The sequence below is a fragment of the Phyllobacterium sp. CCNWLW183 genome, from assembly GCF_037203775.1.
Lineage (GTDB): Bacteria > Pseudomonadota > Alphaproteobacteria > Rhizobiales > Rhizobiaceae > Phyllobacterium > Phyllobacterium ifriqiyense.
This window is the reverse complement of sequence record NZ_JBBCBN010000012.1, coordinates 1-57,671: the sequence shown is the minus strand read 5'-3', so window position 1 is coordinate 57,671 and position 57,671 is coordinate 1. Positions and strand designations below refer to the sequence as shown.

The 57,671-nt window shown below is 53.1% G+C and carries 56 protein-coding genes and 1 tRNA gene (1 of these 57 running past the window's edge); 12 read left to right on the top strand and 45 right to left on the bottom strand.

What is annotated here, in order from left to right; genetic code table 11:
* On the top strand, positions 1-58 hold the 3' end of the coding sequence (locus tag V9K95_RS22390) for a hypothetical protein (protein ID WP_336440458.1). The gene continues 308 nt to the left of window position 1, outside the view; 58 of the gene's 366 nt are visible here — the last part of the coding sequence; its start codon lies off the left edge, out of view; it ends in the stop codon at positions 56-58.
* A gap of 17 nt (positions 59-75) precedes the next feature.
* On the opposite strand, the gene V9K95_RS22385 is transcribed toward V9K95_RS22390, so the two are convergent.
* The 5 genes from V9K95_RS22385 to ubiE all read right to left on the bottom strand — a co-directional run bounded on the left by V9K95_RS22385 (position 76) and on the right by ubiE (position 4,955).
* A complete protein-coding gene (locus tag V9K95_RS22385) occupies positions 76-612 on the bottom strand; it encodes a GNAT family N-acetyltransferase (RefSeq protein WP_115054735.1) in 537 nt (178 codons plus the stop codon).
* Between the two features lie 15 nt (positions 613-627).
* The gene (locus V9K95_RS22380; RefSeq protein ID WP_115054734.1) at positions 628-1,140 is read right to left on the bottom strand and encodes a GNAT family N-acetyltransferase; all 513 of its coding nucleotides are present in this window, start codon (positions 1,138-1,140) and stop codon (positions 628-630) included.
* Positions 1,137-2,525: a bifunctional phosphopantothenoylcysteine decarboxylase/phosphopantothenate--cysteine ligase CoaBC gene (gene coaBC, locus V9K95_RS22375; protein WP_336440459.1), complete on the bottom strand. Its 1,389-nt coding sequence runs from the start codon at positions 2,523-2,525 to the stop codon at positions 1,137-1,139. Before coaBC ends, V9K95_RS22380 begins: the two co-directional genes overlap by 4 nt.
* 68 nt (positions 2,526-2,593) lie before the next feature.
* Positions 2,594-4,171 (bottom strand): 2-polyprenylphenol 6-hydroxylase, encoded by a 1,578-nt coding sequence (gene ubiB / locus V9K95_RS22370; protein ID WP_336440460.1) that lies wholly within the window; start codon positions 4,169-4,171, stop codon positions 2,594-2,596.
* Between the two features lie 7 nt (positions 4,172-4,178).
* Positions 4,179-4,955 carry a bifunctional demethylmenaquinone methyltransferase/2-methoxy-6-polyprenyl-1,4-benzoquinol methylase UbiE gene (gene ubiE / locus V9K95_RS22365; RefSeq protein ID WP_336440461.1) on the bottom strand — a complete coding sequence of 259 codons (777 nt, stop codon included), beginning with the start codon at positions 4,953-4,955 and terminating at the stop codon, positions 4,179-4,181.
* A gap of 159 nt (positions 4,956-5,114) precedes the next feature.
* Here ubiE and upp point away from each other — a divergent pair, with 159 nt between their 5' ends.
* A complete protein-coding gene (gene upp, locus V9K95_RS22360) occupies positions 5,115-5,741 on the top strand; it encodes a uracil phosphoribosyltransferase (protein WP_115054730.1) in 627 nt (208 codons plus the stop codon).
* Here upp and deoA read toward each other — a convergent pair whose 3' ends face one another.
* From deoA to V9K95_RS22325, 7 genes are read right to left on the bottom strand one after another with little or no spacing between them, the layout of a single operon-like run.
* On the bottom strand, positions 5,742-7,058 hold the full coding sequence (deoA, locus tag V9K95_RS22355) for a thymidine phosphorylase (RefSeq protein WP_336440462.1): 1,317 nt from the start codon (positions 7,056-7,058) through the stop codon (positions 5,742-5,744).
* Between the two features lie 3 nt (positions 7,059-7,061).
* The gene (locus V9K95_RS22350) at positions 7,062-7,862 is read right to left on the bottom strand and encodes a purine-nucleoside phosphorylase (RefSeq protein WP_336440463.1); all 801 of its coding nucleotides are present in this window, start codon (positions 7,860-7,862) and stop codon (positions 7,062-7,064) included.
* Positions 7,859-8,263 (bottom strand): cytidine deaminase, encoded by a 405-nt coding sequence (locus V9K95_RS22345; protein WP_115054727.1) that lies wholly within the window; start codon positions 8,261-8,263, stop codon positions 7,859-7,861. Before V9K95_RS22345 ends, V9K95_RS22350 begins: the two co-directional genes overlap by 4 nt.
* 2 nt (positions 8,264-8,265) lie before the next feature.
* A complete protein-coding gene (locus tag V9K95_RS22340) occupies positions 8,266-9,237 on the bottom strand; it encodes an ABC transporter permease (protein ID WP_336440464.1) in 972 nt (323 codons plus the stop codon).
* Positions 9,237-10,379 (bottom strand): ABC transporter permease, encoded by a 1,143-nt coding sequence (locus V9K95_RS22335; RefSeq protein ID WP_336440465.1) that lies wholly within the window; start codon positions 10,377-10,379, stop codon positions 9,237-9,239. Before V9K95_RS22335 ends, V9K95_RS22340 begins: the two co-directional genes overlap by 1 nt.
* Entirely contained in the window at positions 10,376-10,927 is a 552-nt protein-coding gene (locus V9K95_RS22330) for a cysteine hydrolase family protein (protein WP_336440466.1), read from the bottom strand. Before V9K95_RS22330 ends, V9K95_RS22335 begins: the two co-directional genes overlap by 4 nt.
* Positions 10,924-12,456 (bottom strand): ABC transporter ATP-binding protein, encoded by a 1,533-nt coding sequence (locus V9K95_RS22325; protein ID WP_307282014.1) that lies wholly within the window; start codon positions 12,454-12,456, stop codon positions 10,924-10,926. Before V9K95_RS22325 ends, V9K95_RS22330 begins: the two co-directional genes overlap by 4 nt.
* Positions 12,457-12,646: 190 nt before the next feature.
* Between V9K95_RS22325 and V9K95_RS22320 the strand changes: the two genes are divergently transcribed.
* A complete protein-coding gene (locus V9K95_RS22320) occupies positions 12,647-12,859 on the top strand; it encodes a SlyX family protein (RefSeq protein ID WP_115054722.1) in 213 nt (70 codons plus the stop codon).
* On the top strand, positions 12,860-13,336 hold the full coding sequence (locus V9K95_RS22315) for a GNAT family N-acetyltransferase (RefSeq protein ID WP_115054721.1): 477 nt from the start codon (positions 12,860-12,862) through the stop codon (positions 13,334-13,336).
* Positions 13,337-13,368: 32 nt separating this feature from the next.
* Here V9K95_RS22315 and V9K95_RS22310 read toward each other — a convergent pair whose 3' ends face one another.
* The 3 genes from V9K95_RS22310 to V9K95_RS22300 form a co-directional block, all read right to left on the bottom strand.
* Complete coding sequence (locus V9K95_RS22310) at positions 13,369-14,376, bottom strand: BMP family lipoprotein (RefSeq protein ID WP_115054720.1); 1,008 nt, start codon at positions 14,374-14,376, stop codon at positions 13,369-13,371.
* 175 nt (positions 14,377-14,551) lie between these two features.
* Positions 14,552-15,217: a peptide-methionine (S)-S-oxide reductase MsrA gene (msrA, locus tag V9K95_RS22305; protein ID WP_115054719.1), complete on the bottom strand. Its 666-nt coding sequence runs from the start codon at positions 15,215-15,217 to the stop codon at positions 14,552-14,554.
* Positions 15,218-15,252: 35 nt separating this feature from the next.
* On the bottom strand, positions 15,253-15,576 hold the full coding sequence (locus V9K95_RS22300; protein WP_336440467.1) for a hypothetical protein: 324 nt from the start codon (positions 15,574-15,576) through the stop codon (positions 15,253-15,255).
* Between the two features lie 428 nt (positions 15,577-16,004).
* Here V9K95_RS22300 and V9K95_RS22295 point away from each other — a divergent pair.
* A tRNA-Ser gene (locus V9K95_RS22295) sits at positions 16,005-16,095 on the top strand.
* A gap of 28 nt (positions 16,096-16,123) precedes the next feature.
* Here V9K95_RS22295 and V9K95_RS22290 read toward each other — a convergent pair.
* The 9 genes from V9K95_RS22290 to V9K95_RS22250 all read right to left on the bottom strand — a co-directional run bounded on the left by V9K95_RS22290 (position 16,124) and on the right by V9K95_RS22250 (position 24,344).
* Positions 16,124-17,041 (bottom strand): ribokinase, encoded by a 918-nt coding sequence (locus tag V9K95_RS22290; protein ID WP_336440468.1) that lies wholly within the window; start codon positions 17,039-17,041, stop codon positions 16,124-16,126.
* 18 nt (positions 17,042-17,059) lie between these two features.
* Positions 17,060-17,710 (bottom strand): TenA family protein, encoded by a 651-nt coding sequence (locus tag V9K95_RS22285; protein WP_336440469.1) that lies wholly within the window; start codon positions 17,708-17,710, stop codon positions 17,060-17,062.
* A gap of 4 nt (positions 17,711-17,714) precedes the next feature.
* Complete coding sequence (locus tag V9K95_RS22280; protein WP_115054696.1) at positions 17,715-18,557, bottom strand: BtpA/SgcQ family protein; 843 nt, start codon at positions 18,555-18,557, stop codon at positions 17,715-17,717.
* 58 nt (positions 18,558-18,615) lie between these two features.
* Complete coding sequence (locus tag V9K95_RS22275) at positions 18,616-19,383, bottom strand: glutamine amidotransferase (RefSeq protein ID WP_336440470.1); 768 nt, start codon at positions 19,381-19,383, stop codon at positions 18,616-18,618.
* Between the two features lie 63 nt (positions 19,384-19,446).
* The gene (locus tag V9K95_RS22270) at positions 19,447-20,514 is read right to left on the bottom strand and encodes a phosphotriesterase family protein (protein ID WP_336440471.1); all 1,068 of its coding nucleotides are present in this window, start codon (positions 20,512-20,514) and stop codon (positions 19,447-19,449) included.
* 5 nt (positions 20,515-20,519) lie between these two features.
* On the bottom strand, positions 20,520-21,518 hold the full coding sequence (locus V9K95_RS22265) for an ABC transporter permease (RefSeq protein ID WP_307281986.1): 999 nt from the start codon (positions 21,516-21,518) through the stop codon (positions 20,520-20,522).
* The gene (locus V9K95_RS22260) at positions 21,515-22,336 is read right to left on the bottom strand and encodes an ATP-binding cassette domain-containing protein (protein WP_336440472.1); all 822 of its coding nucleotides are present in this window, start codon (positions 22,334-22,336) and stop codon (positions 21,515-21,517) included. The genes V9K95_RS22265 and V9K95_RS22260 overlap by 4 nt, the downstream gene beginning before the upstream one ends.
* The gene (locus V9K95_RS22255; RefSeq protein ID WP_115054691.1) at positions 22,333-23,283 is read right to left on the bottom strand and encodes an ABC transporter substrate-binding protein; all 951 of its coding nucleotides are present in this window, start codon (positions 23,281-23,283) and stop codon (positions 22,333-22,335) included. The genes V9K95_RS22260 and V9K95_RS22255 overlap by 4 nt, the downstream gene beginning before the upstream one ends.
* A 38-nt stretch (positions 23,284-23,321) precedes the next feature.
* Positions 23,322-24,344 (bottom strand): substrate-binding domain-containing protein, encoded by a 1,023-nt coding sequence (locus tag V9K95_RS22250; protein ID WP_115054690.1) that lies wholly within the window; start codon positions 24,342-24,344, stop codon positions 23,322-23,324.
* A gap of 336 nt (positions 24,345-24,680) precedes the next feature.
* Here V9K95_RS22250 and V9K95_RS22245 point away from each other — a divergent pair, with 336 nt between their 5' ends.
* Positions 24,681-24,986: a hypothetical protein gene (locus V9K95_RS22245; RefSeq protein WP_115054819.1), complete on the top strand. Its 306-nt coding sequence runs from the start codon at positions 24,681-24,683 to the stop codon at positions 24,984-24,986.
* Positions 24,987-25,056: 70 nt separating this feature from the next.
* On the opposite strand, the gene V9K95_RS22240 is transcribed toward V9K95_RS22245, so the two are convergent.
* Positions 25,057-25,941, bottom strand: a complete 885-nt coding sequence (locus V9K95_RS22240) for a LysR family transcriptional regulator (protein WP_336440473.1) — start codon at positions 25,939-25,941, stop codon at positions 25,057-25,059.
* A gap of 103 nt (positions 25,942-26,044) precedes the next feature.
* On the opposite strand from V9K95_RS22240, the gene V9K95_RS22235 reads away from it, so the two are divergent.
* On the top strand, positions 26,045-27,034 hold the full coding sequence (locus V9K95_RS22235; RefSeq protein WP_336440474.1) for a zinc-dependent alcohol dehydrogenase family protein: 990 nt from the start codon (positions 26,045-26,047) through the stop codon (positions 27,032-27,034).
* A 6-nt stretch (positions 27,035-27,040) separates the two neighbouring features.
* Here V9K95_RS22235 and V9K95_RS22230 read toward each other — a convergent pair whose 3' ends face one another.
* The 3 genes from V9K95_RS22230 to V9K95_RS22220 form a co-directional block, all read right to left on the bottom strand.
* Positions 27,041-28,993: a DUF4139 domain-containing protein gene (locus tag V9K95_RS22230; protein ID WP_307281973.1), complete on the bottom strand. Its 1,953-nt coding sequence runs from the start codon at positions 28,991-28,993 to the stop codon at positions 27,041-27,043.
* 61 nt (positions 28,994-29,054) lie between these two features.
* Entirely contained in the window at positions 29,055-30,398 is a 1,344-nt protein-coding gene (locus tag V9K95_RS22225; RefSeq protein ID WP_115054686.1) for an MFS transporter, read from the bottom strand.
* Positions 30,399-30,435: 37 nt separating this feature from the next.
* Positions 30,436-31,500: a histone deacetylase family protein gene (locus tag V9K95_RS22220; protein WP_336440475.1), complete on the bottom strand. Its 1,065-nt coding sequence runs from the start codon at positions 31,498-31,500 to the stop codon at positions 30,436-30,438.
* A gap of 221 nt (positions 31,501-31,721) precedes the next feature.
* Between V9K95_RS22220 and V9K95_RS22215 the strand changes: the two genes are divergently transcribed.
* Positions 31,722-32,936 carry an MFS transporter gene (locus V9K95_RS22215; RefSeq protein ID WP_336440505.1) on the top strand — a complete coding sequence of 405 codons (1,215 nt, stop codon included), beginning with the start codon at positions 31,722-31,724 and terminating at the stop codon, positions 32,934-32,936.
* Between the two features lie 8 nt (positions 32,937-32,944).
* Here the strand turns inward: V9K95_RS22215 and V9K95_RS22210 are convergent, their stop codons facing one another.
* From V9K95_RS22210 to argH, 5 genes are all read right to left on the bottom strand, one after another.
* Entirely contained in the window at positions 32,945-33,406 is a 462-nt protein-coding gene (locus V9K95_RS22210; protein ID WP_442958548.1) for a GNAT family N-acetyltransferase, read from the bottom strand.
* A gap of 79 nt (positions 33,407-33,485) precedes the next feature.
* Positions 33,486-34,316, bottom strand: coding sequence for an ABC transporter substrate-binding protein (locus tag V9K95_RS22205; RefSeq protein WP_115054684.1), 831 nt, complete (start codon positions 34,314-34,316; stop codon positions 33,486-33,488).
* Between the two features lie 32 nt (positions 34,317-34,348).
* The gene (locus V9K95_RS22200) at positions 34,349-35,113 is read right to left on the bottom strand and encodes an amino acid ABC transporter ATP-binding protein (RefSeq protein WP_336440477.1); all 765 of its coding nucleotides are present in this window, start codon (positions 35,111-35,113) and stop codon (positions 34,349-34,351) included.
* A gap of 2 nt (positions 35,114-35,115) precedes the next feature.
* Entirely contained in the window at positions 35,116-36,015 is a 900-nt protein-coding gene (locus V9K95_RS22195; RefSeq protein ID WP_115054682.1) for an ABC transporter permease subunit, read from the bottom strand.
* Positions 36,016-36,020: 5 nt separating this feature from the next.
* A complete protein-coding gene (gene argH / locus V9K95_RS22190; RefSeq protein WP_336440478.1) occupies positions 36,021-37,454 on the bottom strand; it encodes an argininosuccinate lyase in 1,434 nt (477 codons plus the stop codon).
* Between the two features lie 127 nt (positions 37,455-37,581).
* Between argH and V9K95_RS22185 the strand changes: the two genes are divergently transcribed.
* A complete protein-coding gene (locus V9K95_RS22185) occupies positions 37,582-38,490 on the top strand; it encodes a LysR substrate-binding domain-containing protein (RefSeq protein ID WP_307281952.1) in 909 nt (302 codons plus the stop codon).
* Positions 38,491-38,597: 107 nt separating this feature from the next.
* A complete protein-coding gene (locus tag V9K95_RS22180) occupies positions 38,598-38,855 on the top strand; it encodes a DUF982 domain-containing protein (RefSeq protein ID WP_115054679.1) in 258 nt (85 codons plus the stop codon).
* 48 nt (positions 38,856-38,903) lie between these two features.
* On the opposite strand, the gene V9K95_RS22175 is transcribed toward V9K95_RS22180, so the two are convergent.
* The 12 genes from V9K95_RS22175 to V9K95_RS22120 form a co-directional block, all read right to left on the bottom strand.
* A complete protein-coding gene (locus tag V9K95_RS22175) occupies positions 38,904-40,562 on the bottom strand; it encodes a GMC family oxidoreductase (protein WP_336440479.1) in 1,659 nt (552 codons plus the stop codon).
* 1 nt (position 40,563) lies between these two features.
* The gene (locus V9K95_RS22170; RefSeq protein ID WP_115054677.1) at positions 40,564-41,331 is read right to left on the bottom strand and encodes a 3-ketoacyl-ACP reductase; all 768 of its coding nucleotides are present in this window, start codon (positions 41,329-41,331) and stop codon (positions 40,564-40,566) included.
* Positions 41,331-42,854, bottom strand: coding sequence for a GMC oxidoreductase (locus V9K95_RS22165; RefSeq protein ID WP_442958540.1), 1,524 nt, complete (start codon positions 42,852-42,854; stop codon positions 41,331-41,333). The genes V9K95_RS22170 and V9K95_RS22165 overlap by 1 nt, the downstream gene beginning before the upstream one ends.
* Positions 42,855-42,879: 25 nt before the next feature.
* Entirely contained in the window at positions 42,880-43,998 is a 1,119-nt protein-coding gene (locus V9K95_RS22160) for a sn-glycerol-3-phosphate ABC transporter ATP-binding protein UgpC (RefSeq protein WP_115054675.1), read from the bottom strand.
* A 4-nt stretch (positions 43,999-44,002) separates the two neighbouring features.
* Positions 44,003-44,884: a carbohydrate ABC transporter permease gene (locus V9K95_RS22155; RefSeq protein WP_115054674.1), complete on the bottom strand. Its 882-nt coding sequence runs from the start codon at positions 44,882-44,884 to the stop codon at positions 44,003-44,005.
* Positions 44,881-45,759 (bottom strand): ABC transporter permease subunit, encoded by an 879-nt coding sequence (locus V9K95_RS22150; protein ID WP_115054673.1) that lies wholly within the window; start codon positions 45,757-45,759, stop codon positions 44,881-44,883. Before V9K95_RS22150 ends, V9K95_RS22155 begins: the two co-directional genes overlap by 4 nt.
* A 91-nt stretch (positions 45,760-45,850) precedes the next feature.
* Positions 45,851-47,098 (bottom strand): ABC transporter substrate-binding protein, encoded by a 1,248-nt coding sequence (locus V9K95_RS22145; protein WP_336440481.1) that lies wholly within the window; start codon positions 47,096-47,098, stop codon positions 45,851-45,853.
* A gap of 105 nt (positions 47,099-47,203) precedes the next feature.
* The gene (locus V9K95_RS22140) at positions 47,204-48,712 is read right to left on the bottom strand and encodes an aldehyde dehydrogenase family protein (protein ID WP_336440482.1); all 1,509 of its coding nucleotides are present in this window, start codon (positions 48,710-48,712) and stop codon (positions 47,204-47,206) included.
* Positions 48,712-49,491 carry an enoyl-CoA hydratase/isomerase family protein gene (locus V9K95_RS22135; protein ID WP_115054670.1) on the bottom strand — a complete coding sequence of 260 codons (780 nt, stop codon included), beginning with the start codon at positions 49,489-49,491 and terminating at the stop codon, positions 48,712-48,714. The genes V9K95_RS22140 and V9K95_RS22135 overlap by 1 nt, the downstream gene beginning before the upstream one ends.
* Positions 49,484-51,085, bottom strand: a complete 1,602-nt coding sequence (locus V9K95_RS22130) for an acyl CoA:acetate/3-ketoacid CoA transferase (protein ID WP_336440483.1) — start codon at positions 51,083-51,085, stop codon at positions 49,484-49,486. Before V9K95_RS22130 ends, V9K95_RS22135 begins: the two co-directional genes overlap by 8 nt.
* A gap of 17 nt (positions 51,086-51,102) precedes the next feature.
* The gene (locus tag V9K95_RS22125) at positions 51,103-52,104 is read right to left on the bottom strand and encodes a Gfo/Idh/MocA family protein (protein ID WP_336440484.1); all 1,002 of its coding nucleotides are present in this window, start codon (positions 52,102-52,104) and stop codon (positions 51,103-51,105) included.
* Complete coding sequence (locus V9K95_RS22120) at positions 52,101-53,138, bottom strand: LacI family DNA-binding transcriptional regulator (protein ID WP_336440485.1); 1,038 nt, start codon at positions 53,136-53,138, stop codon at positions 52,101-52,103. The genes V9K95_RS22125 and V9K95_RS22120 overlap by 4 nt, the downstream gene beginning before the upstream one ends.
* 258 nt (positions 53,139-53,396) lie before the next feature.
* Here V9K95_RS22120 and V9K95_RS22115 point away from each other — a divergent pair, with 258 nt between their 5' ends.
* Both V9K95_RS22115 and V9K95_RS22110 read left to right on the top strand, forming a co-directional pair.
* A complete protein-coding gene (locus V9K95_RS22115) occupies positions 53,397-54,560 on the top strand; it encodes a dihydrodipicolinate synthase family protein (protein WP_336440486.1) in 1,164 nt (387 codons plus the stop codon).
* A gap of 247 nt (positions 54,561-54,807) precedes the next feature.
* A partial coding sequence (locus tag V9K95_RS22110; RefSeq protein WP_336440487.1) for an autotransporter-associated beta strand repeat-containing protein occupies positions 54,808-57,671 on the top strand: 2,864 nt, incomplete at its 3' end.

Genomic DNA, 57,671 nt, shown 5'->3' with positions numbered 1-57,671 from the left:
GATCACCAGCCCTTGCCAGATCATTCATCATGTGTCGCAAAAGGGCGAAGGCTGGTAGCTAGAGCAAAATTTTCTCTAGCGTTCAAACAGCCTTTCATGCAGCCAGACGGGCTCACCTGTATAAGTGGTTTCCGCGATTTTGCGGAAGCCATTTTTCTCGGCAATCCGGCGCGAAGCGATATTGTCCGGCGAGATGATGCAGCGTGTGCTTGTGGCCTTAAAGAAACCCGTTCCCCAATGAAGCATCTTTTCCAGCGCTTCATTGCCATAACCCTTGCCGTGAATCTCTTGCGATAATACCCATCCCATCTCCGGCGTGTCACCGAAGGGTGGCTCGATTTCTCTGTTGAAATTGGCAAAGCCGACATCGCCAATATAACGACCGGTCGCCTTCTCTTCCAAGGCCCAGAAACCATAGCCAATCGCATGCCACATGCCGATATATTGCAGCAGACGTCCCCATGAGCGCTCGCGCGTGGACGGCTGCCCCGAGATATATTGATAGACTGCGGGCTGGGTCCAAACTTCATGCAGCGCTTCAAAATCATCCTCGCGATGACCACGCAGGATCAACCGTTCGGTTTCAAGAACTGGGACGGAAATTTTGGTCATGCTCAATTCCAATAACTAGAAAACTTTTACCAGAACATCGTTGGCATGACGTTCACTTTCAAGCACAAAATCCACCGTGCCGATCTTTTGAAACAACTTACGTTGGTAAAACCTGTAAGCCGGCAAATTCTGCTGATTCACCGTGAGCCATGCCTGGCGATGGTCATGCGATTGACATGCTTCAACGGCGTGATTGAGCAGGGCGCTTCCAATGCCGCAACCAGCGAAATGTTCCTGTACATAAAGCGTCTCTATTTCCGGCTGGCCGATATGACGAATTGGACATTCCGCTTCAAGATTGAGCCGGACATATCCAACGAGGTGATTTTCCACCTCTGCCACGTAGAGCTGTTTTATTCGGCTTTCTATTTCTCCGGCAAAATGTTCAGCAGTAAACTCTGCAAAGACATAGCGCGAGAAAACGTCCCGGATACCCGCCTTGGCATATGTGTGCAGCCATACTTGAATGGAGAGCGCGGCGAGATTTTGCGCATCGGAATGCAAAGCTTCGCGAATGACAATCTTCATGCTTCAAGCTGCTGCAGAGCCGAGGCGATCTTCTGAGCAAGACGCTCCGCAACTTCCTCCTTGCTCATGTCCGGCCATTCTTCAACACCTGTATGGGTCACGATGCGCACGGCATTCCGGTCGCCTCCCATAACGCCCTTGGTGTGACTTACATCATTGGCAACGATCCAATCGGCGCCTTTCTTGTCGAGTTTTTTTTGCGCATTAATCAGCAAATCCTGCGTTTCCGCTGCAAAGCCGACAACCAGCCGCGGGCGCAGTTTACTATGCCCTACTCCTGCCAGAATATCCGGATTTTCCACCATCTGCAGGGCGGGTGCTTTTTCGCCCGGGTGTTTCTTTATCTTTTCATTCGCTTCATTCGCATATCGCCAGTCTGCGACTGCAGCCACCATCACAGCAGCATCCGCAGGCAGAAGCTGCTCGACCGCATCACGCATCTCACGGGCGGATTCCACATGAATCACTGAGACACCTTCGGGATCCGGAATATTGACCGGGCCGGATACCAGCCGCACCGTCGCACCAAGGCGCGCAAGAGCTGCGGCAATTGCATGCCCTTGCTTGCCCGACGAACGGTTGGCGATATAGCGCACCGGATCAATTGGCTCATGCGTCGGGCCGGACGTCATTATGATAGTCTTCCCGGATAGTGGCTTTGGCGTGCGGTCGAGTAGTTTTTCGATGGCACCAACGATTTCCATCGGTTCCGCCATTCGCCCTGCGCCACTCTCGCCGCTTTCTGCCATTTCGCCCCTGTTGGGGCCGATGAAACGGATGCCATCCTTTTCCAATGTGGCGCGATTGCGCCTGGTCGCGGCGTGATTCCACATCTTCGGGTTCATCGCCGGGGCAATCAGCACGGGCTTGTCCGTCGCCAACAAAACGGCACTGGCAAGATCATTCGCCAGACCATTTGCCATCTTCCCCATAAGATCAGCCGTTGCCGGAGCCACAACAATCAAATCGGCTTCGCGCGACAGGCGGATATGACCGACATCGTGCTCGTCTTCCCTGGAGAAAAGCTCGGTGAATACCTTATCGGCGGCCAGAGCGCCCACGGCCAGAGGCGTTACGAATTCTTCGGCAGCTTTGGTCAATATGGGGCGAATTTTAGCGCCGCGTTCCCGCAGGCGCCTGATAAGATCAAGACACTTATAAGCCGCTATGCCGCCGCCTATGATCAGAAGAATACGCCGCCCCGCAAGCGATCCTGAAGCGGTTGAAAGAGCATGTGGCAAAGTCGCTGGAGTTGACGGCTCATTGTCAAGTTCACCAAGAACAAGCCGGACTTCTTCTTCCATTGAGCGCCCATTCAAGGCCGCGCGAAGTCGCAATCTTTCCTTGGTAGCGTCATCCAGATTTCGGATCGTTATGCTGGCCATTTGATTGCACTCCACAAGAGAACGATTGCAAATGTGCAATCATTGCAATCAACTTAGCGCAAATTCTGTCACGATAAAAGCTCGTAGGTTATAATGACGAAGCAAATTGCAATCACCCAGAGGGCAATTCGGCCTGATCGTGTGTGCCGCGCTTCGGCCTTGCCGATGGCATGGGCCGTCTGATCATCAAACCGCAAACCCTTTTCAGCCATGCGATCCAGTTCAAGCGACAACCTGTCAGCACGTGCTACCAGATCAGGCGCTTGACGCGCCAGATGCAGCAGCGACATCACACCCTCACGCGCGTCAACAAGAATACCTTGCGGACCCAAATTACGTTTGATCCAGTCGCCAACGACAGGCTCAGACGCTTTCCACATGTTGAAATGCGGGTCGAGCGTACGTGACACACCCTCGACAACAACCATGGTCTTCTGCAACATGACCAGTTCAGGACGGGTTTCCATGTCAAAGAGTTCCGTCACCTCAAACAGCAATGTCAGCAGCTTTGCCATTGAGATGGTTTCAGCCGGCTGGCCATGAATGGGCTCGCCTATCGCACGGATCGCTTGGGCAAAGCTTGCAACATCATGATGATGTGGCACGTAGCCAGCCTCGAAATGCACCTCGGCTACACGCACATAATCACGGGTAATAAAGCCATAGAGTATCTCGGCAAGGAAGCGGCGCTCCTTCTTCCCGAGCCGGCCGGTAATACCGAAATCCACAGCAACGATGTTGCCGTCAGCATCGACAAACAGATTACCCGGATGCATGTCCGCATGAAAAAACCCATCACGCAGTGTATGACGCAGGAATGACTGGATCAGTGTTTCGGCGAGCTTGATGAGATTGTGGCCAGCGGCGCGCAACCCTTCAATGTCCGACATTTTGACCCCGTCGATCCACTCAAGCGTCAGCACGTCGCGCCCTGTACGCTCCCAATCGACGGCTGGCACCCGGAAGCCCGGATCATCTTTCGTGTTTTCACCAATTTCTGAAAGAGCCGCGGCCTCAAGGCGCAAATCCATTTCAATACGTGTCGTCTGCGCCAAGGTGCGCGTTACTTCGATGGGCCGCAAACGGCGGCTTGCCGGAACGTAACGTTCCTGCCAGCGGGCAACCAGAAAGAAGCTCTCAAGATCATTGTTAAAACGTTGCCGAACACCTGGACGCACAACCTTGACGGCAACCTTTGTGCTTCCTTCACTGGTTTTCACATAAGCGGGATGCACTTGGGCAATAGACGCCGCAGCAATGGGTGGCTCAACATTGACAAAGAGATCGTCGACCGAGCGGCCCAACGATCCCTCAATCGCTTTGATTGAGGCCTCCATCGGAAAGTAGTCGAGTTGGTCCTGCAACAGAGCCAGATCATCGGCGACCTCAGTCCCAACGACATCGGGGCGGGTTGCCAGGAACTGGCCCAATTTTACGTAGGATGGCCCAAGCTTGTTGATGGCCCGGGACATGCGCTCCGAGCGGCGCGCCGTCAGCGCACGGCGGCGAGCGAGAAGGCCTGCAATCTTGTGCCCAAACGCGGGAATACCGCTCAAACCATCAGCGGGAAGTGCGGCTATTACGCCCTCACGGGTCAATATCCACCCGGCTCGCATCAAGCGAAATGTTGCTGCAAAACTACTCATTCAGAAATCACAACTTCCAGCCGGAATGCAGCGCCGCAATGCCGCCGGTGAAATTGCGCCAGCTCACTCGCTCAAACCCGGCTTTGCGGATCATGTCAGCAAAATCCGACTGTCGCGGAAACTTGCGAATGGACTCCACCAAATACTGATAGCTGTCGGCATCACCTGTTACGGCCTTGCCGATCTTTGGAATGGCATTGAAGGACCAGGCATCATAAAGCTTGTCCAGAACAGGCAGTTCAACTTCGGAAAACTCAAGGCAAAGGAAGCGCCCGCCTGGTTTTAACACGCGATATGCTTCAGACAGGGCGCGATCAATATGCGGGACATTTCGAATGCCGAATGCGATTGTATAGGCATCGAACCTGTTGCTTTCAAACGGAAGCTCTTCCGCATTGGCTTCAACGAATTCGGTATTTTCGGCGAGGCCTTTTTTGGCAGCTCGGTCTTGGCCAACCCCAAGCATGGAGCCGTTAATATCCAATATCGTCGCATGAGCATTGCGCCCGGATGCCTCCACAATCTTGAACGCAACATCTCCCGTGCCACCGGCGACGTCCAGCACCTTCCAATTTGCGGTTTTCGACGGGGACAGCCATGCAATCATCGAGTCTTTCCAGACCCTGTGCAGACCGCCTGACATAAGGTCGTTCATGACATCGTAGCGCTTGGCTACCCTATGAAAGACGTCATTGACCCGGGTCTGTTTTTCGCCGTCGCTCACATCCTGAAAGCCGAAGGATGTTTCCATGCCACCCTGTGCACCGGTGCGTTGCTGGTTCATTTTCTTACCTGCCTGTATAATTCGCCGGAACCATAGAATATTGAGACGCAGAAGACCATCGCCTGTTGCGCGACAAAACTGTGCGTCTCCAGCACACACGCTTTGCGGTCACGCTCATCAACAGATAAGGTCGGGCAAGTTCAGTTTAAAGGAATCCCCATGGGCGTGACCATCGTTTCCCACCCGCTTGTTCAGCACAAGCTAACTATCATGCGCGACAAGGACACCTCCACCGCCGGATTTCGACGGTTGCTGAAGGAAATATCCCTGCTGCTTTGCTACGAAGTAACCCGCGATCTGCAACTGACAAATATCACGATACAGACTCCGCTGGTGGAAATGGAGTCGCCGGTCATAGAAGGCAAGAAGCTGGTCTTTGCATCGATCCTGCGGGCAGGCAATGGTTTGCTTGAGGGCATGCTGGACCTTGTGCCTGCGGCACGCGTTGCACATATCGGACTATACCGCGATCACGATACGTTGCAGCCAGTTGAATATTATTTCAAGGCACCGGAAGATATCGTCAACCGCCTCATCATTGTCGTTGACCCCATGCTTGCAACGGCCAATTCGGCAATCGTCGCAATTCAGAAATTGAAAGATCGCGGCGCCAGCAATATCCGCTTCCTTTGCCTGTTAGCGGCGCCAGAAGGAATCAAGCGCTTTACCGAAGCCCATCCCGATGTACCGGTTTTTACCGCTGCCATAGACAGCCACCTCAATGAAAAAGGCTATATCGTTCCGGGGCTCGGCGATGCTGGCGACCGCATGTACGGCACGAAGTAATTACGCGCCAATGCGGCGCAGGACCGGGTTGACTGTTCGGGGCTTGCGATCCGTAAAACCATAAGCTTTTTCGATAGCAAGCGCCGCAGTCTTCGCATCATCCTGCGTGCGGGCATGGACCCGCGCAATTGGCTCACCCTTCTCCATTTTAGCACCGATGGGTTGTAGCGCTGTGATCCCGACAGCGTGGTCAACGGGGTCTTGCGGTCTGATACGGCCACCACCCAGCGCCACGACTGTGATGCCAATGGCACGGGTATCAATGGATGCAACATAACTCGCAACAGGCGCACTTACTTCGACTGTGATGGGCGCTCTCGGCAGATAATGATCGAGCTTTTCGATAAAGTCGCTCGGCCCGCCTAGACCAGCAACCATGCGTCCGAACACTTCTGCAGCCTTGCCGCTGTTGAGTGCTTCCCGCGTCTTGTCTATTGCGGCCTTCAGATTTGGCGCAAGCCGTGCAGATAAGAGCATTTCTCCAACGAGTGCCAGTGTGACACTTTCCAATCGGGTATCGCGACGATCACCCGTCAGGAAATCAACAGCATTTTTGACTTCAACCGCATTGCCAGCGGCCAAAGCAAGCGGCTCATTCATATCAGTCAAAAGCGCTGTCATTGGCAGGCCTGCGCCGTTTGCCACCTCGACTATACTGGTTGCCAAGGCCACCGCGTCGCGGTTTCGGACCATAAACGCACCATTGCCGGATTTCACGTCAAGGACGAGCGCATTCAACCCTGCAGAAAGTTTCTTCGATAGTATCGAAGCCGTTATCAGCGGAATGGATTCCACCGTCGCTGTAACGTCCCGGATGGAATAAAACCGCTTGTCTGCCGGTGCAAGATTGGCGGTCTGGCCAATAATGGCGCACCCCACTTCCCGCACAACTTTCCGGAACAGAGTGTTATCCGGCTGGCTGATGTAACCGGGGATCGAATCCATCTTGTCCAACGTCCCGCCTGTATGACCGAGACCTCTGCCTGATATCATCGGGACATAGGCGCCGCAGGCAACTGCGAGTGGTGCCAACATCAAGGACACATTGTCCCCAACGCCGCCGGTTGAATGCTTGTCAACAACGGGGCCGGGTAAATCCGACCAATCCAGCACATCCCCTGAATCGCGCATGGCGAGGGTGAGTGCCACTGCCTCCTCGCGTTTCATGCCGTTGAAAAAAACAGCCATGGCGAAGGCCGCAACCTGACCATCGGTAATGGAACCTGCGCTCATGGCATTGACGAAGGCGGTGATATTGGCTGCACTCAGTGTCGCGCCGTCGCGCTTGCGGCGGATAATTTCTTGCGGCAGCTCCATTGGCTAACCTATTTCCTGAATAAGAGAGCGGATGATCTTCTGCAAACGCGCACCACCCTGCGGAGCAACATCCTTGGTCTCTTCATGCGACAGTTCCGCCCCGGTCATTCCAGCACCGAAATTTGTGATGACTGAACAGGCCGCCACGCGCAATCCATAAAACCGCGCGAGAATGACCTCCGGCACTGTCGACATGCCCACAGCATCTGCACCAAGAGTCCTTGCCATACGAATCTCTGCAGGCGTTTCGAATGATGGCCCCGAGAACCACATATAAACACCTTGCGCCAATTTCTCGCCAACCTCACCGGCAGCAATGATCAGGGCATCTTTCAATTGCTGGTCATAGGCTGTTGTCATGCCGACAAAACGTTTGTCAGACGGCTCACCTATCAGCGGATTCAGCCCGGAATAATTGATATGGTCATCAATCAGCATCACGCTGCCCGGTGCCAGATCATGGCGAACCGATCCCGCTGCATTTGTGAGGATCAGCGTCTCAATACCAATCTCAACCAGCGCCGCAATGACTGGACGCATGACCGATGCGTCGCCCTTTTCATAGTAATGCGCACGTCCAGCCAGCATCAGGACCGGCTTGCCCGAAAGGTAGCCGGCAACCACCTGACCCGCATGGCCCGAGACGCCACTGTGCGGGAAACCGGGCAAATCCGAATAGGGAATATGGATCGCATTCTCGACAGCATCAACCAGCGATCCGAGGCCGGAGCCGAGCACCAAAGCAATACGAGGGGCAAGACCGTTCAGTTTTTGAATGAGCGTGGTCGTGGCTGGCGAAATCATGCAGCACCTTTACCGAGCACTTCCGCCTCAAAACCGAAGGGGAATATTTCTTTCATCGTCAGGGTTTGAATGATCCCGTCATTGTCGCAAAGATGGAGCAGCGTATCGGGGCCCGCAAACTCCGCCAAGCGCTGGCGGCACCCGCCACAGGGTGTGCACTTTGCCTTCTTCTCGGCGACGACAGCGATCTCGGTAATCGTGCCTCCACCACCCATCACAAAATGCGAAAGCGCAGTTGTTTCGGCGCACCAGCCTTCCGGATAGGAAACCACTTCAATGTTGCACCCCGAATAGATACGCCCGTCACTGGTACGCAGTGCGGCGCCCACCGGAAATTGCGAATAAGGCGAATGGGTTTTCTGCATGGCGGCGAATGCCGCGTCAAATAAGTCCGTACTCATAGCTATCTTTCCTTGACATAGGCAACACCGCCAGCTTTTGGCGGAATTGCCTTGCCGATGAATCCGGCAAGCAGAATTATCGTAAGAATATAGGGCAGCGCCTGCATGAGTTGCACCGGCACCTCACCGATCAACGGCAGAGTCTGGCCCTGAAGACGGATGCCCAAAGCGTCGAGGAACCCGAATAGGAGGCAGGCATACATTGCCTGGACTGGACGCCATTTTGCAAAAATCAAAGCGGCAAGGGCAATATAGCCTTTGCCTGCGGTCATATCCTTCACGAAGCCAGCGCCTTGCGCTGTGGCGAGATAGGCACCGGCAACACCACACAGAATTCCGCAGCAAATGACCGCGCGATAGCGCAGCCACGGAACTGAAATACCCGCTGTGTCAACGGCCGCCGGATTTTCACCCACAGCGCGCAAACGCAGGCCAAAACGTGTGCGATAAAGCACCCACCATGTCAAAGGCACCAGCAGGAAGGCCAAATAAACGAGGATGGAATGACCTGAAATCAACTCAAAATAGATCGGGCCGATGATCGGGACATCACGCAAAGCTTCGGCTCCGGGCAAATTGATAGCATTGAAGCGCGCCGTATTCGGCAAGGATGGCGTGCGCCCGCCCTGGTGAAACCATGCCTGTCCAAGGATGACCGTCGTTCCCGCCGCAATGAAATTTATCGCAACGCCGGAGACAATCTGATTTCCCCTGTGGGTGATGGAGGCAAAGCCGTGCACGAGGCCTAAAGCCACCGACACGGCAATGGCCGCTAAAAGGCCAAGTCCAGCAGAGCCGTACCATGTAGCAACAGCGCCCGCTGCAAAAGCACCGGCAAGCATTTTGCCTTCAAGGCCGATGTCGAAGATGCCAGCACGTTCGGAATAGAGTCCTGCCAGACAGGCGAGCAGCAAGGGAGCCGACAGGCGGATCGTCGAATCGAACAATTGCAGGATGGTGATGAAGCTTTCCATTACTGGCCACCTCCAGCAATAACGGGCGCTGTCTGGTCTTTTTTAAATGAAAAGCCATGGAAAATGCGCTGCAAGGTTGGCCGAAACATGTGTTCGAGTGCTCCAGCGAAAAGAATGACCAGACCTTGAATAATCACGATCATGTCGCGTGAAATATTTGGCATATCGAAAGCGATTTCAGCGCCGCCCTGATAGAGCATACCGAAAAGGATTGCCGCCAGCACAATACCGACCGGATGGGAACGACCCATGAGCGCAACGGCAATGCCTACGAAACCAGCCCCCGCAACAAAATCAAGCTGCAGGCGGTGCTGCGCTCCCATAATTGGATTCAGCGCCATCATCCCCGCCAGCGCACCTGAAATCATCATGGTGATTATAATGATACGCAGCTCGCTTATGCCGGCATATCGAGCCGCCTTCGGGCTAAAGCCCATTGTGCGGATTTCATATCCAAGCTTTGTCCGCCAGATCAGTACCCACACCAGAAACGCTGCAATGAGGGATACGAGAAAACTGAGATTGAGAGGGGCGGAGCGCATGTTGAGACCCACAGCGTTCAACAACCATCCAAGGCTTGGCAATTGCCCACCCTCTCCAAAAACACGCGTTTCTGGCGATTGGATGTTCATTGGCTTGAGAATTTGCACCACGATATAGACCATGATGCTAGCGGCAATGAAGTTGAACATGATGGTGGTAATAACAACATGCGAACCACGGCGCGCTTGTAGCCACGCGGGAATGAGCGCCCACAAGGCACCGGCTATGCCGGAAGCCACAATTGCCAATGGAAAGACGATCCACCATGGCAGGGTATCGCCGAGGCCAAGACCGACGAAAGCAACGCCGAGACCACCAATATAGGCTTGGCCCTCGCCGCCAATATTGAAGAGGCCGCAGTGGAAGGCAACTGCAACGCAAAGCCCGGTAAAGATGAAATTGGTTGCGTAGTAGAGCGTATATCCAACGCCGTCGCCTGTGCCAAAAGCACCCTTAACCATAAGAACCGCAGCTTCGATCGGGCTTTCACCAACGAGCAAGACGACAAGACCTGCCACGAAGAAAGCGACGATGAGATTGATCAGCGGCAGAAGTCCATAATCTGCCCAAGCGGGTAGTTTTGCAAAAGGCTGGCTCATGGCAGGTTTCCGATAATATGTGCGGATGTCGTGATACGGGCATACTCGCCTTCAAGCAAAGACAGCGCTAAGGCATGCACGTCTTCGGCGACCCATTTTTTGCCCCGGTAGTCTTTGCGATCAATGCTCGCGACAGCATCTTCCGGAACAATCACCTCGAAACCGAGATTGGCAGCCATTCGAACCGTCGCATCAACGGAATTTTCCAGAAGCACGCCCGTGACCACCAGGCTGCGCGCTTGCAATTCATCGAGAACATCCATCAAATCAGTACCAATGAACGCATTGTTTGTGCGTTTGTCGATGACCGGCTCGCCCATCTGCGGGGCAACCTCATCTTTAAATTCATTGCCATGGGTGCCAGGGCGGTACGGCGATGCAGGATCGGTTGAATCATGGCGGATGTGGATGACGGGCAGACGGCGTTCACGCCAAGCGCCGAGTAATTCACCTATACGCGCCTCTGCTTCAGGCTGACCTCGACGCCCCCATTTGGGATCATCAATAGCATTCTGGACATCTATAATAATGAGCGCCTGCGTTGTCATTCAGCGGCCTCCAGCTGTTCGACGCCGGCCATGAGGCAGCCGAGCTCGCCTTCGTCAGCTTCAGCATCCCGCTCTCCAACGATGCGGCCGGCGAACATAACGAGGATACGATCCGACAAAGAACGGATTTCATCGAGTTCCACGGAAACAAGCAGGACCGCCTTGCCCGCATCACGCATTTGAATAATCCGCTTGTGAATGAACTCGATTGCACCAACATCCACGCCGCGTGTCGGCTGGCCGATAATCAGGACACCCGGATCACGCTCAATCTCCCGGGCGAGTACGATTTTCTGCTGATTGCCTCCGGAAAAATTTGCGGTCTTGAGATTGGGGTCACCCGGACGAATGTCGTATTTCTCTATTTTCTTGCGCGCATCTGCTTTGATCGCATCAATATCAAGGAACGGTCCTTTGAGATAAAGCGGATCATCGTGATATCCCAGGATCGAATTTTCATATTCCTCGAATGCGAGGACGAGCCCCATATGGTGGCGGTCCTCTGGCACATGCGCTAATCCGCGATCGCGCAACTCACCCGGATCGGCAGCACCTGTAATATCGATAAGCTGTCCGTCAAGGAGAACGCGGCCTGATACTGCAGCGCGAATTCCGGCAATTGTTTCAATCAACTGTGATTGTCCATTGCCAGCCACCCCAGCGATGCCGACGATCTCACCCGCCCGCACAGTGAACGAGGCATTGTCGACCATGACCACGCCACGACTATCGCGCACGGTCAGATTTTCCACCGATAGTTTCACTTCGCCAGGCTGTGCCTCGCCCTTCTGGACACGCAACAAAACACGCCGTCCCACCATGAGTTCAGCCAGTTCTTCCACCGAAGTTTCGCTGGTTTTTCTTGTCGCTACTACTGCACCTTGGCGCATGACGGATACGTTGTCCGTTGCGGCCATGATTTCGCGTAATTTATGCGTGATCAGGATAATGGTCTTGCCCTGATCCCTCAATTGCTCGAGAATCCGGAAAAGATGGTCTGCTTCGGGCGGCGTGAGAACGCCGGTCGGTTCATCAAGAACGAGAATTTCGGCACCGCGATAGAGTGCCTTGAGAATCTCTACGCGTTGCTGCAGCCCAACAGGCAACTCTTCAATCAGGGCATCGGGATCCACGTCGAGTTCATATTCCTGCTCGAGACGCTTCAATTCAGCACGGGCTTTGGCAATACCGTTCTTCAGAAGCGGTGCGCCCTCTACACCGAGCATCACATTTTCAAGGACGGTGAAATTTTCAACAAGCATGAAATGCTGATGCACCATACCAATGCCCATTCCGATTGCAGCATTCGGATCGGTGATCTTGGTCGTTTTTCCATTGATACGAATTTCGCCGCTGTCCGCCTGATAAAATCCATAAAGAATGGACATCAGGGTTGATTTTCCGGCACCGTTTTCACCGATGATGCCGTGAATCGTCCCTTTCTCAATTGTCAGATGAATATCGCGATTTGCGTGGACGGAGCCGAAACGTTTGTCCACGCCAATAAGTTCGATTGCAGCTGCGCTCATATCCCCATCCGCTGTTGATCAGCTCTTGTTGTTTTTCGAAGCTTACGACCCTAACACGGGAATTTTTTCTTTCCAGTCAAGAAAAGCAACATTCAACAGCCGCTATCATCTCTTCATACCTTGACGCAATGGCTATCAACTTGTTCAAATATCAAAACGCGGGACAGAAAAAGAAGCAACGGAGACGGGAATGACAGCCGAAAGTAATGACCGCCTTACGCGGCTTGAAATCCTGGTAACCGAGCAAGAACATACGATTGACGAACTCTCTGGTCAGCTAACCGAACAATGGAAAACTATTGAGGCAATGCGGCGCAAGCTGGACGCCCTGACAGATCGTTTTCTTGTCTTGGAAGAGCAGACCTCCGAAGATACGCCCGTAACCAAACCCCCTCATTATTAAATGATGACAAAAGTAGAGTTGCTCGAAAACCACCCCGAACTCGTGCCATTATGTGCGCGCTGGAATTATATAACCTGGGGCCGTGACGGCGGCCGCAGCCGGGAAGAAATCATTGATAGCTTCCTTGGTTTTCTTAATTCTGAAAGTCGCCAGAAAGCACTTGTCGGCTTTGTGTCCGGCTTGCCTGTGGGCCTGTCATTGCTGATCGACAACGATCTTGAAACGCATCCTCATCTGCAGCCTTGGCTCGCAAGCCTGTATGTTACGCCGGAAATGCGCTTGATCGGCGTTGGCAAGGCCATGGTAGAAGCAACGGAAAAGATTGCACAACAGCAAGGCCATCAGCAGCTTTATCTCTATACGTCTGAGACCGGCTACTATGAACGTATAGGCTGGCAAAAAATAGAAGAGCTGGACGGTGAGAATGCCGGAATGTGGATAATGAAAAAGCCATTAAAAAAGCCGCCGATGATCTGACCGGCGGCTTTTTTCAACTTTGATGCGTCGTTTTATTTGTACGGGCAAGCATTATCTGAAAAATAGCTGTGCACCTTCACCTTGCCGGAGATGATATCGGCCTTGGCGGCTTCGACAGCTGCCTTGATATCATCCGTCAGAAGCTTGGCATTGTTCTCGTCGGCAGCATAGTCAACACCGCCTTCTTTGACGCCGAGATAGCTCACACCGGCAGTAAATTTGCCGTCGGCACCATCCTTGAAGGCGTTATAGGTGGCGACATCAACACGCTTGAGCATCGAGGTCAGAACCTTGCCCGGATGCAACCCGTTCTGGTTGGAATCAACACCAATGCTTAGCTTGTCGGCATCGGCTGCCGCCTGAAGAACGCCAATACCAGTGCCACCCGCTGCAGCGAAAATGACATCAGAACCCTGATCCATCTGTGATTTGGCGATCTCGCCACCTTTTGACGGATCATTCCAGGCAGCCGGCGTATCACCGGTCATGTTCTGGATGACCTTGGCATCCGCATTCGTCGCTTTAACGCCGCCTACATAGCCACAGGCAAAATTACGGATCAACGGAACGTCCATTCCGCCAATAAAGCTGACAGTACCAGTCTTGGAAGCTTTGGCAGCTATGACGCCGACGAGATAGGAACCTTCATTGTCGTTGAATATGACCGAACGAACATTGGGCTGTTTAACTTCAGCATCGATAATAACAAATTTAGTATCGGGGAATTCCGTGGAAACCTTTTCAATCGCGGCAGCAGCGGAAAAGCCTGCAATGACGATCGGCGAATTGCCATCCGATGCGAATTTGCGCAGCGCTTGTTCGCGCTGAGCTTCGTTCTGGATTTCGAATTCGCGATATTTCACGCCGGAATCAGCTGCATATTTTTCAGCGCCATTGAATGCAGCTTCATTGAATGATTTATCGAATTTGCCGCCCAGATCATAAATCAAAGCGGGTTTGTCGTCCGCAGCGTTCGCTGCTCCAAGTGATATCAGGGGCAATGCCGTAGCAGCCAGGAGACCAAGAACAATACGCTTCATTTTATAGCAACCCTCTGGATTTTGTTTGAGGACACAACTTTCCGCTGTGCCCTAGACCATTGCGGCGAGGCATTCAACCCGCCGCACCTACGTCAATCTTGCATGCCATTAAGCAAAATTCACGCGGAATTTTGCCAAGTGATCAAAATTCAGATCGAAACCTGTTTTACCCAGGTTAATTCACTGCTCTGGCACTCGGTATCGGGCAAGAGACTCCTGTTCCACGCAGCCCGCAATAACCGTCGGGATTCTTGGCCAGATATTGCTGATGATAGTCCTCGGCATAGTAAAATATCGGTGCTTCGAGAATCTCGGTGGTGATAGTTCCGCGCCCTTTGGCCGTTAGTGCGCTTTGGTAATCAGCGCGGCTTGCCTCAGCCACAGCCTGTTGCTCTGGTGTGAAAGTATAGATTCCGGAACGGTATGTTGTACCGACATCATTGCCCTGCCGCATGCCTTGGGTTGGGTCGTGCTCTTCCCAAAATATCGTCAACAGCTCTTCATACGAAACGATCGCCGGATCGAATACCACCAGTACCACCTCGTTGTGGCCGGTCAGACCGGTACATGTTTCCTGATAGGTTGGATTTGGTGTAATTCCGCCAGTATAGCCCGCGGCAGTCAGATAGACGCCAGGCACTTGCCAGAACAGACGTTCAACGCCCCAAAAACAACCCATTCCGAACATGGCGGTTTGCAGATTGTCAGGCCAAGGGCCTTTTAATGGGCGCCCATTAACAAAATGCGTTTCTGCGGTTGCAATTGGCGATGAACGGCCAGGCAAGGCCTGCTCTGCCGTCGGCATTTCGGATTTCTTGCTCAGCATGCTGAATATGGACATTGCGTTACCTCCGGTGGATGGGCTTCGACGATGCTTCAGCGGGCAGCGAACCTGCCTGTTTTGTCGGTGCGTCTGTAACCTATCGCGTATAACAACAGCGCGAGAAGAGCGAAGACGAGAACTGTAGGCGCGTCCAGTACCCAAAGCATCAACGGGTCCCAGAATATGCTGTATAAATGGGTTCTGATGCTTGTTTCGACAAGTGCAAAAGAGTTGGCTGAAACCGATTGCCAGCTATCTCTCAGCGACGTGATGACCAGGTTTGATGCGCCAACTGATCTGGCGGCATCCAGCACAGCGGCAATAATAGCCAGGCTAAGGCAGATATAGGCTAAAAGCCTGAAAATAAGACGTAGCAATATTCTTCTCCAAGGGCGAAACGTCCTTCACCTGAAAGGATGTTGGATCGCTTGATCTTCTATCCTCTAACGCAAAACCCCGGAAACCGGAATCGCTTTTCTGGACATGATTGCGATCCGTTGCGACGTGAACAGAATTGCGCGCCGTGTGCCTCCGAGGAGCCGTCAGCCATATCTATACCTATAACCTATTGTAATTAAATGATAAAATGATGATTTTGCCGCGAACCAAAAATATATTGAATTAGGAGTTGAACAAGTGCTTGTTCTGGCTATAGTGCGCGCCGCACAGGGTAGCTGCCGACTAACCATCGTATAGCGCTGTGTCTGTATCGAAGAATGAGTGGCCGATGGTTGACGGTGCTCTTGCAGCCGGTCTTTTCGGTTGCACATAATTAGCCCGATCAGCTATGTGCTGGGCGTATTGCGGAGAGGTGGCCGAGTGGTTGAAGGCGCACGCCTGGAAAGTGTGTTTACGTTAATAGCGTAACGCGGGTTCGAATCCCGCTCTCTCCGCCATTATTCCAATTTTATGCAGAACTATCCGTTAGTTGACGGCATCCAGCTGGCCGTCACTCAGAATTTGATCGAGTTCTGAAGTTGTGGGGAAAGCGGAGCGTGTACCAACTTTCGATATAGTGATTGCCGCTGCCTGAGACGCATGTTCGAGCGCTTTTCTATCGAGTTGGCAGCCGCGTTTTAAAGATGATGCCAAAGCGACGGACATGAACGTATCGCCAGCTCCGGTCGTATCGACAACCATACCAGGTGATGCAGCCACTACGATAGTTTCCCGCCTGTTCACCAGCAAGGCACCTTCACTCCCCAAAGTTAGAACCACCTCTTGAATTCCTTTTTGCAGGAGATATTTGGCGGCAGCTTCACCTTCAGCACCTGTTAAAGCCTGCGCTTCCCCGCGATTGAGAAACACTATATCCACCAACGCCCAAATATCCGAGAAAAATGAGCGCTGTGGCGACGGATTGAAGGCGGTGATCATGCCAAGCGATTTAGCGAATTGAAGAATTCCTACCGTCGCCTCGGGGGAAAGATTTCCCTGCAGAACCGCAAGATTGCCTGGTTTGGCTTCCGCCAGAGCGGGCGCAACGTGTGAAGCGCAAAGCCTTTGAGCAGAGTCCGTTGTCGTAACGATCGCATTTTCTCCGTCGGGCAGGCGGAAAATAAGAGAAATGTCGCTCGATATCCCCTCAATGCTGATGAGTTCGCTGGTTAAGGGCTCCCCCTGAAGATGTTTGCGGATCGTTGCAGCTCTCGAGTCCTGCCCCACCGGAGCCACAAGTACCGTGGGAATGCCGCAGCGCGCCATTACGACAGCCTGGTTTGTCCCCTTCCCTCCGAGATCGTGCGCGCCCACATGCCCAAGGATCGAAGCGCCGGAGATAGGAAGCTCATCGACAATGATCGTTTCATCCATGGCAATATTGCCGATTATATAGGCACGCATTCGGTCACTTCCTTGAAGTCAGAGATATGGCGCGTCGTGAAAATCAATTTCAAGCTGCATCGCGTAGCCAAAAATACTGCTTAGCCGGACGCACAAGCCTTCAGGGAGCCCCTGCTCACCTGCCATATCGAGCTGATCCTTGAGCCACGTGGCCTGATCCGCAAATGCCTGATCCACATGCATTGCTACCCATTCCTTTAAAAGCGGATCACTGATGTTGCAGGCAGACGCCTCCTTCGACCAAGTCCAGTACATCCATTCTGCCGCAAACATTGCTGCGATAATATCGAGAAACTCACCATCCTTGGCGATGGCCAGCATGCCCGAACAAAAGTTTTTGACGGCCGGTATACTGGTATCGAACGATGAGGGATCGATGCGACGGCTGGCAAAGGTCCGCTCGAAATAAGCCATCTGGTCATTTGCAAGAGCGATAACGACTGCTGCAAGCCAGCGCTTTTGCTCGATGGTCTGCGCTTTTGCCACAGAGAAAGCAAAGATGGAAATCGCCGTATCAACAAAAGCCCCCTCATAAACGAGGTAGCGCTCGAATACAGTATTACTCAATACATCGTTCTTGATGTCCACGACAAAGCGATGATTGATCATCTCTTCTAGAACGCCCGTGTTTTCGCGAAGAATACGTTCGGAGAGGGTTTCGGTTGCCATCGGTTCAGGCCTCCAAACCTGGCTCCGCCGCTTTGCGGAATGCCTTTACGCGATCAATATCCACCGCATTCCACCACACGCCATCATATTTGAGTGATGAGGCAACAATAACGCCATTGGTGCGACCAAGAATATCTACGATATTGTCCTTGGTTACGCCGGATCCAACGAGCAGTGGAAGGTGCGTAGCAGAGCCGATTTCGTCGATCTCTTCCATCGTTGCACTGTTGCCCGTCCGCTGGCCCGTAGCAATGATGCCATCTGCATCAAAGAATGCCAGATCGCGGGTTAGTTCCTCGATTGAACGGTCGGCAACAATAGCATGGCTGCCGTGTTTGACGTGGCTGTCGGCAAATACCTTGATGTGCTCTGCCCGCAGCATGGAACGGTAACGCATGGCTTCGGCGGCGCGTCCTTCCATGAACCCTTCATTCGCCACATAGGCATTGGCCCACTGGTTGACGCGGATGAATTTTGCTCCGCCTGCCATGGCAATGGCGAATGCCGGAATTGGTGCATTGGCAAGGACATTGATCCCAAGTGGAACGCCAATGGCGCTTGCGATACGGTCCGTCACCACGGACATGAAACCCGTTGTTTCAGGACCGATATCGTCCGGCTTCGAAAATGGAATGTCGCCGTGGTTTTCGATGACCAGACCATGCAAGCCGCCTTCAATGCAAGCTTCGGCATCGCGCATGCACGCGTCATAGATCACATTCATATCGGCGCCCCTATATCGTGGAGAACCGGGAAATGCCGGGCAATGGATCATCCCGATGAGCACCTTATTGGTGCCGAATATTTCCTGCACAGCATTGGATTCGCGATCCGATATTGCTTGCATGTTTTTCCCTTTCATGGAGACTTCATATCTGTCTGCTGGTTGTCCCAGACGCCTGTCTTCAGTCGCGCGTTAGCCAACCGAGAATGTTTTTCCAAAGCCTGCCATAACCTTCCCACTCGCAGAATGCAGGCGACAGCCAATGCGGGCCAATATCCGATGTCCATGCCGCGGTCTTACCTTTGCCGAAACGTCCGAGAACCAGAAGCGGATGCCCGCCCTGATCGTCAGGCAGGCGTGCGATTACCTCCACATCTTCCCGTTCGCGAAGCTCGACCTCGTTGACACCGAGAAGCAACGGCCATTCGCCATCGAGCCCTGCCATGACTGGGTGATCCGGTAGTTCGATCTTCGGCGTCGTTCCTTCCGGTATCTCGACACGATCGTCGTAAGGAAGGCAGGTAACAGGAAGAACGTCTTCCACCGCAGTGCGCCGCCAGCGGGCCTTCCCATCAATGCCTTGAAAGGAGAAGTATCCGCCAACCATCAAGAGCGAGCCGCCCTTTTCGACCCAGGCCTTGATCAGCTTGAGGCGGTTGGGGACTGTACGGGAATGCAGCCAGACATCAGGTGGCAACAGCAGCGAGTTTGCACCTATGTCGGAAAGGATAATGACGTCGTACACGTCCAGACCGGCCATTTCGAAGGGAAATTTCTCAACCGCTTCGTGCGCGGGCATGTAGGTCAGTTCGAAATCGCTACCCGCGAGCGCCTTGACCAATGGTTCGGCACCAAGATGAAAGGTAACGCTGCCGAACTGATCGAAACCTTTGTAATGTGTTGCAGAACTAACCCAGCTCTCGCCAACGAGCAGTACTTTCTTTGTCATCGTCTTACCATTCTTTCTTAAAATTTCCGGGTCTTTCCCAAGAATCCGGGCAGGCAACTCGCGTTAAATACCTGCGTGAAAAACTGAGCGGGGGTTGGCTCGCATCATTTGATCGAGAGCCGCTTTATCCAAACCGTGGCGTTGCAGCCGCGGCAGAAAATGACGCAAGACATAGGCATAGCCATTGCCACCGTATCGGGTCAGCATCATCTTGAGGAAAACGTCGTGCGACAGCAGCACCCGGTCGAGATGACCGACATCTGCGAGGCGGACAATGGCCCGTGCTGCCTCTTCATCACTTGGACACTGGACCTGCTGATCAGCATAGAAGAAGTCCATGCCGATCATATCATATTCGAGGAAAGCGCCGCGGGCGGCGAGTTCGCTCTGATAAGCAAAATCGTCATGGGAAGGGTTCATATGGCAGAGGACCGTATGCCGCAGGTTCGCACCCTCTTCCGCAACGATATCGAGGACGCGGTGGCCCAACCTGAACCAGCCAGGCAGATGCACCATAAGCGGCAGGCCGGTTCGCACCTGCGCCTGAGCAGCGCCACGCAATGACTTCTCTTCATCAGCGGTGAAGTCCGACGAGACGCCGATTTCGCCGATCAATCCAATCCTGACATCGGTCCCGTCCACTCCCTCCACCGCCTCGCGGACAATCTCCGTCGCTATATTTTCAACGGTCATTGCCGCAACCTCAGGGGGATGCGAGGAACCAAGATAATATCCGGCTCCCATCACCACATTGAGGCCGGACGCCTTGGCAATACGCCTCAAGGCAAGCGGGTTCCGGCCGATACCCCGGCAGGTTGGCTCTACAACTGTCTGCCCACCCTCAGCGACAAAGGCCTTCAGCTCCGTTACCGCCAGCGGTTCATCATCAAGCGTAATATTATGCTTGTTGACGAAAGGATCCTGCTTCAGCTCGCCCAGTATTTCGATGCAGACAAAACCGCCTGCAAGATATTGGCGCTCCGGGGTCTTCGGCGCATGCCACCAGCACCGGCAGTCGTTCAGAATATGCTCATGCATCAAGGTAATGCCAAGCTTCTCCGAGGCTATCGGCCCGTTGACGGTCATCACCTTGCCGGAATGGATATGGGCTTCCGAGAGATCTTTGCTCATGGAAGTCAGCCTTTTCTGCCGAACCGGAAATTCGCGGTGAATATCCGGGTATTCAACCAGATGGCGACAAGAATAATTGCGCCTGTGACGATCTGTGTGAAGAAGGGCGAGATGTGCATCAGGATCAAGCCATTGCCGATGACCGCAATGGTGAACGTTCCAAGCACCGTGCCTATGATTGTCCCCCGGCCACCCATCAAGGAAGTCCCCCCGAGAACGACAGCGGCAATCACTTGTAGTTCAAAACCCACAGCAGCGTTGGACGAGCCTGACCCCAGCCGCGCTGCAATCAGCAGACCCGCGATCGCACATGCCACGCCAGAAATGATGTACACTGATGCGATGATCCACCTGGCAGGCATGCCGACACGGCGAGCAGCTTCCATGTTGGAGCCGACGGCCACAACCTGACGTCCGTATTTTGTCGACCGGATCGCCACATAACCTAGAAAGGAGATAACGACGGCAATGATTGCGGGTACCGGAAACCCGGCGACGATACCCCGTCCCAAAGCAAAGAACCCCGGCGCATCCTGAATAGGGATGGAATAACCTTGGGTCAGATAAAGGGCAAAGCCCCGCAGAATCGACAGTCCTGCCAGCGTGACGATAAATGCCGGGATGCCCTGGTAGGCAATGAACCAGCCCTGTGCAAATCCTAATCCACCGCCCAGTACGATCATTGCAACCACCACAACCGGCCACGGAAAGCCCATCGCCATCACAACAGCGGCGACTGCATTGATCAGCGCAACCTGAGAACCAACGGAAAGATCAATGCCTCCGGTGATGATGACGAAGGTCATGGCGATGGCGACAATCAAGATCGGAGCAGCCTGCCGGATGATATTGAGAATGTTTCCGGAGGTTAGAAAAGTCTCGCTGCCAACTGAAAAGAATATCATGCAGGCGGCAAAAAACACAGCAATCGAAAGAACCTGCGCATGCTCGCCGAAGAAATCTGCAATGCGCGACCCCTGGCCACGCTCTGTATAAACGGTCATTGTCTGGCTCCCTCACCGACAATCAGCTTCACGAGGTCTTCAAGATTAGTGCCGCCGATCTGCCGCTCGGCAACCTTCGTGCCCTCGTACATGACGGCAATCCGGTCACAGACCCGAAAGAGGTCTTGAAGACGATGTGTAATGAGAATGACCGAGACGCCCTGCGCCTTGACCCGGTTGATCAGTGCCAGCACCGCTTCAACCTCGGCAACTGCAAGTGCCGATGTAGGCTCGTCCATGATCAAGACCTTGGGCTTGAACGATGCGGCGCGGGCAATGGCAATGGCCTGACGCTGCCCGCCTGAGAGTTGCGCGACCTTACCCGTCAGCTTTGGAATTCTGATTTCCAAAGCGTCCAGCATCGCGCGCGCTTCGGTCAGCATTTTCTTGCTGTCGAGAAACATGCCCTTGCTGAGTTCACGGCCCAGAAAGAGATTGCCGACAACGTCGATCTGGTCGCAGAGGCTGAGATCCTGAAATACCATTTCGATGTGCCGATTGCGCGCATCGGCGGGTCCGGACAGACGAACTTCCTCGCCTTCGATCGCCATCGTGCCGCCATCGGGAATATAGGTTCCTGAGATGATCTTGGTTAAGGTGGATTTCCCTGCCGCATTGTCGCCGACCAATCCAAGGCATTCGCCAGGAAAGATATCTAGATCGACACCGCGTAAGGCTTGGTGCGAACCAAAGGATTTACGGATACCGCGCAACGAGACGCGGGGATTGGAATCAGTCTCGCCGCTTGTTCCACCTCCGGAGGGAGCGCCCCCTCCGGAGTGAACGACGGCCGCTACCTGCCGGCCGTTCTGGTTCATTTGAAGACAGCCCTGTATGGATCGACATTGGCTTTTGTCACGATGGTAATCGGCACGGAAATGTTCTGATCAACAGCCTGGCCGGCAGCCACCTTCTGCAAGGCATCCACAGCCGCTGCTCCCATTGCCGACGGGTCCTGCTGGATGACAGCTGCAACGAATCCGGCATCAATGCCTGCGATGGCTTCCGCCGTCAGATCCCAACCGAAGACCTTGATCGTATCCTGCTTGCCCTGGCTTTGAACAGCAGCAATGGCTCCCATAAGTGCCGGTTCGCCTGTCGCGTAGATCGCAGTCAGGTCAGGATTGGCGGTGATAAGGTTTTCTGCCGCCGAAAGCGCATTGTCCTGAACGTTCTGTCCATCAACGACTCCGGCAATCTCGATACCATCAGTACCCTTGATCGTCTTTTCAAAACCTTCCTGACGGACATTCTGAATGTAGGAGTTCAACGCTCCAACGACGCCGATCTTTGCTTTGCCGGCCATGTTTGTCTTGACGTAGTCAAGGAAGAACTTGCCCATGTCGGCACCCGCCGTCGCGTTGTCCACGCCGATCTGCGCTTTTTGCGGGCCCGCCGGCAAGATGGCATCGATAGCGACAACGGGAATACCCGCATCCGCTGCCTGCTTGACTGCAGGCATCAGTCCGTTGACGTCGATAGCGACTACAGCAAGGCCAGAAACCTTTTCCTGAATATAGGTTTCGATAGCGCTGTTCTGTGCCGTTGGTTCATTATTGGAGTTGAAAATCACCAGCTTCACACCGGCTGCATCGGCCGCTTTCTGTGCGCCTTCGTTCATCTGGTTGAAGAAAAGCGCCTGCTGGTTGATCTGAACCAGCGCGATCGTCTTTTTCTCCTGAGCCACGGAGGCCGAAACGGCACAGCTTAATATGGTAAACCCTGCCAGCGCGATCATCATTCTTCTTGTTAGATTCAAAGTCATGTTCTCATCCTCTGTTGTTTTTAGCCGTCGCTTTTTTGTTATTTCGCTGGCGGAGCAACGGAGTTCCGCACCACGATTTCGACAGGCAAAAGCTCTTCCGAAGCGGAGGGTTTCCACTCTTGCCAGTTTGTTTCCAGAAGCAGTTCCAATGCCCGGCTGCCAAGCTGCCGGACTGGCTGGCGGATCACCGTCAGCGGAGGCGCGAAGAGATGCAGGGGCCCGACATCATCGAAACCGATCATCGATACGTCGCCCGGAACTGAGACGCCCCTATCTTTGAACACTTCCAGCATGCCAATGGCGATTTCATCCGAGCTGGCAAAAATCGCGGTGGCCTCATGGCGTTCTTCAAGGAAACGCAACGCAGCCTGACGGCCGTAATTGATGGTATATTCACCGGCGTAGCGGTCCACCCGGGCCAGACCTGCATGGTGCTCGCGAAGAGCTCTCATCACGCCATCGAAACGGCGACGCGCACTAATCATGCGCTCATCTCCACCGATAAACAGGACATGCCTGTGCCCATGGCCAGCCAGATGCAGTCCAGCAAGATATCCGCCATGATCATTGTCACAGAAAAGCTTTGGCGCTTTGGAGCCAGGGATATCTTCGTCAACCACAATGACCTTGCTGGAACGATTGATCAGATTAGCAAGCGCGCCGTCGTCAGGATGGTTTGTGACAAAAATCAAGCCATCGACATGATTCCGCTCGATGAGCTGGAGATATTCTATTTCCCGGCCCGGTCGGTTAAGCGTTGCATGCAGCGAAACAGCCAATTTTTTCTCGTCCGCCGCCTGCTCCACCGCTGCCACGAATGTAGAGAAGAATGGATTGGCGATTTCCGGTACTACCAGACCAATCGTATCGGAGCGCCCCATGCTCAACCGCCGCGCATGTGGGTTTGGAACGTATTTGAGCGTGGTGATCGCATCTTCGATGCGTTTCTTGGTGTTGTGGGGCAGATCAAGGCTGCCATTTACGAAGCGCGAGATCGTCGTCACTGACACACCCGCAGCGGCAGCCACATCTTTCAAACTTGGCATCGTTCGCTTAACCAAGAGCAAAACTCCATTGTAAAGCGGTTTAGTAAACCGATTTACAAGAATGATATCACTTTCCGTTGGTTGTCAATTACGTTTTTTTGCAGCTTTTAAATTATTCCGCACACCGCGACGTTCATCGTCGCCAGTACGCTGTCGCTGACTCGCCTCTCAAGCAAATCAGCACCGCCGACTGATGAACTGTCTCCAACCAGGTACACTTTTGTCCTAGCCACCTTTAGCCACGACGCGATGCACGGTGATTGAACTCACCCCGGTCCCTCTAAAAAGTTTGTCTTGACGGCTTTCAACAGTGAGGCGACACTCGCAACCATGGCAGGACAAGAGAAAACGATGGATGAGCCAAACCGCTGGCGTCACATGGCGAGCGCACCGAAAGACGGCAGTCGCATCCTTGTAACAATCCGTCCATCCGAACAGGGACAGGCGGAAGTTGATCTCGCTTACTGGTCTAATGGTGATCAGTTCGGTGCTGAAGGTTGGCGCGCCTCCGATTCCTCACCTGGCCGCATCGTCGAATATGCCGAACCGGAACTGAAGTGCTGGATGCCGATGCCCTCAGCTAATTTGAATCGTACATCCATGCCCCTACCTTGGGAAGGCGACGACGCCAAGCAGCTTGACGGTTCAGGAATTTAAGCACTCGCGTCGATTCGAAAAACCGACATGCGAAGGGCTGCTTTTCCCATCCCGACTGGTCATTGAATGGCTACATCATCTTCGGCAGCGCGATTGCCAACGCATCCACAGCAATGCGTACCTTTAACGATAAATGAGGCGTCTGCAGCCACATCGCATAGCAATCGTAAGGCAGCCCGGGCTGATCGGATAAGAGTTGGACAAGCGTCCCTTCTTGCAGACGGTCCCGCACCAGCCAGCTTGGCAGCCAGGCCAGTCCCATCCCGCTGCTGGCAGCGTCGGCAATAGCATCGAGGTCGTCGAGACGTATTCGATTGATCGGCACCAGCATCTCGCCTCCCGGAAAACTCCATGAGGGTATCCGGCCAGAACGGCGGTACATGACGGCCTGGTGTTGATTGAGATCAATAATCTGTTCAGGTTTGCCATGCTTTTCGAGATAGGACGGCGACCCGCATACGATCATTTCTTGACGTGCGATACGGCGCGCGATGACACCGGCCCTGTCTTCAGGGACACCCGTTCTAACCGCCAGATCGAAACCGTTTTCCGCAAGATCGTAAAAGTCATCATTATAGGATAAATCTAGCTCCAACGCGGGATATTTCCGCGCCAGTTCCAGCAAGACAGGCGTTACGCAACGCCGCCCGAAATGCACCGGCATCGTCACGCGCAATTTTCCCCGAGGCTCCAAAAGCTGATCAGCCGCCTGTGCATCGGTTGCATCCACTTCGGCAAGAATAATGCGGCAACTCTCATAATAGACATGTCCAAAATCCGTCAGACTTTGGCGGCGTGTCGTCCGGTTAAGGAGACGCAAACCAAGTCGCTCTTCGAGAAAGCGGATGTGCTTTCCAACCATTGGTCCCGACAGGCCGAGTTCTTCAGCGGCTGCCGCAAACGAGCCCAGATCTACGGCTTTAACAAATACAGCCATACTCAGAAGACGATCCATATTCGAAACTCTCAGTTTCTACTGCATTGCTTTTAAGCGTATTTATCGCCAATCCAACTCCTGTCATACCCTATTCAATTCAAATAATTTGGAGTTTTGACTTATGGCTCGCGTCGTTCGCTTTCATGAATTTGGTGGACCGGAAGTTCTACGTATCGAAAACGTTGATCTACCAGCACTTGGCCGTGGCGAAGTACGTCTTCGCGTTAAAGCGCTGGGTCTCAATCGCGCTGAAACCCTGCTACGCATGGGACGCTACATTGAAACCCCATTATTGCCTTCAGGGTTGGGATTGGAAGCTGCGGGTTTTGTCGAAACGGTCGGCGAAGGCGTAGATGATTTTGCACCGGGTGACATTGTCAGCGTTATTCCGCCCGTCTCAATGGTTCGTTGGCCTGCTTACGGCGAAGTCGCAACTTTTCCAGCAAGGCTGCTCGTCAAGCATCCGCCATCGCTTGGCTTGGTAGAGGCTGCCGCTCTCTGGATGCAATATCTTACCGCCTATGGTGCTTTGATCGATATTGCCGGCTTGCATAAGAATGATTTTGTGGTCATCACCGCAGCATCCAGCAGCGTTGGACTCGCTGCAATCCAGATTGCAAACATGGTAGGCGCCACGCCAATTGCGGTTACGCGAACATCTAGCAAAGCGCGTGCATTGCTTGACCATGGGGCGGGCTACGTCATTGCCTCGCAAGAGGAGAATCTAGAGAGACGCTTGGAGGAGATTACGCAGACCAAGGGAGTAAGGGTGGTGCTGGACGCTGTTGGCGGCCCCATATTTGAACCACTGACCGCTGCAATGTGCGAGGGCGGCATTCTTATCGAATATGGCGGGTTAAGCAACGAACCCACCCCCTTTCCATTGTTCAATGTCCTAAGCAAACGACTAACGTTACGCGGTTATCTTGTTCACGAAGTTATCAATGATCAAGACAGATTGGATACTGCGAAGTCATTCATTCTGGCCGGGTTAGCATCTGGCGGTTTGCAGCCGGTCATCGCAAGAACATTTGCATTCGATGATATTATTGAAGCTCACCACTTTCTCCAGTCAAACCAGCAATTCGGCAAAATCGTCGTGACGCTTTGAGTATGCCTAGAATGTACGGATAATCCGCGTAACATCCTCGTTGAACTTCCCGATGATTTCCTGCGCGGCATCCCGCTCCTTGCGCAGCTCTCCCAGACGGTCTTCTTCTTCACCCATTTGCGCCAGATATCTGCTTTGAAGATCGCCATTGGGTACAGCTCGCAAGTTCTCGCGGGTACGATCCTGAGATTCAGCTACCTGATCATACTCTCGTTGAACGCGGTCAAGCGCCTCTTGGGCATCGACCTGCTTCATTCGGGCTTCCGCCAATTCTTTCAGCTTGGTTTTTACCTCCGGATCTTCCGCGGCATCAGCCCAACTTGTTATCATCTGAGGAGCGGCATCCGATAATGCAAATTCTTCAGCCTGAGTTTGCTCACTGACCGTTTCTACATTGCGCGTTTCGCCTGCCTTCAAGGCAATACGAACGCGGTCATGGGTGAGCGTCGAATCGGCGGTATTTTCGGCCCTGAATGTCCAGCCCGGGCGTTTCTCCTGCTCGATAAGCACAGTGCGATCACCATCAGCTGCGCCATTGACTGTAAATATAGTTACTTCCCGTAACAGCGTCTTTGCATGAATGATTCCATCAACGACCTTTATCGAAGTGATCATCCTTTGAGGTTTCGTGTCGGCACCCACTGAAACCTTTTGATCAAGCGCAAAACTGGCAGCCCGCTTTTCGCCAGATGGCATTCCAGCTATCTGAGCATCTCCCACATAGCCGGACTTGCCATTATAGACGGTCAATATGCCTTGCGGAAAACTGGAACCACTATCATTTTCAAGCATGACAGAAGCTGTCGGGTGCTCACCACTGCGACCGACCTGATAGACCGAAACCATTTCAACCTTCACGTCCTTGTCAAGCAAAGGCACGGAAATTGTTTCGCCGTTCTTCAGATCAAATTGACCTGGAAGGGAGAAGTTGGACGTAACCTCCTGCTCCTCAATGGCGGTTTGCTGTGCGGCTGGAGCCATTTCGATTGGCCTTTGTGGCATCTGCATCTCTGGAGCGGGGGCTGCATAGCCGGCTGCCGCATCCTGCTCTTGTGCCAGCTTTTGTCTGCGAGAGGTGCCCAGACTTGCAATTGCAGGATTTTGCGCGGATGTATCGACGACAAGTTCAGCCCGGTCTTTCCAGTAGCGCCTGTGAAGCGCCTGCTTCAGCGTGACGGGTTTCCCCGATGAAAGCACGATAGAAACGTCGTTCCAATCTTCGCCAGAAGCGTTCTCGAATATGGCCCAGGCCTGTAGCCGCGCCGTGCCATTTTCACCCGTCACCATGCGGTAACTGGTTTTCCAGATCGGGGCCGAGACAACATATGAAATGTCTACGGTGCGGGTACCCTGCCCATCCAGCTCGATTTTAATTGTGCGGGAGCCATCCACGGCTCCCTTGCCTGCGACAAGAGTTGCGTCGGCTATTTTAGCGTTCAGAGTCTTGTCCAAAATTTCAACGGATACTGAACTGTCGAGCGGGACCGTCGTGATGTCTCCCTTGACGGTAAGTATGGAGAGAACCGCATTTTGTGCACCGTTTGCGCCGGTTTGATATTCGACACCAAGTATGCTGCCTTCGAGCTCGCGCGCTCCCGATATGCGGATGCCCGTGCCCTTTACGGCATTCAGCAATCGGGGAAGCGAGTTCAGATCATCAACGCTAAAGGGCAGTGTACGAAACGTTTCTTCCAGCGGATTAGGACCCGCCAATGAGAGATTTTTAACCTTGCCATTGGCATCTCTGATGATGAGACTTTTCAGGATGTCATCTACCTGATCCAGCGGAACATTGATCGTAATCTCGCTATTATCGCCAACATTTGCGGAGCGAACAATTTCCGACAGGCCGCCCGATGATAGCGTCACGGATTTTACGGGTCCGTTCACGGCGGCCAATGCAGTCGTGCAGATCAACGGAAAAAGCAAAACCGGCAAAAGCTGACGTTTCAATGCCATGGACAGTTCTCCCAATGTGTCGAAGTGACAATCACGCCCCTATCCGGGAAAGGTGAAGAATTTAAGATTTGGCAGGCTCAGTCTCAATCTTCTGCATTCTCTCGGCTGCTCGCGCAGCAAAAGATTCCGATCCGCTATCTTCTACGGGAAGGAAAATGCTGCAAAGGAAGCTTATTCCAGCGATGAAAATGAACAGACCCGCCAGCGGCGCCCACTGGACACCATAGGTGTGAACGAGCCAGACACCGATAACCGGCGTAAGACCACTGAATATTGCACCGCTAAGTGAAGAGCATAGCGAGATGCCTGTATAACGCAGATGGACCGGAAACGCCCGGGTCAGAAACGGTGCCATAACTGCGTAATGGGCGGCGAGAAACACGGTTGCGACCAGAATAGCAATGTAAATATTGGTAAGATTACCGGTAATGATGAGCATCATCATTGGTACCGCAAAAAGCAATGCCGCTCCGGACATGGCAATCAGGAGAAAGCGCTCGCCAAACCGCGTAGCAATGTATGAACCGGCAGGAAATGCAAAGAGCTCAATAACGCCGACCCACGAAACAAGCTCCAGCATGTCAGAGCGGTTGATTCCAAGCGATGTTGTTGTAAATGTCATCATCAATGTGGTGATGAAATAGAAGCCTGCGACACCGAGCAGACAAAGTCCCATGCCAAGCACCAGCGACTTCTTTTTCGTGAGAAAAATTTCCTTGGCTGGGATGACGTTTTGTACCGTCTTCTCTTTCAATCGCTCTTCAAGCTCAGGACTCTCATTGATGCCCGCGCGGATGATGAAAGCAAAGATGATCAATATGCCGCTAAGCAGGAAGGGGATTCGCCAGCCCCAACTCAAAAAGTCTTCTTGCGGCAGATCAGACACTGTACGGAAGGCCAGCGTTGCAAGAATAAGCCCAATCGGGCTTCCGTATTGCGGTGCTGAGGCGAGAAAAGTCCGCCAGCGAGGTGGAGCATGTTCGGCGGCAATCAGCACAGCACCACCCCACTCGCCCCCGACTGCCACGCCCTGTACGAGGCGCAGCAGCACAAGCATAACTGCCGCCGACATACCGATGGAGTGATAGCTGGGCAAAACACCGATCAGCACTGTTGCGGCGCCCATCAGCAGAAGAGTTATGATCAAAGAATTCTTGCGTCCGACCTTGTCGCCAAAATGGCCGAAAAGAAGCGCGCCGACAGGTCTTGCCACAAATCCAATAGCGAACGTGCCCAGGGACGCAAGCACCCCCATCACAGGATCTTGCGAGGCAAAGAAGACATCCCCGAAAACCAAAGCAGCAGCAGTGCCGTAAATATAAAAATCGTACCACTCAATCATGGTGCCGACAAAGGCACCTATTGCGGCACGAATTGGCTGGCGTTTTGCTGCGATCTGATTCATCTACTTTCCCCGATGACGATATAGTGACCGCAGTCACTCATATTGTTCTATTAGCCTGATAGGCGGCCATGAAACGTGGCGCAGCTTCCGATACGGCGCTGAGCGAATAACCACCTTCCTGCACGATTGCGGTAGGCAAGCCAGCGGCTCCCCAGATTGCTCCTATTTCGGCATAGGCCGCTGTCGTCACGGTAAGCCGGGAAAGTGGGTCTTCGTGGTGCGCATCCCATCCAGCTGAGATAACAAGTGCCGTAGCACCATGATCGGCCACTGCGGCCGCAAGCCTGCGATTGGCATCAATGAAGGCATTATCACCGCTGCCTTCCGCCAGCGGTAAATTGAGGTTCGCACCAAGGCCGCTACCGGCGCCGGTTTCATCCGCATAACCACTATAGTGGGGATAGTAGTTGGAAGGATCGGTATGGGTTGAACCAACGAAAACATCATCACGGCTGTAGAATATGGCCTGTGTTCCGTCGCCGTGATGTGTATCAAAATCAATGATTGCCACACGCTCGTGCTGCTGACGCAAATGTTGCGCAATGATTGCCGCATTGTTGAAGTAACAAAATCCTGCGGCGCGATCGACATAGGCATGATGGCCCGGAGGGCGGCAAAGAGCAAAGGCTGCCTTCTCGCCACTCAACAAAGCATTGGCAGCAGAGATCGCCGTTTGGGCAGAGGCATAAGCCGAAACATAAGTGCTTTCCATCATGGCGCAGGAAAGCCCGTTAATGTACCAGCCAGCCTGTCCAAGCACACCAACAGGTCTTGGTCTTGGACGGGCAGCATAGTTTTGATCTGCGCCTTGATACGCACTCACATTCGGCAGAACTTCAGGGCCATGATTTGGCAGTTGCATGAACCGGTCATATGCCGTCTGTAAAAACTCGACATAGTGGTCCGCGTGAACGGCAAGTATGGGACTAAGTCCCGCGTCACCGGTCGCTTCTTGCGAAAGTCCAAGATCAGTCAGCGCTTTTATCAGGGTTTGGGCACGTGCCGGATTTTCCAGCGGGTCGGTAATTCGGCCATTTACCATATATTGTTTAGGCTGATGAGCCATTTGCTGGCTGGAAAAGAAAAGTTTCATGATGCTCATTTTCGATGCTATTTGCCGTGAGTCGGCTTAGAGCCTATTCGCTGGGGCCAACAATGCAAGTTTGGACTTGCAATAATGATCAACGCGCTCTCACTAACCTGCGATTGCTTGCTCCAATGTTGATCCATGATTGCTCTCCCGAACCATAACTGCAATGTCTAGGAGCTACGGAAGATTTCCCGTTCAGAATGAGCTGCCCACGGCAAATATAGTTGGATGAATTGACTGACACGGACACAGACTCGAGTTCAGGGGAATCAATTTACTGGAAGCAGAATCTATTGGTCTGTCTTCTCGGGTCGTTCACAACAATTGTTGCGATGACTTTGATACTGCCTTTTTTACCGCTCTACATAGAACAGTTGGGGGAGACAGGTCATGCCGCGATCGTCCAATGGTCTGGCATCGCCTATGGCGCAACTTTCTTCACCGCCGCTCTGGTCGCTCCATTGTGGGGCCGTCTTGCAGATATCTATGGACGCAAGCTGATGCTGATCCGCGCCAGCCTTGGCATGGCCATTGCCATGTCTTTGATGGGCATGGCCACAGAGGTCTGGCATCTCATTGTCCTTCGGCTGCTAACCGGCCTGCTTGGTGGTTACGCATCCGGATCGACTGTCCTTGTAGCCACACAAACGCCCAAAGCGAGAACTGGCTGGGCTCTGGGTACGCTTGCCTCGGGCATCATGGCAGGAAACCTTATCGGGCCTCTGATTGGTGGCGGGCTGCCTCCGCTGATTGGCATCCGCGCAACATTCTGGCTGATAGGTGGGGTCATCTTTGTCACATTTCTCGCAACAAGCCTCTTTATCAAGGAAGAAAAGCGGCCGCCCAAAAGCCAGACGCAAAAGCAGAACAGCGGATGGAAGGCAATCCCGGACAAGCGCCCGGTAATTGTCATGCTACTGGCGGGAATGCTTTTGATGCTCGCCACCATGTCCATTGAACCCATCATCACAGTCTATGTGGCACAACTCGTAGACAACCCGGCCCATATAACCATGGTTGCAGGAATTGTGATGTCTGCGGCAGCGCTAGGCAGCGTGTTGTCCGCATCCAGACTGGGCAGACTGGCGGATCGTATCGGGCACTGGAATGTTATCGTTGCAGCTCTCGGCATATCTGCCCTGCTGCTGATCCCTCAAGCTTTTGTGACCGAGGGCTGGCAGCTGGTCATTTTGCGCTTTCTGATGGGACTATCTCTTGGAGGGCTCCTTCCCTGCATAACCAGTGTTATCCGCCACAATGTTCCAGATAGAGTTGCGGGCAACATTCTTGGCTATGCGACATCCTCGCAATATGCAGGCCAAGTCATCGGTCCGCTCATGGGAGGATTTGTCGGTGGGCATTTCGGCATGCGAGCGGTTTTTCTTGGCACAAGCATATTACTTGCCGGCAGTGCGCTTTATGGATGGATCATCCGGCCCAAGCCCTAACGAGGCAGCTAACCACCCTGCTTTGCTGCTTCATGCAAGGCCGATCCCTCGAAACGATAGAACAACTTTTCCGGCTTCGGGACGCCGCCCAACCCTTCATAGAAGGCACGCAAGCGCGGGTCGTCGCGATCGGCTGTCCAGTCGATGCGTGCATGGCCCCGCTCAAGCGCCAATTTTGCCAGCCCCTGTATCAGGCTTTTTCCCACGCCGGATCCGCGGTGTTGCTTTGAAACAAAAAGCTCTTTGAGAAACAGGCCAGACCCAAGACCGGGTCCCGGATAGACTGGCGTGATCGCAGCAAAGCCCACAATCTCTCGCTGGGTGGCAACAAGAATTTCTGTACCTGTTGGCATCGAGGCCAAGCCTTCGAGTATTTTCTCGCGCGGCGGGCATGGTACATCGTAGTGCGCTTGCATTTCCTCGAATAGAGCAGCCAGGGCAGCGTGGTCCGATGCGCTTGATAGTCTCACTTCCAACAATTCAACGAACTCCAGGTTACAAGAATGGCAACTTCACATTGCCATTCTTGTATAATTTCATAACCGAAATCTATTCGCCCATGTTGACCGTGATTGGCGACAGCTTGTTGGCTTTGAGACCGTATTTGTCGAGAAGAGCGTCATAGGTTCCGTTCGTCTGCAGCTTTTCAAGCGCCACTTTCACGGCATCGCGCAATTGTGGTTCGGATTTTAAAACCGGAATACCAGCCAATGATTGGCTGAACGCATCGCCAATTGTAACATATGTGTCAGGTTCGAGCTTTTGATTATAAGGTAGAGTTTCATTTCCCTGAGCGGCTGCCTGCAAACGCTGGCTTTTGATTTGAGTTCGGGCATCAGCAGACCCTTCCGTACCCGTCACGTTGATTGCAGGCTTGCCCTTTGCAACGCAATTTTTCTCGCTCCAGGCGGTAATTTGCGCTGGCCAGTCGGTTGAGCGGCTGGCACCGACAGACTTTCCGCAGAGATCATCTACTGTCTTGATTTCTGCCGCCATAGCCTTGGACGTATAGAATTGTGCACCCGATTTCATGTAATCAACAAAGTCGGCAGTTTCCTGACGGGCCTTCTTGTCGCTCATTCCGGCCATTGCCAGGTCAACGCGGCCTGTCTGCAAGGAGGGTAACATTTGGGCGAAAGCGATTTCCTGCCACTCGACCTTTACGCCAAGCTCTTTGCCTATTGCTTCACCCAGATCAATATCGAAACCCTGAAGCTCATTTGTAGCCGGGTCCTTATAGGTGATCGGCGGATAGTTTGGCATTGTCGCGATGACGATCTTGCCAGCGTCCTTGATACGCGCTGGAAGTTCCTGTGCTGCAGCCGGAAGGCTGACGACGATGGCAGCGCCCAATAGGGCAATCGTTTTATAATTGTTCATATTCTGTGTTCCTCTTTTATGTTTATGATATTTCAAGCCAATACGGCTGCGATAAAATCCTGTGTACGCTTTTCTTTCGGGTTACTGAGAATCTCTTGTGGTGTTCCGCTTTCAATGATCTTACCTCGATCCATGAAAACAACGCGGTTGGCGACTTCGCGCGCAAAGCCGAGTTCATGGGTAACCACGACCATGGTCATTCCGCTGGTCGCCAGATCACGCATAACATTGAGAACGTCGCTCACGAGCTCTGGATCAAGCGCTGATGTGGGTTCGTCAAACAGCATGAGCTTTGGCTTCATCGCCAATGCCCGGGCAATGGCGATGCGTTGCTGCTGACCGCCCGAAAGCTCGCTGGGATAGGCGTTTTTCTTGTCCGTTAGCCCCACTTTTTCGAGCAAAGCCATCGCTTCCGGAACGACCGCGCTTTTGGTGCGCCGTTGCACAATGACAGGGCCTTCAATTATATTCTCAAGAACTGTCATGTGTGCGAACAGATTGAAGCGTTGAAACACCATGCCACTTGAAAGCCGCTGCCGTGCAATTTCCGTGTCATTGAGTTGATAAAGCTTATCGCCTTCTTGCCTGAAGCCGATGAGTTCATCGTCAATCCATATTGCACCGGAATCAATTCGCTCAAGCTGATTTATACAGCGCAGCAATGTGCTTTTTCCTGATCCCGACGGACCAATAATGCACAATACTTCACCATGTTCGATTTCCAGCGAAACCTTATCCAATGCCTGAAAATCACCGAAAAATTTGTTGAGATCGACTGCAACCACCATCGAAGACATCGTTACACTCCCTCCGCTTCCGTGGGTGTCACGCGCTTGACGTCACGCCGGCCCTGGCTTTTCGCATAATGCTTCTCAAGCAGATGCTGTCCGATAGAAAGTATGGTCACCACAACCAGGTACCAAATGGCGGAAACGATCAGCAATTCCATCACCCGGTTATTTGCATAGTAGACAGACTGCGCATTGCGCAAGATTTCTGCATAACCGATCACGCTGGCGACTGATGTGAGCTTGACCATGCTGATGACTTCGTTGCCGACTGGCGGAATGATAACCCGCATCGCCTGGGGAAGGATGATCCGGCGCAGCATGGTAAGGCGGGTCATGCCAATAACTTTCGCCGCCTCGATTTGACCGTTGTCGACAGAGAGAATCCCTCCGCGCACCACTTCCGCAGTATAAGCCCCTTGATTGATGCCCAGTCCGAGCAGGGTCGCCATGAATGGGGTCATGAAATCGACGGTGCGCATTTCAAACAGACCGGGAATCCCCAATGTCGGAAAAATCAGTGCGAGGTTGAACCAGAGGAGCAATTGCAGAAGTAGCGGTGTCCCCCGGAAAAACCATATGTAGAATACGGCGACATATTTGAGCACCGGGTTCGGTGACATAATCATGATGGCAAAAACCACGCCGAGAAAAAGCCCCAGCGCCATAGCACAAATCGTCATCAAAATTGTGTTCCAGAGCCCCGACAGAATGGCGGGAGCTGTGAAAAACTGGGCGACTACCGGCCATGCAATCTGCCCCTGAGCGAATGCTTTGACAATTAAAGCCAGTGCCAGAATGATAAGGCTGGCAGCCAACCAACGTCCGTAGTGTCGCCGGGGCTGATGATGAAGATGAGCAATCGAATATTTTGCCGGAGGAATGGAGATGGTGCTATCGACGTTTGCCATATCTCTTACCTTTCAAATCGGGGACCGGAATAAAGTTTCAGCCACTCCTGTTGCTTGTTCAACAGATCACGCAGCCGCCCGATTTGTTCTTTAACCCTGTCAGGTGCTGTTCCGCCATAAGCTTTGCGGGCTTCAATGGCCGCTTTCGCGCTTAATGCTGACTTGATGGAAGGATGCAGCCGCGCATCAACAGTGGCTAGATCGTCATCACTCAAATCCTCCAGACCGATCGACCGGTCCTCGCAATACCGCACCAAGGCCCCTGTAATTTCGTGTGCTTCCGAGAATGGCACACCATTTTTTGCCAACCAGTCAGCAACTTCGGTGGCCAGTGTAAAGCCTTCGACCGAGTGCTGCTGCATCCGGTCGACATTCATTCGCATTGTGCGGATTAGCCCGGTCATGGCAGGAACGACCAGTTCCAGCGCATCGATCGTATCAAACGCTGCATGTTTGTCTTCGGCCAGGTCACGATTATAGGCGAAGGGCAAACCCTTCAATGCGACCAGCATCGTCGTCAAACTACCGATCAAACGTGATGCACGACCGCGCGTCAGCTCCGCAATATCGCAGTTTTTCTTTTGCGGCATGATCGATGAACCCGTTGCATAGGCATCATCCATTTCGATCCAGCGGAATTGCCGCGACGACCACAGGAATAATTCCTCGGCGAGACGCGACAAATGGACACCGAACATTGCCATGACAAAAAGGAATTCGGCGACGTGGTCACGGCTGCCGACCGCATCGATGGAATTCTCGCTTGGAGCGTCATACCCAAGTTCCTGCGCGGAGATTTCCGGATGCATTGCAATGGCGGAGCCTGCCAGTGCCGCTGCACCCAGGGGCGAGCGCGCTGCACGGCGATCCCAGTCCTGTAACCGCTCAAAGTCACGGGCAAAGGTTTGAGCATGCGCAAGCAATTGATGCGCAAAGCTGACGGGTTGCGCCGGTTGCAAATGTGTGAAGCCAGTCGTCACTGTCTCGACATGCTGATTTGCCTGCCCAATCAATGCTGATTGGAGATTCAATATATCCAAACCGATCCTGTGGGCCACATCACGCAGATATAATTTCAGATCATTGGCGGCCTGATCATTGCGTGACCGTCCTGCGCGCAGCTTCCCCCCCAATATGCCAACGCGTTCTCCCAATACTCGTTCGAGAAATGTATGTATGTCCTCATCGGCTGGAGAAGGAATGACAGCGCCTGATCGATGCTCTTCTCCAATTGTCTGCAAGGCGGAACATACTTGTTCGGCTTCCGAAGCGGTCAGGATGTTGGCACGAACAAGCTCACGGGCATGAGCAGCCGAGGATGCAAGATCGTAGGGGACGAGCCGGAAATAGCTGCTTTCTGATCTTGATAGTGCTGTAAGCTCTGCAGATGGGCTCGCTCTGAAGCGGGCGCCCCATAGACGCGCGGATTGCTCAGCCATAATATCGTTCCCTTATTCTTGTTATTTTGAAGCTTATGGTTGTGCTTTAAGCGCGACAAACGAAATTATTTCGCGTAACCATTCCAAAATGGAATACCCTGCCACCAATAACTGACAGGCAGTCGAAATGGTTACCGGCCGCAACTATCCATCTACGCGCGCATTGCAAGTGATCGTCACGATTGCAGAGCAGGGAAGCACTACGGCCTGTGCAAGAGCTCTGAACATGACCCAGAGTGCTGTCAGCAAGCAACTTCAGACGCTCGAACAAATGGCGGGAACTGCGCTTTTCACGCGAACTCCCTATGGGCTATCCGCTACGGAAGCAGGCCGGATTTATGTCGCTGAGGCACGCGTGGCCTTGGGCGCTCTGGAAAACGCCACCTTGCGTATTGCTGCTTTGGGTTCATCACCAAATGCGATCAAGCTGCATATTCTGCCGATCATGGGAGACCGCTGGGTAATTCCCCGCTTCGCCGGGTTTGCTGATGAGCACCCCGAAATAGACGTTGAACTATCAACCTTTGCCACAACTGACTTGATCAACCAGGCAGACGCAGCATTTCGGTTTGGAGAGGGCGATTGGCCCGGACAGAACAGCTATTATTTGTTTGGGCGTCAAGTCGCGCTCGTGGGAGCGCCACACTTTCTTGCCAAAAATGGCGGCATTCAAAAGGCCGCGGATATTCGCTCATTTCCCCTTCTCGACCACAAACATACGCCCCTTCGCTGGAGCGAATTCGCTTCTGCTCACAAGATCACAAATTTCACTCCGGAACGCATTACCCACTTTGGCTATTATGCTCTCGTCATTCGTGCTGCAATAGCAGGGCAAGGTCTTGCCTTGGTGCCACGCGGCCTGATTGCCGACGAGCTTGAATCGGGCAAGCTTGCCAACCCGCAAGGCTTTGGTTTTAAAAGCAATTATGGCTATTGGCTGACCTGTCCTGATGACCGCCCTCAACGTCCTGCCATGCAGCTTTTCCTGAAATGGCTCCTGGAGGAAGTTGGCTCGATGCCCCCGGAAATGCGATAACAAAAAAATCATCGAATTGTCATGGAACCCAATGAACTCCAGACACATTGAAGTGTCAGTCTGGCGGATGATCATCCCGTCTGACGATTCTACATATGGAGGAAGTGATGAACGACAAGCGTTTTCCCATCCCTGTTATGATTACTCTTGGAGAAACCGGACAACGGGCGGTATCCAGCGTTTGGGAAGCGATCGAATGCCTTCGCAGTCTTTGGCCCGTGAAAAACGGGCCGGGTTATCGTCGCGCCTTGCAGGCATGTATGGACGCTCTCGATGGCTGGAAACCTGCTCATAAAGCCCGGCACGCCTTTATCCGCGCCGCTCGCGAAGCGGGCGTTTTTCTCGATACAAGGCTGCATCAATAGTGGCTGGGCGGCACCTCCGCCGCCTAAAGTCTTTCTGGCATAAATCAGTCAGCTTATGTGCGCCCGTGCCCGCGGGCGTTTTGCGTTGAGTTCGTTGGAAAATATGGTGGGAGGCAAAGGCACCATATTGCGGATGATATCGGCACCCTTTTCACCAATCATGATCGTTGGCGCATTGGTATTTGCCGACGGAACACGCGGCATGATTGAACTGTCACAGACGCGCAGTCCTTCCATTCCATATACTTTCAACTCCAGATCAACGACAGCCATGCTGTCTGTTCCCATCTTGCACGTGCCGACCGGATGATGATCCGTCTTGGCGTTGGCGCAGCCATATTCGAAAAGCTCTGCGTCGGAGTTGTATTTCGGCCCCGGCAAACGCTCGGCGAGAACATAAGGCTTGAGTGCCGCTTGCTGCATGATTTCACGCGCGAGCTTCAGCCCTTCAATCGACATCTGGCGGTCATGAGGATCGCTCCAATAATTCGGATCGATTAGTGGTGCAGCAGTCGGGTCGCCGGAACGCAAGCGCACTGTTCCACGCGAACGCGGATGTAAATAGGCTGAGTTAAGGGTAACGCCTGCATTCTTCAAACGCTCTACCCCAGCCTCAATACCTGAGCCGAGTCCCAGGTGAAACTGAATATCTGGCGAACGCGCATCCGCGTCTGCATACCAGAAACCACCTGTTTCGAAGAGGCTTGAGGCAACCGGGCCAGAGCGGAACATCACATATTGAAGTCCTGCCCACAATGTACGGTGGAGCTTGGCGACGCCGTCATAGGTATGATCGCCAGTGCACTCGCTGATAACAAAAAGATCAAGGTGGTCTTGCAGGTTTTCACCAACCCCCGGCAGATCGTGCACCACTGAGACGCCTGCACTTGTTACGTGATTAGCAGGGCCGATACCTGATTGCAGCAAAAGCTTGGGCGATCCTATTGCACCGGAACTGACCACAACCTCGCGATCTGCACGGATCACCTCGCGCCTGTTTCCTGTTATGACCTCCACACCAACAGCCCGCATACCCTCAATGACAATCTTCGCCACTTGTGCGCCCATACGTACCGTCAAATTCTTCCGGTTCTTTATGGGGGCGAGATACGCCATCGAAGCGGAAGAACGCCGCCGATTGCGCTGGGTCAATTGGTAAAAACCAACGCCCGCCTGTTGTTTTCCGTTGAAGTCATGATTGTAGGGAATACCGAGTTCCTGCCCCGCCCGAATATAGGCATCGCAGATTGGCAATGTGGCAGCGGGCATCGAAACACCGAGCGGGCCGCCATAGGAGTGGTAATCATCGGCAAAGCGCTGATTGTCTTCAGCTCTCTTGAAATAAGGTAGAATGTCCCGATAGCTCCAGCCCGTGCAACCATCCTCCTTCGCCCACAAGTCGTAATCTGTTGCATTGCCGCGTGCATAAAGCTGCGCATTAATACTGGAACCGCCGCCGATGACCTTGGCTTGTGTATAGCGCAGAACGCGATTTTTCATGTGCTTTTGGGGCACGGTTTCCCAGCCCCAGCTGGCGACACCCTTTGTCATTTTGGCAAAGCCTGCCGGCATATGGAAAAGTGGGTTCCAATCACCCCCACCCGCCTCAAGCAGGAGAACCGAAACATCTTCCTCCTCACTCAACCTATTGGCTAAGACACAGCCTGCAGGGCCGGCGCCAGTAATGATGTAGTCAAAGCTTTTCATGTCAGAGCCTGCTTATTGAAAGGGCACCATCGGCATTGATAACGGAGCCCGTTGCAAAATCGAAATCTCCGCTGGCAAGTGCCACTGCAATACGGCCAAGATCGTCCGGCTCACCCCAGCGCTTCATAGGCACGAGACCCTCGGAGATCAGCTTGTCGTATTTTTCGGCGACCGCAGCAGTCATGTCGGAGCGGATGATACCGGGGCGAACATCAAAAACACTGATGCCATGCTGCGCCAGTCTGAGTGCAAGCCCTTGCGTAAAGGAGGCGAGTGCCGCCTTTGTCATGCAATAATCGAGCCGTTCAGGCGATGACATTGCCGCCGACACAGAAGTTACGTTGATGATCGAGCGTGGATTTTCGACAGCTTTATCTTGAAGCATTGCGCGAACAACAGCCTGTGTGAAGAATACTGTCCCACGCAGGTTAACGTCAAAAATCGCATCGTAATTTGCCGGGTCAAGATTAAGGAAATCACCCCGGACCTTCGAACCAATCCCTGCATTGTTGACCAAGCAATTGATCGGACCCAATGCACCGATAACGGTTTCCACCGCTTCACCATGTGCAGAGAGATCGGCAATATCACTTTGGACAAAGAGCACTTTTGCACCGAGATTCTGCAATGTTTCGACTGCCGATTCACTGGCATTGTCGACTGCAATATCGGTAATCGCCAGATCGAACCCCTTGGAAGCCAGCGCCTTGGCAATTCCAAGGCCGATACCCCGGCGAGCCCCTGTGACAAGTGCAACCGGTCGCCGCATCAGTTCAGCTCCTTTGCAATAATGTAATCTGCCACGCGCAATGCTTGTGCGGCAATCGTCAGCGCAGGATTGACCGCAGCAGAGGTTGGCAAGAACGCGGCATCAACCACAAAGAGGTTCGGATGCTGATAAGCCCGGCAATATATATCTAGAGGTGCAGTCGAAGGATCATTGCCCATGCGCACCGTCCCACACTGATGCGAGGGAGTTTTTCGATCAAAGGCTTTGGAGACAACCAATGGAAAACCAGCCGCACGAAGCACGGTCTTGATCTCGACAACCAGTTTGAGATGTGCTGGCCAGTTGCTCCTTATCCACTGCAGAATGATTTTGTCACCATCAATTCGGACGCGGCTTTCCGGCTTTGGCACGTCCTCGCTCATGGCTAGAAAATCGACCGTGTGAGCACAAAAACGATTCAGCAACCACTCCGGAACAAGTTTCAAATCTGATTTCAGAACGGGGGCACTTATGCGGCCAAGGAGTTGGACATTGCCTAGTGGCGCGCCACCCTTTCCGTCCGAAAGATAGAAATCGTTAAAGCCCAGCGTCTTTTGATAGACGGAATCATTTCTGAATCTTGGATCAAAACCAATCACGGCAGACAGATTATGATTCATGAAATTCCGTCCGACCTGATCGGAGCGATTAGCCAACCCTGTTGGATTGGCATCATTGGCAGAACGCAAAAGAAGAACCGCAGATTGCACCGCACCTGCGGACAGAATCACAAGCTTCGGCTTGATCGAAAAGCGTTGACCGCTGCGTTCATAGTGGACAGCAGTAATCATTTTACCATCAGCGGCTGTTTCAAGCCGGATGACGCGGGAGTTCGTCTGAATCTGAACGTTTGCATGCTTCAACGCAGCGGCCAAAGCAGTGGTTTCAGCGTCCATTTTTCCATTGAAGCTATTAGGATGGGCATCCCAAGGGGTCTTCCCGTGTGAAAGCCATGTGTCGATATCGACACCGAGCGGCAACGAGAACGGATGAACGCCAACACCTTTGAGCCGCTGGCGAAGCAAGCCGATAGGCGCTTCATCCGGCACTGGACTGAAATCATATGGTCTCGAATGTTCCGGCTCAGTCGGGTCTTCCCCAAGCGCGCCCCGCACCTGAAATAACGCCTCGGCTTTGCCGTACCAAGGCTCAAGCTCCTCATAGGAGAATGGCCAGGCCGGAGAAACGCCCTCCATATGCTGCATTTCCTTGAAATCCTCAGCACGATACCGTGTAAGCACCGCACCATAAAATTTCGAGTTGCCACCTACATTGTAGTAGTTGCCGGGATTGAAGGCTTTCCCCTGCTCGTCATACCAAGTCTCATTCGGTCGGAAGACGCCTTGTTGAAAAATGGCTCGTGGGTCACGGTTTTCGGGGCGTTCGGGAAGATGATCGCCCGCTTCCAGAATAAGTATGTCAGCACCTGACGCGGCAAGTCCCGCCGCCAAGGTGGCGCCGCCGACGCCAGAGCCTATGATAACGATATCAGCAGTTGTCCGCGGTTGCATATCCATTGACATGAGCCCTGACCCATCAGCGCCTCAATCAGGCACCGATACGGAGTTGTGATGTTGGGTCAAAGAAAACGGCTTTATCCAAATTAAACGATAGCTGTGTCTTTTGCCCCGGCAGAATACGCGCATCTGCACGTAGACGCGCCACCACTTCCTTACCGCCGAGCTTGGTCACAGCAAAAGTATCGGATCCTGCAGGTTCCACAACTTCGATCAAGCATTCGCCTTCGACCAAAGATGCTGCGTTCCTGTCTGCACCGTCCGGGTCGGTGAGTGCTTCAGGGCGGATGCCGAATACAACCTCCTTGCCATCATAAGTTGCGAGCGCCGCATTGGTCTTTTTGATTGGGAGCCTTAATGGTGCTGCATCCGGACGCTCTAGGGACACATGGAGGTCTGATGCTCCTCCATCAATCTTCGCATGAAGCAGATTCATCGCGGGCGAACCCATGAAATCCGCTACAAAAAGATTGGTCGGATTATTGTAGATTTCCGCTGGCGTTCCGAACTGCTGCAAAATTCCGTCCTTCAGAACGGCGATTTTGGTAGCGAGCGTCATGGCCTCGATCTGGTCGTGGGTGACATAAACAATCGTGGTTTTCATACGCTGATGCAGGCGTTTGATTTCCGTGCGCATATCAACACGCAGCTTGGCATCCAGGTTCGATAGCGGCTCGTCGAAGAGAAACACTTGGGGGTTACGCACAAGCGCCCGCCCCATGGCAACGCGCTGACGTTGACCTCCGGAAAGCTGGCTTGGCTTGCGATCCAGCAAATGGCCAATCTGCAACATGTCGGCAACCTGTTTGATTGCCTTTTCGCGCTCGGGCTTCGGAACACCGCGAATTTCCATACCGAAGGCAATATTACCACCAACTGTCATGTTGGGATAAAGCGCATAAGACTGAAAAACCATGGCAATATCGCGCTTGGAGGGATGCAGCCCGCTAATCGACTTTCCCTTAATGGATATGTCGCCCGACGTGATCGGTTCAAGGCCAGCGATGGTATTGAGAAGCGTGGACTTGCCGCAACCGGATGGACCGACGAGAACGAGAAAGCCGCCCTCATCGATCTCAATATTGATATCCTTCAGGATCGGCACATTGCCGTATGATTTATGCAGGTCTTTGATTTGGAGAAATGACATTGAATTATCCCTTCACGGCGCCGGACATGAGGCCGCGGACGAAATAGCGTCCGGAGACGATGTAGACGATGAGAGTTGGCAGCGCAGCGAGAATGGCGCCAGCGAAATGCACGTTATATTCCTTCACACCCGTGGATGAGTTGACAAGATTGTTCAGGGCAACCGTCATGGGCGTGCTGCTGAATCCGGAAAACGACGCACCAAAAAGAAAGTCATTCCAGATATTGGTGAATTGCCAGATCACCGACACAACAATGATCGGGCCAGAGGAAGGCAGCAGAATGCGCCGGAATATCTGGAAAAAGCTCGCGCCATCTATCTGTGCGGCACGCACAAGTTCTGTTGGAAATGCTTCATAATAATTGCGGAAATACAGCGTCGTGAATCCCAGCCCATAAATGACATGAACAAGAATCAATCCCTGAATAGTGCCCGCCATGTTTAATATGCCGAGGACACGCGCCATCGGAATGAGCACGATTTGAAATGGTATGAAGCAACCGAGGAGCAGCATGCCGAACATTACATTCGAGCCGCGAAACTTCCACTTTGTCAGAACGTAGCCATTCAATGCGCCGAGGATTGTCGAAATCGCAACGGCGGGAACAACCATGATAATCGAATTGATAAAGTAAGGCCGAAGGCCCGTTGGCTGCACGCCGATCTGGGCGGTTGACCAGGCGGACAGCCAAGGCTCGATTGTCCATTCGCGCGGCGGAGACAACATCCCACCCTGCCGGATTTCATCAAGCGTCTTGAGCGAATTTACCACCATCACATATAGCGGCAGGAGGTAGTAAAACGCGAACAACAACAATGCCGCATAAATGAGAATACGCGTAAGCTTGCCGCTAGAGATCGCATTATCGGGGCTGGGAGCACTCATTTGTTGCCTCCCCGGATTTCCGAGTAAAGATAGGGAACAATGATCGAAAAGATCATAATCAGCATGATGATTGCCGACGACGCCCCTATGCCCATCGAGTTACGAGTGAATGTATAGGAATACATGAAGGTTGCAGGCAATTCGGTGGCCTGCCCCGGTCCGCCGCCTGTCAATGCTATGACCAGATCGTAAGCCTTGATAGCAAGATGGGCGAGCACGACGAAAGCGGAAAGAAACACGGGGCGCATCAGCGGAATGATGATACGGCGGTAAATCATGCTGGTCGATGCGCCATCGATCTGTGCCGCCTTGATGATTTCATTATCAACACCGCGTAGCCCTGCGAGGAACATGGCCATGACAAAGCCTGACGATTGCCACACAGCTGCAATGACAACCGTATAGATCGCCATCTTTGAATCCTTGATCCAGTTGAAGGAAAAACTCGCCCAGCCCCATTGATGCATGGTGTTTTCAAGCCCGATGCCCGGATCGAGGAACCATTTCCATGCAACGCCGGTCACAATGAAGGATAGCGCCATGGGATAGAGATAAATCGGGCGCAGGAAACCTTCAATGCGGATTTTCTGATCCAGCAGAATAGCCAAACCAAGCCCGATAACCGTGCAAATAATAATGTACAAGGAGGCGAAAATGCCGAGATTGGTGATGGCGCGCCACCAATGCGGCAGGGCCCACAATTTGCGGTAATTTTCCAAACCGACGAATCCATAAGTGGGCAGCATTTTGCTGTCCGTAAAGGACAAGACGCCCGTATAGGCAATGAACCCATAGACGAAAATCAATATGATCAGGAAGCTCGGTCCTAATACCAGCTTCGGTATAAGGTCCTGTATGCGGCTGCGGGTATCCATAGCCTCACCCCTTCAATTAAGTATTATTATCGCTGCCGCGCAATTGCGGAAAACTGTTCGGGGCGAAATCGCCCCGAACAGAGATGTATGCTCACTTGGCAGCGTCAACGGCGGAAACGAGTTCCTTGACAGCATCTTCAGACGACAGATCGCCGTTGAACTGGCGTGTTACCACGTCATAAATCGCATTCTTCACGGCAGCCGGGTTGGCATGGCCGTGAGCCATCGAACCATAGAGCGTGCCCGCCTTGTTGGCTTCGGCAAGATCCTTGATCGCCTTCTTGCCGCAAGCATCAAAGTCTGTGTCCGGAACATCGGTACGGGCAGGAGCAGAACCCTTGACCACGTTGAACGCTGACTGGAAGACAGGGTTTTCGATTGCCGAAGCCATAACGAGCTGGGGCTTGGCCTTTTCGTCACTCACCTTAAACATTGCAAACTGGTCAGAGTTGAATGTCACAGACCCTTGGGTGCCGGGGAAGCGCATGCAAACAAAATCCTTGCCTGGCTCCTTCTTGGCTTTGACAAATTCACCCTTTGCCCAGTCACCCATGAACTGAAGGCCGGCCTTGTTCTCGATGATCATGGCGGACGCAAGATTCCAGTCGCGACCGGAGAAATTATCGTCCACGTAGCTGCGCAGCTTGGTCATGCGGTCGAAAGCTTCCTTCATTTTCTCGCCGCCGAGAGCAGCCGGATCAAGATCGATGAATGCGGCCTTGTAGAAGTCATTGCCGAGCGACAGAACGACAGCATCGAAAATCGTCGCGTCCTGCCAAGGCTGACCACCATGAGCGACTGGTGTAATGCCCTGCTCCTTGAATTTGTCGAGAAGAGCAATCAACTCGTCCCAGTTTGCAGGTTCCTTGCCACCGGCCTTGTCCAGCGCTGCCTTGTTGATCCAGATCCAGTTGGTCGAATGCACATTTACCGGGGCTGCAATCCAATGGCCGTCATATTTCGAGAACTTCTGCAGAGCTGTCGGGATTACATCGTCCCATTTTTCTTTCGCTGCAACTTCATCGAGATTGCCCAGCGCGCCTTGCTTTGCCCAATCGAGAATGTCAAAACCCAGCATCTGCACCGCTGTCGGAGCATTTCCCGCTGTGACGCGAGCACGAAGAACTGTCATGGCTTCTGTACCGCCACCGCCAGAGACAGGCATATCAGACCAGCTGATACCCTTGCCTTCCAAATCCTTCTTCAGCACTTCCAGTGCTGTCGCTTCACCACCGGATGTCCACCAGTGCAGAACCTCAACGTTTTCAGCAGCGCGAGCTGCTGTTGCAACACCCATCAGCATGGCTGCTGCGGCAACAGTATTCATCAACTTTTTCATTTAGTCCTCCCGTGAGAAAAAAGAGATAAAAATCCAACAAACTGACTGAAGTTCCCCCAAGTCCGGAACATTCATACAGCATGCAGAATGGCTCTTACAATCGATTTAATTGGTCGACCATACTACTTTCCTACTACCTATATGCATGTTCAATGTCTTGGTTTCCGTGTAGTCCTCGACGGCATGCCGCCCGAGTTCCCGGCCAAGGCCGGATTGCTTGTATCCCCCAAATGGCAGCTCCGATGCGCCATCCATGAAGGTGTTCATCCATACCGTACCCGCCCGCACCCGGCGTCCCACGCTCAGGCAGGTGTCGAAGTCTCGACTCCAGACGCCTGCGGACAGCCCATAGTCAATGGAATTGGCTATACGAACCGCGTCGTCCAAAGTATCGAATGTCAGAACTGATAAAACGGGCCCGAAAACCTCCTCGCGCGCAACTGCCATTTCGGGCTTCACCGCAGAGAGAATTGTCGGCGACATGAATTGCCCCATACCCAGGTTTAGCGGCTCGCCGCCGTGGCTGATATCTGCTCCTGACGAGGCGGCATTGCGAACATAATCATTGATTTTCGTCAGGTGTTCAGGCGTGATAATGGCCCCAACCTTGGTGTTAGGATCAAGCGGATCGCCGACTTTCACGCGAGCGGACAAAGCCGCGACGCGAGCCACAACGTCGTCCGCGATGTCCCGATGGACAATCAGCCGCGACCCGGCATTGCAACACTCACCTGCGTTGAAATAAGCCCCAAAGACAGCCGCATCGATAAAGTCGTCCAGATTTGCATCGGGGAATACGATCTGGGGATTCTTGCCGCCCAGCTCCAGCGATACTTTTTTCAAAGTCTGTGCAGCATTCGCCATCGTTAGCCTACCAACCCCGGTCGAGCCGGTGAAGGAAACCATGTCGACATGGGGGTGCGTCGTCATCGGCGCGCCAACTTCAGGACCTGTTCCGACAATTATATTGACGACACCCGAAGGAACGCCTGCCTCCATGAGTATTTCGCCAAGCAGCAATGTCGACCCGGATGTAAGCTCCGATGGCTTGACCACTGCGGTGCAGCCCGCAGCGAGCGCAAATGGCAGTTTTTGACTGACGATCAGGAATGGAAAGTTCCAAGGCGTAATGATAGAGACAACGCCAATAGCCTCGCGCAGGACAACGCCCAATGTTCCGTCACCAAGCGTGTTGTAGCTTTCGCCATGAAGATCACGACCAAGTGCAGCAGCATAACGCCAGATATCAACTGCACCGCCAAGCTCGGCATTTGCCTGACTTATCGGTTTTCCTGACTCAATGCAGTCAAGATAAGCAAGCTCGTCGGCACGGGCAGCGATGAGATCGGCTGCTTTAAGCAATATATTAGAGCGTTCTGCGCCCGTCATATACGGCCATGGGCCAGTATCAAACGCAGAGCGCGCGGCAGCGATTGCGCGCTCTGCGTCAACTTTCGTACCCGCCTGATACCGTGAGACCACAATGCCATGTCCCGGACTTTTGCGCTCAATAACATCGCCCGCAGCGCCATTGGTCCATCTGCCATCAATCAGCATCTGGAATTCACGCACCTTGAAATTTTCAAGTGCTTGTGGACGTACCAGAACCGTCATTACCATTCTCCTTTGAACGCGGGCTCACGCTTTTCGGTAAATGCCGAAACACCTTCTTTCAGGTCCGCTGTCTTTGCTACGAGGATCGAGCCCAGGGCTTCGACCGCTGTTCCATTGTCTTCGCCATTGGCAGAAGCGATCATGAGTTTTGCCACTTCGATGGCGGATGGTCCGCGTTTGGCAATGCGTTCTGCATAAGCCCTGGCGGTATCGAGCGCAGTGCCTGTTTCAACCACATGATCGACAAGCCCTAGGGCGTGTCCTTCGTCAGCACTGAAAACCTCGCCACCCAAGGCCATCCGCCGCACAGCCTGCGCGCCAAACCGCAATGTGAGGCGCTGCGTGCCCGACCAGCCGGGGATCATTCCCAAGCCAGTTTCCGGTAGACCAAGCTTGATATGCGTTTCTGCAATGCGGATATCCGCAACTGCAGCAAGCTCGAGCCCGCCACCCAGTGCATGCCCGTTAAGCGCTGCAATCAGCGGCATCCGCAAAGTCGCAAGGCGCTCGAAAACGCGATGACCAAAACGGACCCAGGCATGTCCGAATTCATTTGGCGTCATTGCTGCCCAAGCCTTGATATCACCGCCAGCGGAAAACGCTTTTCCCTCTCCTGTCAGGACTGCGACACGTACCCGGCCATCAGCTTCAACTGTGTCACAAGCCGCGCTCAACTCCTTCAACATGTCGATGTCCAGAGCGTTCAGTTTTTCGGGCCGCGCAATGGTTATGATTGCGACATGACCGTCAATTGAAACGTGGATACGAGCCTCAGTCATGGAGTGTCCTCGGCTTTTTCTGTGGCAGTTTCAGACCAAATGGCTCCGAGGCAAACAGATGGGCGTCCATTAGTTTCAGATCGCGCGCAACAACCAGCGGGAAATCGGATTGATCAAGGATATGCGCTTGCAGATCGATCCCCGGCGCGATTTCCGTCAAAACCAGGCCTTCTGGCCGTAGAACCATAACGCAGCGCTCTGTCACGTAAGTGATGTCCTGACCCTGTTCTATCGCCCGGCGACCGGAGAAGGTGACATGTTCGACTTCATTGACAAGCTTTTTAAGCTTGCCTTCCTTCTCGATAACAAGCCTGCCATTTTCGATGAGCACTTTCGCTCCGGCATTAAACATGCCCGAGAAGACAATCTTCTTTGCCCTTGCCGTGATATCGACAAAGCCTCCGGCACCCGCCGTAACGTGAGGACGGAAACTGAGCTTTGAAACATTGACCGACCCGGACTTGTCGATTTCCAGAAAAGAAAGAAGCGATGCATCGAAGCCCGCGCCTTGGAAATAGGTAAATTGGTGCGGTGAAGGAACAAAAGCTTCGGCATTGGATGCACAACCGAATGCGAAGTCCAGCAGCGGAATGCCACCGACCGGCCCTTGCTCGATTACCCAAGTGACAGTGCCATGCAGGCCTTCTTCAAGCAGAATGCGAGGCACATTTGCTGAAATACCGAAACCGAGATTAACGGCGCTACCTGCCTCCAATTCGCAGGCAACCCGGCGTGCAATCACTTTTTGAATGCCGAAATCAGCGAGGGCAAAATCCTCAAGCGGATGAGAAATTTCTCCGGAAATTGCCGGATCGTAAATGGTTTGCGTGGTTTGTTTCTGATCTGGATCTACAATAATATAATCGACCAGAATGCCGGGCACGCGCACATCATGCGGCTTCAAGGACCCGCTTTTGGTAATTCGCTTTACCTGCGCAATAATAATTCCGCCGTTGTTGCGCGCGGCCAATGCTTGATCAAAACCACCAAGATAGGCGCCCTCATGTTCGTAAGTCAGATTGCCGCGCTCATCGGCAGTCGTGGCACGAATGATCGCAACCTGCGGAATAACAGGCTTGAAGAACAACCATTCCTCACCCTCGAAATTAACCTTCCGGACGAGTGCTTCTTTCGCGGCTGAGGCATTCATAGCGCAGCCCTGCCGGTCCGGATCGACAAATGTATCCAAACCAATCTTGGTCAATACGCCCGGACGTTTGGCGGCGGCTTCGCGATGCATATCAAACAGAATGCCGGACGGAACATTATAGGCCGCAACCTCATCATTACCGATCATTTGCCAGATCAAGGGCGGCTCAGAAGATGAAGGCCCCGACGGATAGGAACCACCGATAATCTTTTTCAGCAGCCCCTTCTTCGCAATGTAATCGACGCCCTTAATGCCACTCATATCACCGGCTGCGATTGGGTGCAGCGTGGTGAGGTCGCGCGGATGCCCCGTTGCATCGAAACGGGCACCAATTGCCTTTAGCATCAGATCTGGACAGCCGAGACCACTTGATGAAGATACCGAGACAACGGCTCCATCAGGGATGAGTTCTGCAGCCTGTTCTGGTGTTATGTGCTTGTTCATACTTCTTTTCGTTCTTCTCAAAGACCAGGATCAATTGGTTGGGTCACCCCGGTTTTCGCCGCTTCCGCTACAGCCAGACCCGCAGCCAGCGACCAAAGTCCATCTTCGCCGTCTGCTGCCGGTTTGCCGTTTCCGGCTATTGCTGCGTGAAATTTGGCGATGCCAGTTTCGTAAAGGTTTTGGTGATCGAGTTTTAATTCGAATTCGCCATCGGCATTGCGCAATGTCACGATGCCGACGGGCCTTTGCGACATCACATTACGGCCAACGAGAGATCCTTCAGTGCCATGCACCTCGAATCCGGTATCGGCGTATTTGGTTGTGAACCCGTCATGAAACATGGCGATCAAGCCGGATTTGAAGCGCATGACGCCCATCACGGCATCAGCAAGATCAGCCTTAGCCAAACCGCTTTGTTGAGTGGAAGCAATGACTTCTACCGGATCATCGCCTAAAACATAACGCAACGTATCCGTATCGTGTACGGTGATGTCGAGGATGACTCCACCACCCGCATCCGGGCGATCAAGTCGCCAGCCCTGCAAATGCGGCGGCAAGTAAACAGCGTGAAATACCCTCGCCGCCAGTGGCTTGCCGATCTTGCCGGCGGCAATCGCATCACGCATGGCTGTATGGGTCGCGGCATTGCGCAGATGATGGTTGGTGGCGAAGACAACATTCGCAGCTTTGCACGCGGCCACCATCGCCTTCGCATCGTCCAGACTGGTCGCCAAAGGCTTCTCGCAAAGCACGTGTTTTCCGGCCTTTGCCGAAGCCAGAACCTGATCTTTGTGCAGCTCGTTGGTAGTCGAAATATAAACGGCATCAATGGGTTGTCCGCTCAGTAATTCGTCCAGCGCCGTAACCGAATGAGCAATGCCATGATCGGCGGCATATTTTGCACCGCGCTCGGCATTGGCGCTCATGACTGAAACGATCTCGCCGCCATTGGCGCGGATTGCATCGATCACCCATTCATGCGCAATCGTGCTGGCCCCGATCAATCCCCAACGTATCACACTATTTCCTCCAATTGCTTGACAGGTGCACCGCAGCTCTGGCGAACGACGAGCCGTACCGAAGTCGTGATCGCCTCCTGATCCCGTTGCCCCGAATTGATTTGCTTGAGCAGCAGCTGGGCTGCTCGCTGGCCCATTCCCTGAGGATCAACAGATACAGTTGTCAGTGCCGGCACCGCAGTCTTCGCCTCGATCACATCATCGAAGCCTATGATTGCAAAGGATTTTCCGGGCTCAAGGCCATGGGCTCGCAGACCATCGCAAACACCAAAAGCCACAGCATCATTCAAGCATAGTGCTGCTGTTGGGCGCTCTGGAATAGTCATTAGACGCTCCAATGCGACGACTCCGCCAGCGCGTGAAGGCGCCGAATGAATGGTGTATTTTTCTTCCGCCGCGATGCCCGCATCCTGCAACGCATCGCGATATCCGCGAAGCCGTTCGCCAAACACGGCTGTATCCTGGAAGCCGCCCATGAAGGCGACCCGGGAATGTCCCAGCGAGATCAAATGGCGCACAGCCGCTTTTGCACCGGCATAATTATCGGACAGAAGTGTCGATACTTTTGCGCCGGGCAGATTACGCACAACGACCACAACCGGAATGTCGCCGCCCACTAATGCTTTGATATCACTAGCTTCTGTTCCCCGCGCCGGTGACAGGATCAACCCTGCAATACCGTTCTCCCGCATGGAAGCGATGACCTCGCGTTGGCGGTCGACGCTCTCGCCGCTATGGGCAAGGAACTGAACATAACCAGCCGATTGAACCACCATATCCATCCCGACGGCCAGTTCGGCGAAGAAACTATTGGTCAAATCATTGACGACAATGCCGACGATTTTCGATTTGGACTGACGAAGATTGGCGGCGCCGCGATTATAAATATAGCCAAGCTCCTTGATGTGAGCATTGACCTTTTCACGGGTAGCCTCGCTGACGAGAGGGCTTTTCTGGAGAACCAACGACACAGTGGATTTCGACACACCAGCGGCGCGCGCAATATCCACGATGCTTGTTCTGGTCCGGTTCAAAAGCATATCCTCCAACCCATGCGGTATATAATTGGAACGTTCCAAAAAGGTCAAGTGAATATTTAACACAACCTAACACGCCAATTATTCCATTTATGGTAGAAATTTTTGGGGAATTTTCGTGCATTCTTCGGCAAAAATCCGGAGCTTTTTGGCTATACTCTCCCATTACACGCCGACCTTCATCCAATTTCCATTTATTGCTTGTATTTTGGATCGTTCCAAAATATTTGTGACTTGTTCGATGGGAGCCAAGCAATGACCCACACCTTGAAGTTGCCAGATCATGATAGTGCAATCTGCGATTACAAGCTGATAGGCACCCCAATTGCCTTTCCAGCCAGCCCGCCAGTCTTCAATCGCATTGCATACGCAGCTGCGCATATTGTCTCTGATCCGCTTCGGGATTCGACACCTTGGGGTTCGCCAGCCATTGATTGGGATGCAACCTTGGCGTTTCGTCACCACCTCTGGTCACTTGGTTTCAAGATTGCAGAGGCGATGGATACAGCGCAGCGCGGCATGGGGGTCGATTGGCCAGTTGCACGCGAATTGATCCGCCGGTCACTGGCAGAGTCGCGCACTGTTCCGGGTGCTGATCTTGCCTGCGGTGCCGGTACAGATCAGCTTGCACCCGAAAACGCCAAGACGCTTCAGGACGTCATCGACGCCTACGAAACCCAGATTGATTTTATTGAGGCTGAAGGTGGACGCGCAGTAATGATGGCCAGCAGAGCGCTGGCCCGCATAGCTCGCTCAGCGGAAGACTATCGCGCTGTCTATGGAAATATTCTCGCGCAGACGCGTGAGAAAGTCGTGCTGCATTGGCTGGGTGACATGTTTGATCCACAACTTGCCGGTTATTGGGGTTCCTCCTCTTTCGACAAGGCGCTGGAGACAGTGCTCGCGATTATCAATGACAATAGAGACAAGGTCGAAGGCATCAAGATTTCCCTCCTCGACAATGCCAGCGAGATCGAACTGCGCAAACGCCTGCCGGAAGGCGTTCTCTGCTTCACCGGCGATGACTTCAACTATGCGGAACTGATAGAAGGTGATGGGGAACGCTACAGCCATGCTTTGCTCGGCATTTTTGATGCGGTAGCCCCCTCGGCCTCCAAAGCGCTAGCTCATCTCGCCAAAGGTGAAACACAGGCATTCCGTTCAATCATTGAGCCTACTGTTCCGCTCTCGCGCAAGATTTTCGAAGCCCCCACACAATATTACAAAGCCGGCGTTGTATTCCTCGCCTGGCTCAACGGCCACCAGCCACATTTCATCATGCCCGCAGGTATGCAATCGGCACGCGGCATTGTTCACTATGCGGATATTTTCCGTCTCGCCGATCAGGCAAACGTTCTGGACAAGCCTGATTTAGCAGTGGCCCGCATGACGAGCCTGATGCAGGTCTACGGATTGTAAAAATGGGATAACGACCATCTAAGCCAAAAAGGGCATTGATTTTTGTAATGTTATTTAATAACTAAACGCTTTTCCTATAGACGGCACGGCGGATTCTCTGCCCAAGCATCGTCAATTTTCGTCAGCTCTTTCCAATCCAAAGGAGGTCGACGCGCTGATCCATTTGCGCAGTAAAGGCACGTGCTGGAGTACGTTTAACCATCCGTCCCAAGTTTATTTTAAATTTTGCATATTTCCGGAGTTCATTATGAAGATCGACTTTTTGAGCAATTCAAACCGCTCACCGCTTTCGTCCCATAGTTCTTACGTTCCGTCGAAGAGAACAGGCCATCTCAAGTTTTGGAAGGCCGCAAAATTAGCATCAATTGCCGGGATCGCTTGCTTTTGCCTCAATCCTCTCGCCCAGGCAGACCCTGCCCCAGTCGTAAGTGTGGTCGGTAAACAAGGAGACAACGGTCATGTAGGAGATGATAGCCATGATGACAAAGAGGAGCTTGGCGGAACCGGAGGATCAGGCGGTGTGGGCGGTGTTGGCATAACCATTTTGCAATCAAACGATCCGACCTATAATGGCAATGTTATAGGGGGTAATGGTGGCATAGGTGGGCAAGGTGGCAAAAAACACCATATCCACACGAAAGAGGAAGCTGGCCACTCCGGAAAACACCTTGAAATGAGAGGTGGCTCAGGCGGTTACGGCGGAGTAGGCGGACTAGGCATTTTCGTGAAGAGGGACGAATTGACTTTTCACGGGACCGCAACCGGCGGAACTGGTGGAAAAGGTGGCTCAGGCGGCGAAGGTATGGAAGTCGATGGTGATGCTATTACATCAACCGCTCCTACCAATGATCCCTCTAATATTCCGGGCGAAAAACAATATTCCTCTGCAGAGGAACACAATGGCGGAGACGGCGGAAAAGGCGGAGACGGTGGCGTCGGCATTTATGCAAAAAAGCTGGAAAATAGCGGCACAATTATCGGCGGCACAGGCGGCTTAGGCGGTGATGCGGGCTATGGCAACAATGGCATCGGTGCTCATGGGCAAGGCGGCAAAGGTGGCATCGGTGCCAGCGTTGGTGATCTGCTTAATAAAGGAAAGATTCAAGGTGGCATTGGCGGTAGTGGTGCCGGAAAACCAAAATATGGCCTCGGGGGTAATGGTGGAACAGGTGTCCTTGGCCGCAGGGACAGTATTATAGTTAATGATCAAGACATTCTGGGGGGCATTGGCGCGCAAGGTGATTCAAGCATGGCCTCTGGCGATGGCGGCGCTGGCATGGAAACGATGTCCGGAAGTCAAGTTACCAATAATGGTACTATCCGGGGTGGTGACGGCGATGCCAACACTCAGGGAAGAGGTGGTATAGGCGTATCTCTTATAGGAACTCTTATTAATAACGGAACCATAAGTGGTGGTGACGGCGGTAAAATACGCTCGCTTGTGAAAACACCGGACATGCCCGAAGCGATCAGGGGGACAGACAGCCTTGGGGTCAATGTTGGCAAGGGTTCTGGTAGTACGATCATCAATAATGGCACTATCACCGGCGGTTTTGGCCCGGACAACCAACAAGGCGAGGCCATACAGTTTTCCGAAAAGGCCGAGGACGGCGCACTTATTCTACATGCCAAATCAAATATTATTGGTAACGTAATAGCCAAAAAATCGATCAGTTTGAAACTAGGCGGTACGCAAGCAGCAAGCTTCGATGTCTCCAAAATTGGCCGCGCAGCGCAGTATCGCGGTTTCGGCGCATTTTCGAAAATTGATAGCGGAACCTGGACACTTGAGGGTGAAACAGACGCTGTTATGCCTTGGGCAGTCTCTGGGGGTACGCTTGCAATTTCTTCGAAACGAGGTCTTGGCGACGACAAGGGGCAACTCAATTTAGACGGCGGCACTTTGAAAACGATAAAGGAGATGGAACTGACAAAGTCTGTTCTTCTCTCCGACAAGGGCGGAACAATCGAAAATGAAAAGGCCCTCACCCTTTCCGGCCCTATTCTTCAATCTGGCCCCTTTACAAAGACGGGTGCAGGTCGTCTCGCACTGCTTGCGAAGAACACCTATAAGGGCGAGACAATTGTTGATAGCGGCGAATTAAATATCGCGGCAGGAGCGGCAATTACCTCCAACACCACTGTCAAAAGATTGGGGCGTCTGTCTGTAGATGGCACAGCGCAAGATGTGACGCTGGACAGTGGCTCCCGCATTTCCGGTGTCGGAACAATAGGTGATCTGACTGTAAAGTCCGGCGCAACGGTTTCGCCGGGCAATTCGGTTGGCACGCTTCATCTTGGCAAGGATGTCACTTTTAACAAGAGCAGCATTTTTGACGTCGAAATCAAACATGATTTTTCTCAAGCGGATCAATTGTCGGTTCAAGGTTCGGCAAAACTTCTTGGCGGTGTGGTCGACATACGGCTTGAAAATGATTTAGCAGTTCTAACTGAGGATATGGGCAAGAGCTTGCTCTCAAAAAGCTATAACATCCTCGTTGCAGCCAACGGTGTTACGGGCCAGTTTGACGGCGTCTTGTCGCGCTATAATTACATTAACCCGAAATTGAACTATGCCGCGACCCAGGTGGTACTCGGTTTTGAACTCGCGCCGACTGTAAAGAGCGCAAAAACTCAAGATCTGGAGAAACAGCTGGCAGAGCTTGAGGTTGAGAGCGCTGGCATTGCTGCTGATGCGGATGCCAAGCCATTGGCAACGCCAGAGGCAGAGGCGTCTCGCTTCGTCGCCGAAGAGCAATTGGTCCAACTTGAAGTCAAAAAGCAGGTTTTGGAAACAGACCTTCAAAAAGCAAAGTTGGAAACCTTTTTGTCTGCGGATTTCCTCGCCGCAGGTGTTGCAACATCCAACCAGAAAAACCTTTGGGCAGGCGTTCAATCCCTCGGCATGGATAATAACAGGCCGCTGGAGGAAGTTTTGAAATCCACCAGCGACAATCCGCTGAATTTCGATGCCCTCTCCGGCGAGGTTCATGCCACGCTTTCCGGTGTTCTGGCGCAGGACAATCACTTCATCTCCGATGCGGCGACTTCGCGCTTGCGCAATGGCTTTGGCGGGGTGGCAGGCAAGGCGCAGGCCGTTACCACACCATT

Excerpts from the sequence above, each read along its gene's own strand:
- upp (WP_115054730.1), top strand. The coding sequence starts at position 5,115 with ATGGGCGTGACCATCGTTTCCCACCCGCTTGTTCAGCACAAGCTAACT.
- V9K95_RS22310 (WP_115054720.1), bottom strand. The coding sequence starts at position 14,376 with ATGAAGCGTATTGTTCTTGGTCTCCTGGCTGCTACGGCATTGCCCCTG.
- argH (WP_336440478.1), bottom strand. The coding sequence starts at position 37,454 with ATGGCTGAGCAATCCGCGCGTCTATGGGGCGCCCGCTTCAGAGCGAGC.
- V9K95_RS22275 (WP_336440470.1), bottom strand. The coding sequence starts at position 19,383 with ATGACAAAGAAAGTACTGCTCGTTGGCGAGAGCTGGGTTAGTTCTGCA.
- V9K95_RS22270 (WP_336440471.1), bottom strand. The coding sequence starts at position 20,514 with ATGAGCAAAGATCTCTCGGAAGCCCATATCCATTCCGGCAAGGTGATG.
- V9K95_RS22170 (WP_115054677.1), bottom strand. The coding sequence starts at position 41,331 with ATGCGGCGACCGGTTGCACTTGTCACAGGGGCTCGCCGGGGTATCGGC.
- V9K95_RS22235 (WP_336440474.1), top strand. The coding sequence starts at position 26,045 with ATGGCTCGCGTCGTTCGCTTTCATGAATTTGGTGGACCGGAAGTTCTA.
- V9K95_RS22150 (WP_115054673.1), bottom strand. The coding sequence starts at position 45,759 with ATGGATACCCGCAGCCGCATACAGGACCTTATACCGAAGCTGGTATTA.
- V9K95_RS22115 (WP_336440486.1), top strand. The coding sequence starts at position 53,397 with ATGACCCACACCTTGAAGTTGCCAGATCATGATAGTGCAATCTGCGAT.
- V9K95_RS22260 (WP_336440472.1), bottom strand. The coding sequence starts at position 22,336 with ATGAACCAGAACGGCCGGCAGGTAGCGGCCGTCGTTCACTCCGGAGGG.
- V9K95_RS22265 (WP_307281986.1), bottom strand. The coding sequence starts at position 21,518 with ATGACCGTTTATACAGAGCGTGGCCAGGGGTCGCGCATTGCAGATTTC.
- V9K95_RS22175 (WP_336440479.1), bottom strand. The coding sequence starts at position 40,562 with ATGAAAAGCTTTGACTACATCATTACTGGCGCCGGCCCTGCAGGCTGT.
- V9K95_RS22285 (WP_336440469.1), bottom strand. The coding sequence starts at position 17,710 with ATGGCAACCGAAACCCTCTCCGAACGTATTCTTCGCGAAAACACGGGC.
- V9K95_RS22330 (WP_336440466.1), bottom strand. The coding sequence starts at position 10,927 with ATGACAACGCAGGCGCTCATTATTATAGATGTCCAGAATGCTATTGAT.
- V9K95_RS22280 (WP_115054696.1), bottom strand. The coding sequence starts at position 18,557 with ATGCAAGCAATATCGGATCGCGAATCCAATGCTGTGCAGGAAATATTC.
- V9K95_RS22145 (WP_336440481.1), bottom strand. The coding sequence starts at position 47,098 with ATGAAAAAGTTGATGAATACTGTTGCCGCAGCAGCCATGCTGATGGGT.
- V9K95_RS22325 (WP_307282014.1), bottom strand. The coding sequence starts at position 12,456 with ATGAGCGCAGCTGCAATCGAACTTATTGGCGTGGACAAACGTTTCGGC.
- V9K95_RS22160 (WP_115054675.1), bottom strand. The coding sequence starts at position 43,998 with ATGTCATTTCTCCAAATCAAAGACCTGCATAAATCATACGGCAATGTG.
- V9K95_RS22315 (WP_115054721.1), top strand. The coding sequence starts at position 12,860 with ATGATGACAAAAGTAGAGTTGCTCGAAAACCACCCCGAACTCGTGCCA.
- V9K95_RS22185 (WP_307281952.1), top strand. The coding sequence starts at position 37,582 with ATGGTTACCGGCCGCAACTATCCATCTACGCGCGCATTGCAAGTGATC.
- ubiE (WP_336440461.1), bottom strand. The coding sequence starts at position 4,955 with ATGAACCAGCAACGCACCGGTGCACAGGGTGGCATGGAAACATCCTTC.
- V9K95_RS22155 (WP_115054674.1), bottom strand. The coding sequence starts at position 44,884 with ATGAGTGCTCCCAGCCCCGATAATGCGATCTCTAGCGGCAAGCTTACG.
- V9K95_RS22385 (WP_115054735.1), bottom strand. The coding sequence starts at position 612 with ATGACCAAAATTTCCGTCCCAGTTCTTGAAACCGAACGGTTGATCCTG.
- V9K95_RS22135 (WP_115054670.1), bottom strand. The coding sequence starts at position 49,491 with ATGACTGAGGCTCGTATCCACGTTTCAATTGACGGTCATGTCGCAATC.
- msrA (WP_115054719.1), bottom strand. The coding sequence starts at position 15,217 with ATGTCCATATTCAGCATGCTGAGCAAGAAATCCGAAATGCCGACGGCA.
- V9K95_RS22350 (WP_336440463.1), bottom strand. The coding sequence starts at position 7,862 with ATGATTTCGCCAGCCACGACCACGCTCATTCAAAAACTGAACGGTCTT.
- V9K95_RS22180 (WP_115054679.1), top strand. The coding sequence starts at position 38,598 with ATGAACGACAAGCGTTTTCCCATCCCTGTTATGATTACTCTTGGAGAA.
- V9K95_RS22165 (WP_442958540.1), bottom strand. The coding sequence starts at position 42,854 with ATGTCAATGGATATGCAACCGCGGACAACTGCTGATATCGTTATCATA.
- V9K95_RS22140 (WP_336440482.1), bottom strand. The coding sequence starts at position 48,712 with ATGACGGTTCTGGTACGTCCACAAGCACTTGAAAATTTCAAGGTGCGT.
- V9K95_RS22230 (WP_307281973.1), bottom strand. The coding sequence starts at position 28,993 with ATGGCATTGAAACGTCAGCTTTTGCCGGTTTTGCTTTTTCCGTTGATC.
- V9K95_RS22205 (WP_115054684.1), bottom strand. The coding sequence starts at position 34,316 with ATGAACAATTATAAAACGATTGCCCTATTGGGCGCTGCCATCGTCGTC.
- V9K95_RS22345 (WP_115054727.1), bottom strand. The coding sequence starts at position 8,263 with ATGAGTACGGACTTATTTGACGCGGCATTCGCCGCCATGCAGAAAACC.
- V9K95_RS22290 (WP_336440468.1), bottom strand. The coding sequence starts at position 17,041 with ATGCGTGCCTATATAATCGGCAATATTGCCATGGATGAAACGATCATT.
- V9K95_RS22130 (WP_336440483.1), bottom strand. The coding sequence starts at position 51,085 with ATGAACAAGCACATAACACCAGAACAGGCTGCAGAACTCATCCCTGAT.
- deoA (WP_336440462.1), bottom strand. The coding sequence starts at position 7,058 with ATGGAGCTGCCGCAAGAAATTATCCGCCGCAAGCGCGACGGCGCGACA.
- ubiB (WP_336440460.1), bottom strand. The coding sequence starts at position 4,171 with ATGAGTAGTTTTGCAGCAACATTTCGCTTGATGCGAGCCGGGTGGATA.
- V9K95_RS22320 (WP_115054722.1), top strand. The coding sequence starts at position 12,647 with ATGACAGCCGAAAGTAATGACCGCCTTACGCGGCTTGAAATCCTGGTA.
- V9K95_RS22225 (WP_115054686.1), bottom strand. The coding sequence starts at position 30,398 with ATGAATCAGATCGCAGCAAAACGCCAGCCAATTCGTGCCGCAATAGGT.
- V9K95_RS22195 (WP_115054682.1), bottom strand. The coding sequence starts at position 36,015 with ATGGCAAACGTCGATAGCACCATCTCCATTCCTCCGGCAAAATATTCG.
- V9K95_RS22340 (WP_336440464.1), bottom strand. The coding sequence starts at position 9,237 with ATGGAAAGCTTCATCACCATCCTGCAATTGTTCGATTCGACGATCCGC.
- V9K95_RS22255 (WP_115054691.1), bottom strand. The coding sequence starts at position 23,283 with ATGACTTTGAATCTAACAAGAAGAATGATGATCGCGCTGGCAGGGTTT.
- V9K95_RS22335 (WP_336440465.1), bottom strand. The coding sequence starts at position 10,379 with ATGAGCCAGCCTTTTGCAAAACTACCCGCTTGGGCAGATTATGGACTT.
- V9K95_RS22240 (WP_336440473.1), bottom strand. The coding sequence starts at position 25,941 with ATGGATCGTCTTCTGAGTATGGCTGTATTTGTTAAAGCCGTAGATCTG.
- V9K95_RS22380 (WP_115054734.1), bottom strand. The coding sequence starts at position 1,140 with ATGAAGATTGTCATTCGCGAAGCTTTGCATTCCGATGCGCAAAATCTC.
- coaBC (WP_336440459.1), bottom strand. The coding sequence starts at position 2,525 with ATGGCCAGCATAACGATCCGAAATCTGGATGACGCTACCAAGGAAAGA.
- V9K95_RS22200 (WP_336440477.1), bottom strand. The coding sequence starts at position 35,113 with ATGTCTTCGATGGTGGTTGCAGTCGATCTCAACAAATTTTTCGGTGAT.
- V9K95_RS22220 (WP_336440475.1), bottom strand. The coding sequence starts at position 31,500 with ATGAGCATCATGAAACTTTTCTTTTCCAGCCAGCAAATGGCTCATCAG.
- V9K95_RS22245 (WP_115054819.1), top strand. The coding sequence starts at position 24,681 with ATGGATGAGCCAAACCGCTGGCGTCACATGGCGAGCGCACCGAAAGAC.